Origin of the sequence: Legionella wadsworthii DSM 21896 = ATCC 33877 (assembly GCF_000701265.1) — a bacterium.
Classification (GTDB): Bacteria; Pseudomonadota; Gammaproteobacteria; order Legionellales; family Legionellaceae; genus Legionella; species Legionella wadsworthii.
Window position 1 is genome coordinate 114,653 of sequence record NZ_JNIA01000023.1, and the last position, 57,671, is coordinate 172,323.

Sequence of the window (57,671 nt, forward strand, 5' to 3'; positions counted from 1 at the left end):
GTGGGTTTTACTGTGACGACCTCCACTATTTTAGGAGAAGGAGGTGCGGATTTCTTTGTGGAACAATTCATGATGATGTAAGTCATCGAAATAGAAAATATAAGAAGACCGAATGTGATGAGTGTGTATTGATGAGTGATGATTTTTCTGATTTTCGATACTCTCAAGGATAGATTCACATGTTGCTCCTAAAATCTGCATTAGCTTCCATTTGGGTTATAGTCATAACTGCTTTGACCCATAGAGGATGTGCATTCATGCAAGGAACTAACGTAAATTCTTGACCTCCAAGCGATAGCCATTGCTGCTTGAGACGAATTCCTAATTCCTCAAGGGTTTCCAAGCAGTCAGCGACAAAAGACGGGCTAATCACTATGAGTTCCTTAACCCCTTTATCTATCAAATCAGCAAGAACGAGATCGGTGTAAGGTTTAATCCAGGGCGTCTTACCCAATCGTGACTGAAAAGCGATACTGTATCCATCCGATGATAGTTCTAATTCTTCTGCTAATAAATAACTGCTTTGATGACATTGGGCTCTATAGCAATCCTGTAGTTTGTCAGTTAAAGGGGGACAAGCTCCGACACATAGGGATTGGCAACTTCCTTTCATATTTTGACGTTCTGGAATTCCATGGTAGCTAAAAAGAACATGAGTTTGTTTCTGCAGATAAGGTTTAATGACTTGGGCCTGAGCTTTAATATAAGCAGGATGTTGAAAAAAATCACTGAGGATGGTGATTGAGGGGACGCGTTCCCAGGTTCTGAGTATGCGCATGACTTCGGAAATGGATGATCCATTCGCTGCTGAGGAATATTGGGGATACAAAGGTAAAATTGTAATTGACTCACAATGCCTTAACTGACTTAGAGCGGTTTCAATGGATGGTTTACCATAGCGCATGGCCAAAGCAACGAGCTGATCAGGAGCCATTCTTTTTTGTATTTCTTGTACGAGCCTCTCGCAATGAACAAGTAACGGAGATCCTTGGTTTGTCCATATGCTTCGGTAAGCATGGGCTGATTGTTTGGAACGGAAAGGGACAATAAAGAAGTAAACCAACAGATAGCGTAGCAAAAAAGGCAAGTCAATAACACGTTTGTCAGTAAGAAATTCTCGTAAATAACTTCTGACAGATGAAGTATCTGGAGTATTTGGCGTACCAAGATTGATCAGTAATAAACCATGCTTCATTGGATATTCATGAATCTTAAGTAAAATAGGCCATCATACCTGAACAGAGGGTATAATTCAGTAGTTGTTTGAAAATCATTCAATAAGGTTCAGGAACGCAGCACCACAATGATACTGCGTCAGCCTAATCAAACAATTTCAGCATCTGCATTCTCATTGAGCACAATGACATTTGTTGCATGGAGACCTTTGTCACCTTGTTCCACGTCATAATTGACTGTTTGGCCCGGAACTAAGGTTTTATAGCCTGTACCATGAATTGACGAGAAATGAACAAAAATATCGTCACCACCATTTTCTGGAATAATAAAGCCCCAACCTTTGGCATTGTTAAACCATTTCACTTCACCTTTAGCCATATTTCCTCCTTTTCTAGAGTCATATACAGTAACTCTATTGTTTTTCTCAATCGCTCTGACTGTGCAGTTAGTTGAGCAATTGCATTTATCCATAAATGACAATTGAACCTATATATTTTAATAGGTCGTTTTAACATATCTTAAAATAGACTCTTTACTCAATAGTATTTTCTATAAAAAAATTAATTGTGTTAATAATTCCTTAATTTGTATATGCTAACTTAGTACTATAGGTGTGATAGGAGGAGTTCAGATGAGTCAATACAGTAAAATGTTAGGCAAACTTGCTGGACCAAACCATTCCAAGGTTTCTCAGGATCAAGAGGAAATGGTTGAGGATTTTGCAGTACCTCAATTGAGTCCTAAAGCGAGTTTTTCTCCCAAATCATCTGAGAATTTAGGAATGGAAAACGTTTTAAAGAATATATTAGGGCCTAAAAGAAATTCTCCGGAGTTAAAAAAGTAGCTGATTTCATTGTCATCCGTATAAAAGCAATCATCCGTAATGTAAAGAGCCCTCTTAGGAGGGCTTCATTTTAAATAATAATTTTTAAACATAACAATTATTAATAGCACCAACTGTAATAAAAATCTTATTATTTTAATTCAAACTTAGGTGCTAAAGCCTGTATTTCGGTATATACTTTTTAAAAAGATATGTAATGTTTTAGAGGGCTTTAAAATGGCAGGTTTTGCAGAAACAGCACATTGGAGGGATTCTGCTCGTAGCGCTCGCTTTTTTATCGTGGATGCTCGGGCTGCATTTCCCATATTTTTATTTTTAATGCATATAAGAATATGGACAGGAATATTGGTTTTAATTTCTGCAGTTTTTTTTGGCATTATTGAGCATTATGGATTTACAGTGCCGGTTTTTTTAAGATGGATCAGGAGCTCCCTGGCGGGTTCGATAAAGATTTCTAAACCGTGGTGGCGTTAGTATGGAGAGAGACATTCCCAAATGTATGTCAACCATAGCAGCTAGTTTAAATGCAAAATTTTATCTGAATGATCGCTTTGTGAGTTACGATGAAGTTTTTGCGGAAACAGGCTTGTTACCGGCCATTGCCAAACGCGCGGATCAACTGTGTTCTCTATGCCTTGGTTATGGTTTAGGAGCGACATTTGATGAGGCAGAAGGAGCATTGCTAGGCCTGAGGGTTGTTTTTGATGAGGTAACGCCCAATGTTTTACGTTTGTTATGTATGACGGACGTGTTGAATGAGTTAATTCAGGGTGGTCCAAGTAAAGATTATACCCCTCTGGATGAGTTGATGTACGACTAGGTGTATTTTATTGAAATATATTGTAAAGAAATCGAAATTAATGATAATTCGCGATACATTTGTGATGGTTTTTGGTAAACTATTTTTAATAAAAGTTTTAGTATAGGGGTAAAGGTTATGGGATTTTTTAAAGAAGAGACTCATATACAAACTGCAAATGAGGCTCCCGGTGATGAGGTGAAGTCACGGCTTATTAATGAATGTGAACTCCCCCTTATAAAAATGGGTCCAGCTGTAGAAAGAATTGGTGGCGATGTAGGAGTTCTTGAACAAGCCAAGGACATGGTAAATATAGTCAAAAAAGTGGTAGAAGATCCGAACGCACTTGAAGAAGCGCTTCAAGGAACTAAAGAAGCTAAACCACAATCTCCCCAAGGCCCCGGCGTTAAAGACCAATTTTTAGTAGCGAAGCAGCAATACCAGCAAAGCGCTACTACTACAACTAAAGAGGAACCTGACGTGGAGCAAAGTTCAGGGCTTAGGAAGTAATGCCCCTAAAACAATCATCTTTTTGTGAAATCCACAAGAGTTTTAAATTTTTGTGGATTTTTTTTGTATTATGGAATTACTTTTATATTTCATTTATATAGTGAAAATTACTGTTATACTCCATAATACCGCATTAATTTTTAGTTCATACTAAACATTCTGGCTTTATGAAAAAAGAAACATATACCAAAGAGCATAATGAAGCTATTTTAAAAGCATTGGATTATGCAATTCAAAATGGACCTTGGGACAAATCAAATTTTCTTCGGTCTATCGGTAATCGTTTAGTGGGCATACGTGATAATTTTACCAAAAGAATTAATGCGCGCACTGATGCTCAAGTCCGAGCGGACACCCATTTGGCAAGCCAGCTGGCTTTAAGGAGTGGACAACAAGAGGTTTATGTATCATTGTATTCTTCTGATGGTACCAATATACAATCTTGGGAACGAATCATAGCTAATTTGCCTCGGCAAATGATTTCTCGGCCTATTTACAGCGATGAAGAGCAAGTCAGGGCTTTAATTAAGTCAAAAGAAAACAAAGTAAATGAGGGTTATGTCGCAATTTACATCAATAAAACCGATATCATTCCTCTATCACAAGACAAAACTTTGTATGATCGTTTAGGAAGCCCTTTACTTACTTTGAAAGATAGATCATTAAATACAGAGAACATTACCCGGTTTATACACACAAGTGGTCAATATACTTATTCCAAAGGCCGTTTAACAAAAGAGTCATGAACAAAGGCTTTTGTTGACTCATGAAGTTATCCTTGTGAATCTCTCGCAAAAATATCCGGGAGCAGTATATACTTAAAAGAAACAAACTATTTTTGAAGTAATCACTAATGGCGCAACAACCACAGCAGCAAGGTCAAGATAGTGGCATGGGTCCAATATGGGTCATGGTACTTCTATTTATTACTGTGTTTCTTATTTGGAAAATGGGACACCAGTATATTGTGATGTTTGTATTCCAGATAAATATTTGGCAAGCAAAACTTGTTAACCTTTTTATTCATAATGAAGAATTGTCTAATTGGATTCAAGTGATGCAGACCGTAGATCCTAACGCAGTGAATTGGGATCAATTGGTCGCAACGACCCGAGAAGTCGGTAATTTCATGCGTTACCCCGTAGTTCTTGTCCTCCTTGTTCTCGCTACACTTTTGTATACTTCAAATATTACTTTAAAATTCCGTAAAATTTACGATATGAAAAAATTACGGGAGCAGGAGCAGTTTAACTGGCCTGCCATTATGCCTGTAGTCAAAGAGGATTTGGTTTCCCAGGATATCAATAAAGGGATTTGGGCTATGGCATTGACCCCAATGGAATTTGCTCGAAAGTACAATTTATTAAAAAAAGAAGATGTATTATTAGATAACCCCGTTCCAGGCCAGGAGATGACGGCAGGTATACGCAAGGGGGATGCTAAGCGGGTTTTTACCCTGCAATTAGGTCCTTATTGGGATGGTTTTGAACATTGTTCCCCTCAAGCTTATGCGTTGGCTGCGGTTTTTATGGCACGTATTAATCGGGACAGGGACGCAGCCAATGCTATCTTATCTACATTGGATAAAACTTATGTTTCCGGTAAGCTTGATTACTCTGTTGCCCGGCCAACAATTGAAAAATATAAAAATACAGAAATTATCCAGGAAGTTGTTTCAAAACATGCCTATACTTTAAGTGTAATGGCATCATTACTTGAGAAAGCACGGGATGACGGGGTCGTTCCTAGTGCTGAATTTTTATGGTTAAGACCCGTTGATAGGCGTTTATGGTATATGCTTAATTGCGTTGGAAGACAAACTCCCTTTTCAGAAGTTGCTGGTCCTTTTGCTCATTGGAAAGCAGAAAAGGAAATGGGAAGACGCTCGTTAGTACCCATGATCGATGAAGCAATTAAAGCATTGGAAATTGCCATAAAAGAAGTTAAGTTAAACCCCCGACAAATGCAGGAGTTAGAGCCATGATGCGCGGTATTGATTCACGTCATGAATTAGATCCAACCCTCCTACTTCGAGACACGCGAACTCTGGGGCAAAGATTAGGCGATTTCTTTGCTGATCCAACAAATATATCCATTATTTTGTTTACATTATCGGCAATGTCTTATTATTTTTCAGAGGCAGCCACGTTCATCCTCATTGTAGGAGCAGGTTGTTTTCTATACAGCTATACCCGCAAACAAAAATTACCTTTCCGTTTGCCTTTAATTTCTCGTGTAAAAGATTACAACGATATGAAGCCTGGTGTTAATAAACCCAACATGGCTCGCGGGATTGCATTTTTTGGGAATGACCGTAAAACGGGTCATGAGCTCTGGTTTGCTAACGATGACATGCGCACACATGCCCTGATTTTTGGCTCTACCGGTAGTGGTAAAACGGAATGTCTGGTTTCTCTTGCATTTAATGCTTTAGTCCAAGGCAGCGGATTTATTTATGTTGACGGGAAAGGTGACAACTCCCTTTACGCTAAAGTGTTCTCCATGGTACGAAGCATGGGCCGTGAAGACGATTTGCTCCTAATTAATTTTATGACTGGTGCACGTGATATTATCGGTCCGCAAGAAAGAAGACTGTCAAATACCTTTAATCCTTTTTCCCAAGGATCCTCCAGTATGTTAACCCAGCTAGTAGTCAGTCTAATGGGTGATTCCAAAGGTGGGGGCGACGGTGACATGTGGAAAGGCCGTGCTATTGCATTCGTAGAAGCATTGATGCGTTTACTGGTTTACATGCGCGATGAAGGCGCAATACTTTTGGATGCGGATACCATTCGGAACTACTTTGATTTAACGAGATTAGAAACCATCGTTGTTGATAAAATCTTTCCCCGTGACAATCAGGAAAGTGTAAATATTGAACAAATACCCAAACTCGTAACAGACCCATTACGAAACTATCTAGGAACTTTGCCAGGTTATAACAAAGAAAAAAAAGGGAAGCAAGTTTCCCAGGTTTTAGAGCAACACGGGTTCATTACCATGCAGCTGGTCAGGGCGTTTTCATCTTTGGCAGATACCTATGGACATATTGTTCGTACAAATTTAGCTGAAGTAGACTTCAAGGACGTCGTATTGAACCGAAGAATTCTTGTTGTCCTTTTGCCTGCTTTGGAAAAATCACCGGATGAATTATCAAACTTAGGCAAAATTATTGTTTCTTCATTAAAGGCAATGATGGCTGCAGGATTGGGGGAGGACGTAGAAGGGGATTATCGTGACGTCATTTTGCGTAAGCCTACCAATGCACCCACACCTTATATGTGCATCCTTGATGAGTACGGTTATTATGCAGTGCAAGGTTTCGCCGTTGTGCCGGCGCAAGCACGTTCTCTGGGATTCTCTGCGATTTTTGCAGGGCAAGATTTACCTGCCTTCCAAAAGGCATCTAAAGAAGAAGCCGCTTCAATTGGTGCAAATACCAACATTAAAATTTGTATGAAATTAGAAGATCCTACGGAAACATGGGACTTCTTCACTAAAACAGCGGGCGAAGCATATGTCACCAAAGTGGATTCATTTCAGGCCAAAGACAGCAGTATGGCTAATACCTACATGGACAGTAAAAGCTCCTCGTTTGAAAAAAGAGCGCGGGTAGATTTGCTGGATTTAAAAGAGCAAACCGAAGGTGAGGCCCATATTTTCTTCAAATCAAAAATTGTTCGCGCCCGGATGTTTTATGCGAATCCAAAACCAGTGAAACAATTAAAACTGAACCAGTTTTTGAAAGTAGAGGCACCGCCAGACGATTATTTAATGAAATTGCAAAGGCAATTGGTTTCTTTTCAGTCCATCTTGGAAAGCGGTGATTTATCTATTAACAAAACAGCAGATAGCGAAGAGATTACGCTTATATCCAAGTTATTGCGTGAATCACCCATAGAAGAACCTATAGAAAGAGGAGTATCTGCCTTAATTGCGTTCCATGGTCATAATGAACCTGAACCTGTTGAGGATTTGATTGAAGAAGAAGTTGAGGGTGCATTAACGATATTTAGTACTTTACGAGAAAATGCAAATGCTCCGCCTATTTTGGTGAATGATAAAGCCGCATTTTCTGAGTCTTTACTGCCGATCAATGAAACACGAAATCAAATGATGAATATTGAACGTTTGGCTGGAGCTAAGGATAAATATGCTGGTACTGTTGCCAATGAACTGATTAAAGATTTCCAATTGGCTACCAGTTATCCGCCTGAAGAGCGGGATTATATTGCCCCTGATGAGCTAACCGATTTAGTGAAGTCCCTTTCCGAAAACATAAGTAGAGAACGGGAAAAAGCAAATCAAAAAGCTGAAGAATAAAAAGTTTGATTTCCTTCTTTATTTTTTATCAATTATTTTTGTTTCCGACAATAGCCCCTTGTTGGGGCTGATTTCTTTCAAGCCCACCTTTTTTAGTTCTTCTTATATATTCCAAAATTCTTTAAATGCCTCCTGTCATCATGACTCACTTTGAGTCTATGTGAAAAAATAAGCCTGGGCGCTTTGTTTTTACTCAAATAAATGTAAAGCAATAAATAAATTTTTAAAAAAATAGCTATTTTAATGAAATCATTGTAACGTAATGATTTGTATGTTTTTCTTAGATGGAACACACACAGAAGCTACAGTCAGAATCATTTTAAATGGTCATTTGAAATATGAGGATAGTGAGTGAGATCAGTACGTATTAATCTAATTCAGGCTGGTGTAATGTTCGTCATATTGATGTTAACAGCCTGCAAAGGTGATTATTGGGCACTGGATAGGGATGAGCCGAAGTATCCCTGTAAGGTTCTTGGTGCCTGTGATGCGACCATCATGAAGCTCGCTAAAAAATTAAATAGAAGAGGGATAAAGGTAATTACCATAGGTCAGGATTATATGATAAGCATCCCAGCCCATTTTTTATTTGAACCAGAAACACCCCACCTGAGATGGAAATCCTATCCCTTATTAAATGAAATTGCTGTTTTTCTGAAACAATTTCGTAAAATTGCTATTAATATAGCCAGTTACAGTAATAAATACGTATCACCACAAAGAGAACATGCCCTGACTTTGGCTCGATCAAGAGTTGTTAGTGATTATCTTTGGTCTCAAGGAGTAGATAGCCGTTTGATCTTTACACAAGAATTAGGTAGTGATAAACCTATTATAGGATTTACTAAGGGCGGTGATAGTTCAGTAAATGCACGAGTGGAAATTACTTTCAGACGAGCTGTGGCATAGGGGAAATAATGAGTCGTGAAACGTGGGAAGTGATAAAAGGCAGTAAAAATTTCTATGTTAACTCATATAGACGCGGGTTAACCGCCTTAATTATTTCTCTATTCCTCAATTGTATTCTTGGGCTTTTAATCATCTACACCCATTTAACAGAACCTGAGCGAGATTTCTATGCAACGAGTGGGGTTACACCTCCCATTCAATTGAAGCCATTATTGGCTCCGAATTATTCACCCAATGCGCTGCTTCCTCCTGATCCGCCTGCGGAAAATGAGGGAGATAAATTTATACCACAATAAGTTAAAATAGAGGTTATTATGGCTGAAGATGCCTTGACAGTAGTCTCACTGAGAAATAAGTTTTATAAAGACAGCCAACGTAAAGTAATGCTCACGTTGTTAATTTCGATTATAGTGAACGTAATTTTGGCATCCTTATTAGTATATATGGTGACCCACCCCCCTGCGCCAAAATATTTTGCTACAAGCATTAATGGTCGTATTACACCCCTTTTCCCATTGAACGAACCCAATCAATCTGACTCTGCAGTTTTGCAATGGGCAAACCAAGCAGCTATTGCAGCGTTCACTTATAATTTCGTCAATTACAGGGATGAATTACAAGCATCTTCAGGATTTTTTACTCCTGAAGGATGGGATCAATTTTTAAATGCGTTACAACAATCGAATAACTTGGATGCAGTAAAAGCTAAAAAGCTCATTGTTTCTGCTGTGGCGACACGAGCACCTATTATTTTGCAAAAAGGCGTATTAAACGGAAGTTTTTCATGGCGAGTACAAATGCCAATATTGGTAACCTACCAAAGCGCCAGCGAATTTACTCAGCAGAATAATGTGGTTACTATGTTAATTACACGTGTTTCCACTTTAAATTCGCCTAGAGGAATAGGAATTTCCCAATTTGTTGTAGGACCTGCCGCAGGTGGAGTGTCTTAATGAAAAAGCTGAACTGGTTTTTAAAGTTTTGTTTGATATATGGAATAACAGGGAGTTTTGTCAATTCTTCCTATGCACAGGATGACAATGCGCAACAAGCATTGCAACAGTTACGTTTGTTGCAACAACGTTTATCACAAAATCAGCCAGCTGGAACAAATCAACCCCCAGGCGGAGCACCCGTTCCTGCTCCAGCTCCAAATCAGGGGGGAAATAATATTCCTATCCCTCTTGCAAATAATGTCTATAAACCCCCTGTAGGCGCACCGGTACCCCCACCTCCTCCTGCCAATGCTCCGAACCCTAATGCACCCGGGATCGTGACCGAAAATGATGAGGAGATTATCAATAATAAAGCGTTCAAGGACATGACAAAAAGTATTTATCCCCTGAATACAGAACAAATAGTTCATCTAAGACAAATACAAGAAACTATGGAGTATGCCAAGGCTTCGCCTGCAGGTACACCGCCTAAACCAACTGCAACCTCACAATTTGTCAACCTATCCCCTGGTTCTACCCCCCCGGTGATTCGTTTGGCCCAAGGATTTGTTTCTTCATTAGTTTTTCTTGATTCATCCGGCGCTCCATGGCCTATTGCTGCTTATGATTTGGGCGATCCCAGCTCGTTTAATATTCAATGGGATAAAACAAGCAATACCATTATGATTCAAGCTCTGAAATTATATAATTACGGAAATTTGGCAGTCCGTTTAAGAGGTTTAAACACGCCGGTCATGCTAACCCTAATCCCTGGGCAAAAGGCAGTAGATTATCGGGTAGATTTGCGGGTACAAGGTTTGGGGCCCAATGCTAAAGCCATGCCTTTAGAAACAGGAATTCCTCCCTCAGCAAGTGAGTTGCTGCTTCATGTCCTAGATGGAGTTCCGCCTCCGGGAAGTAAACGATTAAATATTACTGGTGGCGATGCACGCGCTTGGCTAGCCAATGACAGAATGTATGTTCGCACAAATCTTACGGTATTATCACCGGGCTGGTTGGCAAGCATGACCAGTGCAGATGGGACGCATGCATATGAAATGCAGAAATCTCCGGTGTTATTGGTTTCCTGGCATGGTAAGGTCATGCAGCTCAAGGTAGAAGGGTTATAAATGGCTGGCAGAAAAGAAAATATAAAATCGCTTTTTTCAAACACTCGAACTCGGGTTATTATCATTTTCACAGTAGTATTGTTAATAATCGCGATAGTGATAGGGTATTTCAAACTCAGATCCGTTGGCACGGGTCCTTCAGCAGTTGCGACTGTTGGACATACTCCCGGAACGATTCAGTCGATTCCTGGAGTGCTCAATCCAACAACTCAATACGCCAAATTACAGGAAGAGCAGAATGTTAACCAAGCTCAAAAAGCTGAGCAAACGGGCGGAAGTGCCATCCCTACCATTATTCGAACCCAGGCATTAGGTGAAGGTGTGGGTGTTATTGGCTCCCAAGGGGGGCAAAGCGGTGTAGGATTTGCCACTTTAGCACGTGAAAATCAAGAAGGAGCCCAAAAAAGTCTATGGCTACAAACATTACAAAACGCGAGTTGTTCAAAAACAGCCGTGAGCCAAGTCGTGAGCCAAGGGGCACAACTTACGGATTTAAAGGCAGCATGTAGTTGTGTTCAATTAAAGGATAATGGTTATTCTTTAGGTGAGTTGAATCAAGTATGTTCTTGTAAAGAATTAAAGGCTGCCGGATACAATGCAAGACAACTTAAAGAGGCAGGATATACGGCCTCAAGATTAAGAGACTGTGGTTATAATGCATGCGAATTACGCAATGCTGGTTTCACTGCTCAGGAATTGAAGGATGCCGGATTCTCTGATGATGAGTTGAAAGGAGCCGGGTTTACCCCAGAGGAAATTGCAAAGGCAAGTGGTTTGCCAGATGGAGTTACAGCAGCTGATGTACTTAAAGCCGGATGTAGTGTAGAAGCACTGACTAAATTACGTAAGGCTGGGGTTTCAGCTTCTGCAATTCGTAGAATAAGTGGATGTAGCGCTGCACAGATGAAAGCGGCAGGGTTCACTGCAAAAGAGTTGCGTGATGCTGGATTTAGCGCTGCAGATTTAAAAAGAGCAGGTTTTACTCCAGAAGAACTAAGGGCGGCAGGATACTCTGCAAGGGATTTACTCAATGCTGGGTTTACGCCAGATGATTTGGCAAAAGCAGGTTACACTTCGGGTGAGATAAATGCCGCTGAAGCAGAGTTACCTCCTGGGATTACACCAGATGATGTCAAAAAAGCAGGCTGTGATGTAGATACTTTGAAAAAAGAGAAAGCAGCGGGTGTAAGCGCCAAATTAATCAAACAGTATGCTGGATGTAGTGCCCAAGCGTTAAAAGCTGCTGGATTTACTGATGCTGATCTTGCCAATGCTGGTTTCACGCCCCAACAAATTGCAGGCGCCGCATATACAGATGCCCAAATCAAGTCTATGGGCTGTAACCCTGACAATTTGAAAAAACTCTTTGCAGCTGGCGTTTCTGCTAAGCGCATTAAAGAATTAAACGGGTGTAGTGCAGAAGCTTTAAAAAATGCAGGATACAATGCCCAATCTTTATTGGATGCCGGATACACTCCTGCACAGCTGCTTGCAGCGGGCTTTACTCCCAAGGACCTACAAAATGCAGGATTGAGTCCTGCAGATGTCTTGGCTGCAGGGCGTGTTGGTGATTGCAGTGTTGAATCTCTTAAGAGAGCCAAAGCTGCTGGGATCAGCGCCCTTACTATTAAGAAAACGCTTGGGTGTTCTGCCAAGGCCTTAAAAGATGCAGGCTACTCTGCAAAAGAGCTAAAAGACGCCGGATTTACAGCGGCAGAATTGAAAGATGCGGGTTTTAGCGCTAAAGATTTAAAAGATGCAGGATTCACCGCCAAAGAATTAAAAGATGCAGGATTTAGTGCCAAGGATTTAAAGGATGCAGGCTTTAGCGCCAAAGATTTAAAAGATGCAGGCTTTAGCGCCAAAGATTTGAAAGCGGCAGGTTTTTCAGCCGCACAACTCAAAGCGGCAGGTTTTAGCGCCAAAGATTTGAAAGATGCAGGCTTTAGCGCCAAAGATTTAAAAGATGCAGGCTTTAGCGCCAAAGATTTAAAAGATGCCGGCTTTAGCCCTAAAGATTTAAGAGATGCTGGTTTCACGGCAGCTGAGATGAAAGCGGCTGGATATAGCGCTAAAGAATTGGCTGATGCAGGATATGGTCCTGCTGATTTAAGAACTGCTGGGTATAGTCCTGCGGAATTACAAAATTTAGCGACTACTCCTGAGGGGTCACAAGTTGCTGGATTGGGTGCTCCAAATATACAACAAGGTGCATTTAATGTAGGAGGCATACCTACTGTAGGTGTAGGCCCTGGCGCTCCTGGAAGTGTTGTATTGCCTGGTTCTCCTGCAAGCAATCAACAGTTACAGACCATTATTAATAAACAAAACCAACAGCTGGCGGAGCAAAAATATCAACAAAAAATTCAGCAGAAAACATCAGATATGACTCAGGCTGCAAATCAATTAATTGCGGAATGGAAAACGGTACCTGTACAAATTTATACTGCTGGGAGTAAAGAAGACGAGAAACTTGCTGTTGCTGCCGGAGCAGCAGGTCCAGGCGGTACAACGGTGACTCAGACAACAACTACTGTAGCTACTTCTCAATCAGCTATGATAAAAACAGGGGATGTTCTCTTCGCCGTAATCGATACCGCGATTAATAGTGATGAACCCGGACCCATTCTTGCAAGTATTGTTTCTGGAAGACTTAAAGGTGCCAAACTGATAGGTAGCTTTAATTTACCTTCAAATGCAAATAAGATGATTATTACATTTAACGTCATGTCTATTCCCGGTGCACCTAAAACAATCCCGATTTCTGCGTACGCAATTGATCCAAATACAGCAAGAACAGCTCTTGCCAGTAGGACTGATCATCATTTCTTGTTGAGGTATGGTTCTTTGTTCGCTTCCTCCTTTTTAGAAGGGTTTGGTAATGCATTCCAGTCTGCTAATACTACAGTCACCATAGGTGGTACAGGGGGCGGCAATAATGTAACCGTTGCAAATGGTGTTGGGCGCTCAACGCTTGAAAATGCTGTGATTGGCTTAGCAACTGTTGGTAAAACATGGGGACAACAAGCACAAGTACTATTTAATACCCCTACGACTGTGGAGGTTTATGCAGGTACCCCTGTGGGAGTTTTATTTACTCAAGATGTAAAATCTCTTTAATATGATGGTAGATAAAAATGGCAGATAATGATCAAAATGATGAGTATAAATTCGCGGAATTAGATTCTCTTGAGAACGAACCATTAGAAACATCAGAGTTCGATGCGACAAGGCCAGCCAAAGGCCCTATAAGGCATGAGCCCCAAAAGAATATTAGACGTAATGCATTCATTGTGATTGGCGTCATTATTTTTGCTATGCTCATGTATAAATTTGTGGGCGGCATGTTCTCGAAAACGCCTACAACACCAGCTAAAGATACTACCCCTGCACCTGTTGCGGAAGCACCTGAGCCTACGCCTCAACCTATAGCTCAAACGGAAATACCAAGTCAGCCAATACAGCCACAACCGCAATCTCAGCCGCTGCCTGATATTCAGCCTCAACCAGAAAGTCCATCTCAGCCTGTAGTGCAGCAAGCTCCTGCAGCACAAGAGAATAATTCAGCATTACAACAGAAAGTTGCATCGATCGAAGCGAGCCAACAATCAGTCCAATCCGAAGTAAGCTCAATGAATCAGCAGGTAAATAATGTCAATAATAATGTGAATGCCTTAAATACTCAAATCGCAAAATTGAATCAAGTAATTAGTGAATTGAATGTTCAGGTAGTCAAACAATCAGAAGTAATTACTGTGTTATTGGAGCGTACAAAACCTAAACCTGTTAAGCGTGTAATCCATGTCCAACCGGCTCCACCGCCAATAATTTACTATATTAATGCAGTAATTCCGGGTCGGGCTTGGCTAATTGGCACAAATGGTTCTACACTTACTGTAAGAGAAGGAACAAAAATCGCAGGATACGGGACTGTTAGACTTATAGATTCCATTCAGGGTCGAGTTTTAACAAGCTCAGGGCGTGTAATTAGGTTTAGTCAAGAAGATAGTTGAGGTTTGTATGGCTGACACATGTACGGGCGGATCAGTAGCTTGCTGGATATCGGGCCAAGTAAATATATTAACAAATATCGCAAACTCCTTAATCCCTGTAGAACGCATGATTACAGGAGGCGCATATCTCATTGGTTGTGCATTTTTGTTCAAAGCAATCTATAGTTTAAAGGTATATGGTGAAGCTCGTACGATGATGTCGAGCAACACGAGCGTAAAAGAGCCTGTAGTTTATTTGGTAGTAGGTGCGATATTTATTTATTTTCCATCGGCGTTTTCATCTTTGATGGTGAGTACTTTTGGTTATTCGAATGTCCTCCAGTATGCTCCAGTGAGCAGTAGTAATCCAACATTGGATACTTTATTCGGTACAGGAAGTGTCGTAGGTAGACCTCTAACAATAATTATTCAGGTCATTGGGTTGATTGCCTTCGTAAGGGGATGGGTATTGATTGCACGTTCAGCTTCACAAGGACAACCGCCTGGAGGAACGGGAAAAGGATTAATGCATGTTTTCGGAGGTATATTGGCAATCAATATTGTAGGTACTCTTGAGATGATTAATAATACATTGTATGGGACATCGTGACAGGGCAGGCACGATAATTTTTAGTTAAATTAGTAATTTAAAATTGGGGAGAAAAAGGTGAAGAGTAATGTCATAAATAAATCTAGTTACAAATACTGGTTAAGCAGTTTTGTTTGTTTGAGTTTATTGGCTTTGGTGAGTCAAGATGCTGCAGCCGGAGGTTCTATATCCGTGGGTACGATGGCATCGACAATTACCTCGTCATTTACAAACCTGACAAAATTGATTACCGCAGGTTCATACCTGGCTGGGTTAGGATTTTCAATTGGTGCTATTATGAAATTCAAACAGCATAAAGACAATCCGACTCAAATTCCAATAGGTACACCGATTGCATTAGTTTTTATCGCTGCGGCCTTATTGTTCCTACCCTCTATTCTAGGGGTTACTGGAGTCACAATGTTCGGAGGTAGCGGTGGTACAACTGCTGGACCTACAGGAACAGTATATACTAGCGGCTAATTATATTGTTGTTTAGCATAATCATGGTAATACCCATTTTTAGATCCTCTCCTGTTTCGGGAAGAGGATCTTTTAATGGGCATAAAAACGATAATTGCCAAAGAATTTTATTATGAATGTGGGCCGAGGATATGGCAGTTAATCAAGAAAAAAACAAATTAAAATTAATGGCCACGCCAGGTTCATGGCGTTTGTATTCTGCTAGAAAAGTTGACGAACGATTTAAGGCTTTTGAACAAAAAGTCTTTCAAAGAGATAGGTATACATGTACGTTTTGTGGATTTCAAGCACGTTTATTTCAAGAAGTAGTTAATCTTGATAATAATTATGCCAACAACAAGTTGGAAAATTTGGTAACTTCTTGTTGTTTCTGTGCACAGTGCTTCTTCGTTGAATCCGTTGGGGTAGGTGGTTATGGTGGAGGTACTTTAATTTATCTTCCTGAATTAACCCAAGCTGAGTTAAACAGTATGTGCCACGTACTTTTTTGTGCAATTACAAATGATACGGGATATAAATCCAGTGCACAGAATATTTACCGAGCTTTCAAATTCCGTTCACAGCTTGTGGAGGACAAATTTGGAGAAGGAACCAGCGATCCTGCAATATTTGGTCAATTGATGATCGATGCAGGAGTCAATGATGAAGAGAGAAGAGCACAATTATTTAAAGATATACTTTTATTGCCTTCTAGAGCCAAATTCCGCAAGCAAATTGAAAAATGGGCTGCTAGTGCATTAGAAGAAATTTCAAGTTAATGTGAGGAAAAGTATGGCGCATTGGTCAGAATCTTTTTTTGAAGGAGTAGACACCTTCTTTGCCTGGCTAAGCACTTCGCTTAAGCAAACAACAGAATCTTATATTGATTTGGAAACTGCAGATAGTCCAACAGTATTGGTAAATCATGATGGTTCCTTACTTTCTATTTTGAAAATTGAAGGTGTCTCTGCTCTAGTTGGAAGTTTGGAGTTTGAAAATCTAGTTGCTGGATTAACCAACTCATTCCAAGGGGCTATGGGGCGCCCTGGACATGCTTTGCAAGTTTATTTTAGCCATGACAAACAAAATATTAAAAAATTAATTCGGGACACATTCGAGCCAGCTACCGCAACAGCAAAACGACTCGAATTGAATTTAAATGATTTGTTCGAAGAACGAATTGATTATATGGCCCAATATTGTGCAGAAGAACGCGTTTATTTTGTACTCATTACTCGTCCTTTTAATTTACCTTCAGAACAACAAAAAGCGGCAAGTAAAGCCAAATTGAAAATGATCAAGGACATGAAGCTTCCTCCTTTTAAAAACAGCCAAACTGTCTATGCTGCGATCGCGGAGCTACGAGATACGCATGATGCATATGTTCGTGCCGTGATGAATGATCTCGATTCACTTCATGTAGCTGCAAAATTATTGGAAGTCCATGATGCCGTACATGCAATTCGCATGACTGCTGATCCGGATTATACAGCAGATGATTGGCGTCCCAGTTTACCTGGTGATAAAGTTACAGTTCGCGAAATAAACAGCTTTGAAGGAGATACCTCAGATTTATTATGGCCACCCTTAGCAAAGCAAGTATTTCCTCGTGATGCTGAAATACTGGATTTGCGGACTGTGCGAGTTGGTGACAAAATTTTTTCATCCACATACATTGATTTATTCCCAAAAGACTTAAGGCCATTTATTCAGTTATTCACACGAATATTACCTGCACATATCCCTTGGCGAATTTCTTTTTTAATTGAAAGTGAAGGTCTGGCAACAATAAAACTTAAGGGGCTACTTGCAGCAATCCTCACGTTTAGTTCTGCTCAAAATCGTTTAATCAGTGATTCAGTGAATTTATTGAAATACATCCAACTGAATACAGATGAATCGATCGTTCGCTTGCGTGTCGTTGCAACCACCTGGGCACCTGAGGACCGGTTTCCATTATTGCGTCAACGCAGTTCCGAATTAGTGAAAGCAATTGAAGGTTGGGGTTCTACCGACGTTTCAGAAATTTGTGGTGACCCTTTCGGGGGGTTTGTATCCGGTATGCTCGCGGCAACACTAAATAGCACGGCAGTTGCAACCGTTGCACCTCTGAGTTCGGTAGTTTCAATATTACCCATAACCCGTCCTGCCTCTCCCTGGGTTAAAGGGGCGTTACTTTTTAGAACACCCGATGGAAAACCCTGGCCTTTCCAGCCTGGCTCTACAGAACAAACTACCTGGATTGATTTGGTTTATGCGCGTCCGGGTTCAGGTAAATCGGTTTTATCTAATGCGGTTAACTTGGCTCTGTGTCTTTCAGGGGGACTCTTACGTTTACCACGTATTGCCATTATTGATATCGGTCCTTCAAGTAGTGGTCTCATCTCATTATTAAAAGAAGCTTTACCCGCTTCGAAGCGTCATTTGGTGGCTTACCATCGTTTAAGGATGACTCCTGAATACTCCATTAATCCTTTTGATACCCAGCTAGGTTGCCGCTACCCCACAGCATTGGAACGTGCTTTCCTGGTTAACTTTATTACTTTGCTCACTACGCCTCTTGGTGCGGAAAAACCTTATGATGGGATGCCTGATCTTGCAGGTATGGTAGTGGATGAATTGTATAAAAGTTTGGCTGATGAATTCAACCCTGCACCCTATTCTCCTGGTGTTGAGGAATTCATTGATGGCATTTTGGAAGAAATTGGATTTGTACGAGATTCAAAATCTACCTGGTGGGAAGTTACGGATTCTTTATATTCTGCGGGCTTTGTTCATGAAGCGATGCTTGCCCAACGTTACGCTATGCCATTGTTGGCGGATGCTGCATCCATTTGTCGAACTCCCTCTATTGAAGATCTCTATGAAAGAATCACTGCACCTACTGGTGAATCATTAATTAACGCATTCTCAAGAATGATTTCTGCTGCCGTACGCGAGTATCCTATTTTATCTCGCGTGAGTAGCTTTGATATTGGTGATGCGCGCGTGGTATCACTTGATCTGGATGAGGTTGCTAAAAGCGGTGGGGATGCTGCAGACAGACAAACTGCTGTGATGTATATGTTGGCCCGTTATGTTTTGGCAAGGCACTATTATTTAACAGAAGAGAGCTTAAATAATATACCGGAGCAATATAAAGAATATCATAAAGAGAGAGTGCAAGAAATTCGTGAAGATCATAAGCGGATTGTTTATGACGAGTTTCACCGAACATCAAAATCTGCAGCAGTTCGTGAGCAGGTTATTATTGATATGCGTGAAGGACGAAAATGGAAAGTACAAATTGCCTTATTATCCCAATCAGTAGAAGATTTTGATGCAATTATGATCGATTTTGCGACTGCAATTTATATTATGGATGCAGGCCCTTCACAAGCCATTGAAAAAACGGCTGCGATATTTGGTCTCACAGATACGGCAAAAACTGCACTTCGCACACGGGTGCATGGTCCAAGACAAGGTGGAGGTACATTTTTAGCACAATATGCCACTAAATCTGGGGTGAATGTGCAGTTGCTTACTTTGACCCTGGGACCTGTTGAGCTATGGGCTTTCAGTACTACGGCTGAAGATGCGACAGTCAGGAATCACTTATACCGACATCTAGGCCCTGCAGAAGCACGACGCGTCTTATCCTCTTTATTTCCGAATGGTTCAGTAGCCAAAGAGCTAGAAACCCGATTGAACAATATGAAAGAAAGAGTCGGATTAATTGAAGATGAAATGAAAGAGGGGATTATTGAACAATTAATAAATGAAATTCTTGATGCTTATTCAAAGAATCCGGATGTTAAAAGTTTACCCGCTAAATTAACTTAAACTGTATCAAATAAGATAATTTATTGAGTGAACCAAAGAGTATACCTGATCTGGCATCCATCTTAATATTGCCTTAAGCGTCATCGAATATAATTGGCCTTGTTTTTAGTCAGAGAGTGGATGGGAGATGTTTCCATTGATTCTCATTAAAAATCCAATGGAATAAATAATAAAAATGAGGCCTACATGAATAAAGTGATTGCTATTTTTTTTTCGTTATTAATTGGGATCAATAGTAGTTTTGCCCTTGCCAATACAGATATACCTGATGAAATGTTCATTAAGGAACACTGGATAAGTTTAACTACCAGCTATGATATCGAAACCAAAACCAAAAAGCTGGGAACCTTATATCGCAAATTTTTTAGTTTTTTATTAACCTATGAATTTTTTGATCCCTTCGACAATAAATTGGCTTATGCAAAGTCAAAATTTTTCTCTCTGACTGCACATTTCGATGTTTATGACAATTTTGATAATTATTTAGGAGCAGCTGATGAGAAACTATTCGCTTTTTTCCCTACCTTTGATATTTATGGACAAGATGGCTATACCAAATTGGCAAAAGCGAGTATGAATTTTTGGGGGACAACTTTTACCATTTATGATCCAGCCACCGATAGAGAAATGGCTACTTTGCATCGACCATTTTTTAGATTAAAAAATGATTGGACTTTCAATATCACCAATAGGGATTTATTCAATCAAAAAGAGATAGATTCTCGCGTGTTAATGACTGTCATTGCTTTTCAGGGAGATCGAGAATATTGGGAAAGTACACACCACGATGACTATAGAAGGATGATTAAAAATTCGAAGCAATCTAACGAGGTGACCCGAGCACAGGTAAATCAACTATTGGAAAAAATTAAAGCAGTAGGCAAACAAGAAGGAATAGAAAGTACAGCAAATCCAAGTCCCAAAACAATGGAGCTCTTGGCTGATGATTTAGAAAATAATTATAAAAAATTACCAGAGATTAATGCTTTGAATCTAACAAATCAGGAGATGCTCACATCCTTTACGGAATATTGTTTGAATTTAGTGCAGTCCGCTACGCTTTCTCAGGAAAAAAAGAAAACAATCCTGTTTATGCTTAAAGCACGTTTGGAAGGTGCAAACAGTTTAATCTAATATTCTTCAAACAGCTTGCAGAGAGCGTGCCCTCTCTACAAGCTCCTAAATGATGCTTTTTACTTCAATATAGTTTTCCAAGTTATGAAGATCAATCTGTTCTGTGAGGTAAAGAGACAATCACTTTAAGACCGCCCTGATGATTGTTAATTAGGGTTATGTCGCCTTGATGCATTTGAATAATTTCTCTGGCAATTGTCAGTCCCAACCCCGTACCCCCTGTGCTACGTGAGCGCGAATTTTCACCACGATAAAAAGGTAAGAAAACTTGTTCCAGATCTGCCTCGGGCAATCCTGGACCTTGATCAGTAATAGTGACTTCTACTTTATTTTGATGGCAATTTAAATGGATCATGGCCTTATAGCCGTAATGGATTGCGTTATTGATTAAATTATTAAAAGCTCTTTTTAGTAAATTGACTGTTCCATAATAAACGAATTTTGGGTTCTCACTGGTTAAGCTCACATCATAATTGAGCTCCATGGCGTCATCTTTTAATGAAGAGAGCAACGCGACTAAATCAAAAAGTTGGGGTTTTTCTTCAATGTTCACATCTCTAAAATAATCCAATGTTTCACGAATCATGAGTTCCATTTCATTGATATCAGCCATGATTTTGTTGTAATTTGGATCGTCTTCCAAATACTCAGCACGTAATTTCAATCGAGTTAATGGGGTGCGCAGATCATGTGAGATCGCTGTCACAACTCGAGTGCGATTCGCCAAAAGTTTGCTCACTTTTTCTTGTAGATCATTAATTTTTTTAAAAATAGTTTTTTGATCCTGATTACCGGTTATGGGTATGGGTAACCAATTTTCTTGATGTTCACTATAATGTAGACTTTGGATTAACGTGTGAATGGGCTGATTTAGTGTTCTAACTGCCCAATAATTTATAAAAAGTAAAGCACCGATTAAAATAAGAAAGAGGCTGACGATAGAGTTCGCTGGTTTTGGAAAAAATGAAATGACTTTAACATTGAGCCAATTATTTTCCTTGAGAAAAACGGAAAATTCCAATTTCTTATTTTCTTTAATTAAATTAAAAAGAATAGGTGCCTTTAATGTCAACAGGGCATTTTTATCATACAAAGGTTTAGCCGATAAACTAATTTTAGACCAGGAAATCCTTTGGTTTCTCAGGATCAACGGCCACATCGACTGGGGATTTTGTTGTAAGAGTACCACAAGATGAGTTAACGAACGCACGGCTTTTGGGGGAAGAGGTGCATGGATGTTTTCATAGTAATATTTTCCTAACTGCATCAAGGAAAACAGGATTAGTAAATTTCCTATGATTAAACCTACTAAAGTTTTTTTTGCAGTTCTGGTTAATTGACTCATACCAAATCGACCTTCGTTTTGAATTGATATCCTCCTCCCCGAATAGTAAGTAATAACCGGGGATTACGCGGATCAATCTCAATTTTTTTACGTAATCGTCCTATCAGCACATCAATGGTTCTATCTTGGGAGTCACAGTCTTTTTCATACAATAAATCCATCAATTGATCACGACTTAAAATACGGCCAGGATGCTCCAAAAAAATAATCAATAATTCATATTCTCGTTGGCTCAAAGGAATGGCAATGGAGTCTTTATCGATTAAAGAATGAGTATTGCGATCGAGAATCCAAGTATCAAAGTGTATTTGTTGCAAAGGGGTCAGTTTCTTGCGATCCAATTCTAAATCACCTTGTGTTCGTCGCAATTGGGCTTTTACTCTTGCTAGTAATTCTCGTGAACTGAATGGTTTGGAAATGTAATCATCGGCACCCAATTCCAGTCCTGCAACCCGATCTGCAATACTGTTTGCTGCACTAAGCATAATAATGGGCATACTGTGGGTTTGACGAATGGTTTGACAAACATTTAATCCATCTATACCAGGTAACATAATATCTAAGATAATTAAATCAAAATTATTTTCTCTTAGTAATTGTTTGATGTGCAATCCATTTAAAGTCCAGGTAGTTCGGAAACCATTTTTAATTAAATAATCATTGATTAAATGTGTGATTTCTTGATCATCATCAATAATCAATATATGACTTTTTCTTGCACTCATAGATTACCTGAAGAAAATGAATGTAAGTCCTATTATAACAGAAAGCCTCTCCAGTGGCGCTTTGTAACATGGGCGTTACAATAAACTGGCCCATTGTCATATTCCTATTACATTGCTTCATTACACTTAGCAATGACAAATTAGTAGGAGAATAAAATGAATATAAAACGTTTTTTAATGATAAACAGCATCGCATTCAGTATATTGAGCACTTCAATGGCAACAGCTGAACCCTCAGTAGCTGGCGCGGGTATGGTTTCTATCCATCAAACCCAACACTTTCGTCCCAACCAGGGCAAACTTTTGACCCCTACTCAACGTTCAGAGTTAGCACGAATCAAGAAAAATTTACATGAGCAAATGATGCCATTGATAAAGGAAAAACGTGCGTTAAGCATGCAAATAAGAGGAAAATTAGCAACGCCCCATGCAAACTGGAATGAGATATCCAAATTATTAGAAAAAAGAAATAGGATCAATGCAAAAATGAGCACTTTGTGGACTCAAACACAATTCAAGACATTTCAAAAATTAGGTGTGTTATTGCCTGCACGTCATGGCCATCATTGTGGATTCCACCAAAAAAATATCAGCAAAAAATCATAACCCCTAAACGGTTTCGCTTTTTGCGAAACCGTTTACTTTTTGAGCTCAACCACAATTACTTTGATTGGATGCTTCCCTATATTTTCATCCGTATGCAACTCACCGGGCACATCTTTAGACAGGTAGTAAGCTTGATCTTTTTTTAATTTTAAAAAATGTTCCGTTCCGTTATTATTACGAACTTTCAAGATACCATCATCTAAGGCAATAATGACCCGATTGTGTTCATGGCGGTGCATTTTCAAAACTTGTTCCTGACTAGGATAAATTACAGTAGTCCATACATTAACCTGTTTATTCGATAGTTGCGGTATCCTGGTTGTTTGATTGACTTCAGCATATGAATTTATCATAGTCATCAAGCACCCAATGCTAAAAATTAATTTAAAATAATTCTTCATCTTATTTCTCCAAAAATTTTACGGGAATATAATACATTGAGGGTGAATTAAGAAGTTGCGCGGGAGAAATTTTTTCTACGAAACATCCATGCATTTTTTCACTAGAATCTCTTGGATCAACTGGGTTAACAATTGGTAAGTGGGAACCTTATGTGACGAAGTACGCCATGCTACTCCAATTTCTCTATAAGCATTGCTGGTCTTCAAAGGAAGTGAGATCAAATCAGTTCCTTTAAGAATCCCGCTGTTAATTGCGAGGTTTGGCAAAAAAGTAATTCCAGGCTGATGACTAACCATTTGAATTAAAGTATGTAAGCTGGTAGCAAAAAAAGGATTTATTTTTTTGGTTTCTTTCAAGTGACAAGCCTGCAAAGCATGGCCTGTTAAGCAATGTTCCTTTTCAAGAAGAAAAATACTGTTTTCCGGCAGTTTTTTTATTTCATCTCCTAATCCCTTGTGCGACCAATTCTGAGGTAATACCAATTTAAAATAATCCTTACACAAAATTTGTACGTGAAATTCTTGTGTAGGATAAGGAAGTGCTAAAACAACAAGATCCAGTTTGCCCTCACTCAATAAATTCAAAGCATTGTCTGTTGTGTCTTCTCTAATGAATAAATCAAGCTCAGGGTAGAGCTTCTGAGACATGTCCTGTAATTCGCTTATCATAAAAGGAGCAATAGTGGGGATCACGCCAAGATAAATTTTGCCCTTCATCGCCTTTCCCTGAGTTTGTGCATAATCGACTAAGTCATTACTTTGCTCAATAATAAGTCTGCTACGACGCACAATTTCCTCACCTAAGGGTGTAAATAGAAACGTTTTATGATTCCGTTCTAATAATTGGGCTTGCAAAGCATCTTCTAAACTTGCAATTGCTGCACTTAATGTGGATTGACTGATGAAACAAGCTGCGGCAGCCCGGCCAAAATGATCGTAATCATACAAAGTGACTAAATAATGAAGCTGTCTTAAACTAATTAATTTGCTCATCGATTTTTCCGATTAATATCATCTGTTTTATTCATTTTAAATAATTATACACCATATCTATAATTTAAATGTACCGAACAAACAGAGGAGAAATATATGTTAACTGTAGGTCAAAAAATTCCAGATTTTTCAGTAATCACCGTAAAACCTGGTTTTAATTCCCATGAAGAAAATGGGGAGAGTGCGTTTGAAACGGTAACCCAAAATAGTTTCCAAGGAAAATGGAAAGTACTTTTTTTCTATCCTAAAGATTTTACTTTTGTTTGCCCCACCGAAATTGTTGAATTTGCAAAATTAAATGGTGAATTTAACGATAGAGATGCGGTAGTACTTGGAGGAAGTACGGATAATGAGTTCGTCAAATTAGCTTGGAGAAGAGAGCACAAGGATTTAAATCGATTAAATCAATACAGCTTTGCTGACGTTCATGGGACTTTAACGGATGGTTTTGGTATTCGCGATGAAGAAAGCGGATGCGCTTTGAGGGCTACCTTTATTATTGATCCTAACAATGTCATTCAACATGTGAGTGTCAACTCGTTAAATGTAGGGCGTAATCCCCAAGAAGTATTACGTATTCTCGACGGTTTACAAACAGATGAACTGTGTCCTTGTAACCGTCCTGTTGGTGGCGAAACGTTATAATTCATATCACATTCAGAAGTTCTTCTAAGAGCTTCTGATAAAGGAGAATGACTCATGTCAATAGAGCAATTAAAACAAGCCATACCTGATTATGCTAAAGATATTCGTCTCAATCTAGGTAACTTATTTGGTAATATCTCACAATCAGGCTTAACAGAAATACAATTTTATGGGGCAGCCCTCGCTGTAGCGTATGCGCTTAGAAATAAGCGCATCATTGATGCAATTCAAGAAGAAGGAGCGATTTATATTTCCGAAGAGCAAGACAATGCGGTAAAAACAGCAGCCGCTTTGATGGCCATGAATAATGTATACTATCGTGCCGTTCATTTGTCGGAGAATAAAGAACTTACGGTGATGCCGGCCAATTTACGTATGAATGGTATGTTGAATCCAGGGGTTCCCAAAGCCGATTTTGAAATATTTTCTTTAGCAGTCTCCGCGATTAATGGTTGTGGTATGTGTATCCATTCGCATGTAAAGCAATTAATCGAACATGATCTGTCCAAAGTTGCAGTACAATCCATTTTAAGAATTGCAGCAGTTTTGAATGCCTTGTCTTTTGTCTTGTCCCAGAAGGAATCCTAAGTAAAAAAAGTGCGGCAAGAATTTTTCATGCCGCCATAAGTAAAAGTGAAAAGCGCTCAAATAATTAATCTTCTTTGGTTTTGCTTCATTTTTATTTTGAGGTAACGAGTTAGCAATTGATGCAAAACGGTCCCGCCAGAGCAAAAAAGTCATCTGAAATAACTCGGGGTAAAGGGAACGTCTCGCCAGAGGACTATAAAGATAGGCTAAATCATTCATACTTTTCCTATGACCTTTTTGATTTTCTCGAAAACATCCAGGCCTTCAGCTATGGCTGGCGACATAATCTTTCCATGCGCTGAAATGGTTAAATACCAGGTGATTCGAACACTTGCCCAGTTACCCGAGCAATAGATTTGATGAATAAATTTCTCATTAGCAAGATAATTATTCTTCTATTCATGGTAATCCTATGGAATGATTGGCTTTATACATCTCGCCATCCTTCGGGCTCAACTGGAATAATGAGCCATAAAATGACGTAGGCTATAAAGGCTGCTCCTCCTGCTAAAAAGAAAATGACAAAAAGAAGCCTCATCCATACGGGATCTACACTGAAATATTCCCCTAAACCACCGCATACCCCAGCAATTTTTCGATTTTTTCGTGAGCGCCATAGTTTTTTGTAAGGTTGGTTCATAATTTACCTTTTCATCAAATTGAATCGTTTAAGTTAACCATCTTTTCCCGTCGACTAGACGTGCAACCATCATACTGCTTACACTATTGCATAGTACATTTAGCATCGTAGCAAGGGGATCAATAATAATACTTATTGCCGCGATTGCTATTAAAACAGAAGGTGGAAATCCATATACATTAAGTATAAGTAATTCCCCTAGCATTCCGCCACTTGGTATTGCCCCCATTACGGTGCCTACCAATAAAGAAATGATTAAAGCAGTAAGTAATACGCTGGGGGTTGTAAAATTTAAATGGAAGATTCCAAATAAAAATGAGATCTTAAAAACCCCGCCAATTACAGATCCATCTTTGTGGATAATAGTACCTAATGGGATAATTGTTTCATAAATTTCCGGGGCGGCCCGCATTTTGCTTGTCGCCATTAAATTAGCAGGGATACTGGCGGCACTACTGCATGTGGCAATTGAAGTCACCATGGGTAAAAAAATATTACCCCAAAATAATTTGATACCCTGAAATTTTCCAGCTAAATAGGCATACAGTGTAAATCCAATAATAAAATAAACAAATCCAAATGTATAATAAAGAATAGCTATTCTGAGATAATTAGCCATGAGTTGCGGTCCTAACTCATGGACTAAAACAGCGAAGTAAGCAAAAAAGCCAATAGGCGCATAATACATGATTAAAGTAAAAACCCTCATGAAAACTTCTTCACCAGATTTTAGTAAATCTATAAATATGTTTTCTTTGCGGTTTACATTGGATGCAGCAACTCCTACTAAAACGGAAAAAATAATAAGTGCCAAAATATGCTGGTGTGATAGAAGTTGGTGGAATTCAGAAACGGTGAAAACCTCTGCAATTTGATTCAAAGCATTTAGAGAGGTTGTTTTTTGTGCAGCAGTCAGATTGAGTTCTATTCCTTGTCCAGGAGGAAACATCGTTACAATAAAAAGGGAATAAATTGCGGCAATAATTCCTGTAAATAGAAATACAATGGCCATATAAAATATAATTTTGCTTAATTTGCCCATGGATCCAACCCGAGCAATCGCGGAGGAAATACTGAAAAAAATTAAAGGTATAATTGCTGTAAAAATAAGATTAAGGAAAATGTCGCCAAAGGGTTTTAAGTAGGGAGTTATGGACCCAAAAAGATATCCAGTAAATCCACCTAAGACAATCGATGTGATTAACAGGAGAGGAAAAAAATAAACTCTGAATGCTGTTTGGATACCCATGAAACATGATCCTTGATATTTTGAGTCATTTTTATTGTATCTCTTTGATTTAGTGTGATGCCACATAATTCCAATAAAAATGGTTTAGGCGATTAGCAGTGATTTGAACGGAACCATTATTGCAACCTTTTAATTTAATTCCTCATTGCATCATCTACTTAGAGTCGATAATCTAAGAGCAAACGGAGGGGTGTTTTATGGAAACAAAGCTCCTGTTACTTATTTTCCAGATGGATAAAATGTATGAGGCATAAATATTTCTTTAGGCATAATACTTCTGCAGATGTACTTAAAGAGAAGAATAAAAATTGCTGTATTCAAATTCCCTCGGTTAAAGATTTGGAGCAAATGCATGATATGCCTGCAGGTGCTGAGGAAGACCAGTTTGAACGTTTACAACATATGACGCAAGTGATTACAGAATTTCAATCCCGTAATCCTTCATTGCCCATTATCAATACAGATCAGGTGCTATTGCCCAAGCATTGGCTTCAATTATTTGCAGCCATCAAAGAAGGAAACCAAAAAGAATCGTTGCGTCTTTTAGCCGAGCTTCCTCAGACTGACAAATTACTTCGATCAATATTGGCCGTTCATCCCTTAAGTTATTTACACGAAGTCGTTTCTTATTGTCTACAGGCACAGCAAAAAGGTTTTAAAAAGTTGTCTTCTGATATTCTCATTACACCAGGTACTTTTGAAGTATTGATAAAAGATATCGCATTGACTTTATTTCACTTTAAAAAATTTCATTTTTCTTTTGGATTACCCACGCACCATGCATTTAGTGAAGAAGGAAGCGGGTTTTGTATTTTAAATAAAACAGCGATATTAATGAAATACCTTGAAAGTGTATCCAGTAAACTGCTCAAATATATTGTTGTTGGTACGGATGTTAATCGAGATAATGGTCTGTGTGATATTTTAATGAATATCGCTTCGGATATGGATGTGAGTCACCTCGATATCTTCGACTCAAGGGTTTATCCACATCATGATACAGGATTTATTTCTGAGCTTTTCGAACACGATGGACAACCTGAAGGTCAAAAGATTCAATCATGGAAACAAAATAAATTTGAGTATTTTGCAATTGATTTAAGCCTTACCGCTCGTAAAACTGAAGAAATTCATCCCGCAATAATTTTTGCTCTTGAAAAAATTAAAGAGCAAATGGAACAAGCTAAAAAAAATCATCAAAAGGTTGCTCTTTTTTTACCAACAGGGTGGGATTCTCACGAAGAGGAAACTGCTGATTGTGGAAAATATGTAAATGGTGAATATATGGCTGATTCTGAGGCCCGCAAAACTCGATTTAACACTAAGGACTTAACTTATTTTTATGAGCATTTATTTCAAATTTATCATGAAAATAGAGAAAATATAGAAAAGATATATTGGGGATTAGAAGGGGGATATAGTCAAAAAATGTATGAACATCAGGTAGGATTGTTGTTATCCATTATCATGAAAAATCTCGCCCCTCAAGATTCCAATGAAATAGGCGCTGATGGGCCAAAAAAGAGCTGATGAAGACAGGCATTCTCATTGAAACCAGCATTCCGAGCCATCATAGCGAAGAGCTATGATGGAGAAGCTAAATGGGTTAGAGATTTAGAATCCAAAATAAATATTTTGTTCTAAACCCCACGCAGTCACAATAAGCTAATCATTTTTAGGGTAAATAATAAAAGGGATTGGGTAATTTAAACACTTTTTGCGCATAACCCCCTTTGAGATCACTGAACTGATCTCCAATAGAAGCCACAATAGTATAGCCTTTGTCGGCAATCATTTTGCGCGTAGTCGATTTAAATGGGGTAATTGAATCAAAGGAATAATGGACAGGTCGTAAATATAAACCTGACCACCCTGAATATCCTGCGTTTCTTAAGTTTTTTTCAGTCGCTTTCCGTTCGGACTCATTTCTCCCTGTAATAAAGAAAACTTTCACTCCATGTTTCTGCGCATCACGGTACAGGGCAAGCATGGGCTTAATAACTGGCGCATTAGCAGCCATGATGTCTTGATGAAATTGCTCTCGGTTACCACCAAAATCTCTTTGAATCATGTACTGATAATTTGATAAACTGGTCTCATCTATATCAAGTACCAGAGCTAGTTTTTTGGGCGACTTCTCTTTTTGATTTAACTCAGCTTGAAGATTAATATATTTTTGCGCTTTTTCAATTTCTTGCGTTAATTCTTTTTGATAAAGGCCAGATTGATAATAATTTTTTATTTCTTTTTTGACTAAAGTCAGATTGGGCAAATCAGCAAAAGCTAAATTAGAAAAAAGAAATGTACTGGCTACTATGAGTAGGGATAACGATTTATTCAAATAATGCTTCATTATTAATCCTTTTTTTACCAATTGCAGAATTATATCTTTGCTCATTTGTTTGTCAAATAGTATTGATAATTAATAGTAGTCTGCTTGAAAAAGGAATACTGTCCTGAATACCCTAACCAGTTATTTGTGCTTGGTTGGGGATAGGAGTTTTTTGCAACTAAAACATTAATTTTCTCAGATTTAGAGAAATGGATCCGACAATCAGAGAGTTAAAGAGAATGATGGATAGCCTGTGAATCCTCAGTTATAATCTCGATTATTTTGATTAAAATTGCCCTATCCATGCATTTGAAGCAATTAAAATTAGCTGGTTTTAAATCATTTGTTGATCCTACAGTGGTCCATTTTCCAAGCCAACTGGTTGCTGTAGTTGGGCCGAATGGATGTGGAAAATCAAATATTATTGATGCCGTACGTTGGGTTATGGGGGAAAGCTCTGCCCGAAATCTTCGTGGTGAGTCCATGGCCGATGTTATTTTTAATGGATCTTCGAATCGTAAATCTGTTGGTCAAGCTTCTGTGGAACTGGTATTCGATAATCGTCTTGGACGTTTGACTGGACCTTTTTCCAGTTATGGGGAAATTGCAGTAAAACGCGTCGTGACCCGCGATGGCGATTCTTCTTATTATTTAAATGGAAGCCGATGTCGACGTAAGGACATTACAGATATTTTTCTAGGTACGGGTGCTGGAGCGCGAGGATACTCCATTATTGGACAAGGAACTATTTCTCAATTGATTGAAGCAAGACCTGAGGATTTAAGAGTTTACCTCGAAGAAGCCGCAGGTGTTTCCAAATATAAAGAACGACGTCGAGAAACATTACAGCGCATTGATCATACACGTGAAAATCTAACACGTGTTGCTGACATTCGCGAGGAATTGGACAAACAATTGCAGCGTTTGGAGCGTCAAGCAAAAGCCGCGGAACGGTACCTTATACTCAAGGATGAGGAGCGACTATGCCGTGCAGAGATTCTCGCGCTGAAATGGCGAGATTTTATCAACCAGCAACAATCCAGGCAACAGCAGATACAAGAACTGGCAATTCAATATGAGCAGCAACAAAGTCGACTGGCTAATGCAAATAAAGAGCGGGTTGTCTTAAATGAAACACTTCATAATGTGGATGAGCAAACACAGGGTATTCAAGCGAAATTCTATCAAATAGGCACTGAAATAGTTCGGCTAGAGGAAGCCATTCAACAACAAAACCGAGAAAAAAGGCGTTTAGAACAAGATCAACAACAAATGCAAGAAGATTGGCGAATTGCACAAGAGCGACTCCAGCTGGATAAAAATGAATTGCTTCATTGCCAGCAGAATATAGGGGATCTAGAAAAACAACTGGAGCAGTTGAGAAAAGTATTTAAGGAGCAGGAAGTTAATTGGCTTGAAGTGCAAAAGCAACAGGCCGAATGGGAAATTTATTGGCAAGAAGTACAATCGAATAATAATAATCTCAAAAGAGACTTCCAAGTAACCCAATTAAAATCGCAACATGTAGAAGAAAAGCACCAACAAACTCTTTTAAGATTAGAAAAACTGCACATGGAACAAGCTGCTATTTCTATAGAAGAGTTGCAGCGCACACAAACATTTCTAAATGAAAAGCAAATTAAATTAATTGCTGATCAACAATTTGACGCCCTCCACTTAAAACAATGTCAGGAGAATACAGAGGCGTTACGCTCCAAGTTACACGATATAGAGCAACAGTTGCGATCGTTACAAGACGATTTTCATCATGCCAACAGTGAGTATGCTGCGTTGATTGCTGCCCAACGGGCTGCACGTCACGGCAGTAAAGGGAAAAGTGATGTCGTTAAGGAGTGGTCTGAAAAACCTCTATTAATGGATCTTTTTCGGGTTGAAACGAAATGGCAATTTGCTTGTGAAAGGGTTCTAAATGAAGCATTACACGCATATGTTCTTGAAACCTTTGACGAACTCTGGCCGCAACAAGAAATCTGTAAAAACCAAGGCGTTGATGTGGTTGTCCTCCAAAAAAGAGAGAATGGCTGCAACGCGCATCCACGACTTATCGATCAAATAAAAGGCGATATTCCTGCACATGTATATCCTTTGAAGTATATCTATACTGCAGAACATTTTGAAGAAGCTTTAAATTTATTGCCTCAGTTGGCGGACAATGAATCCATAATTACTCCTGAAGGACTTTGGTTAGGTCATGGATGGGTAAAATTTATTCGTCCTGAGACAGAAGATGAAATAGGCTTAATCGCAAGGCAACAAAAAATTACCGAAGTTTCTTCATTGGTACAAGATTTACAAGTAAAAATTGATGCCTTAAGGATTGTACGTGATGAGACACACCAACAATTACAAAAAAGTTTAAAGGACATTGAATTACAACAGCTCAATGTGAATGCCAGTAATGAGGCGTTAAGGACAAACAGTTCTGCTCTAAGCACTAATGAGCAAATGATGCAACATGCGGAAAAACAATCCAACGCTTTAGCTTTAGAATGTGAAGAATTAAAGATTTGTTTGGAAGAAACTGCAACAGAGCAATGTCATATCAAAGATAAGTTGCACACTTTAGAAGAGCAATGCCGCGAGTACGAACAACAATATCAGCAAGGTTTAAACGAAAAGCAAAAATGGTTACAAACCGTTGCTTCGAAAAACAAGCAATTGGAAGAAGCAAGGACGGTCTTACATCAAACTGAGCTGGAATGGGAAAGAGAAAAAAACAAAATAATTCAAATTAAAGATCGTATTGTTCGAGAGCAGGATCATTTAAATGTGTTACAAGAACGTTTAGAACACCTGGCCTTGCTCTGCTTGAAATCTGAAGGTCCTGGAGAGGAACTCAAAGAGCAATTGGCGCAACAATTACAAAAACACCATGAAGTAGAATTGTCATTGACGCTGAGTAGAGAGCAATTATCCCAGCTAAAAATGCAGTTAGAGGATTTCGAAAGAAATATTGGTCTGTTTGATCTTGAAGTAAAACGTATCCAGGAGCAGCTGGGGCATGCTCGAATGGATGAACAGACGCTGGCAGTACGTGCAAGCTCCTTAAATGAATCACTGGAAGAGTTAGGCTTACAGGCCCAGACAGTACTGGAACAAGTACCTGTAGGGATGACTCAGTTGATGCGTGAAGATGATTTAATCGCTATTTCTGAAAAAATTAAACGCTTGGGAGCCATAAATCTTGCAGCAATTGAAGAATATACTACCGAGCAACAGCGGAAAAATTATTTGGATGCTCAATATAATGATTTGAATGAGGCTTTAGCAACTCTGGAAACAGCAATTGAAAAAATGGACAAAGAAACACGGGCACGCCTCGAAAATACTTTTGAGCAGGTCAACTCCTCCTTTAAAGCCCTGTTTCCCCGTTTGTTTGGCGGAGGAAGGGCGCAGCTCGAATTAACTTGTGATAATCTGTTAGAAGCTGGTATTGTAGTAATGGCACAACCACCGGGTAAACGAAACAGTACCATTCATTTATTATCCGGAGGAGAGAAGGCAATGACTGCTGTAGCATTGGTTTTCGCTATTTTTCAGTTAAATCCTTCACCCTTTTGTATGCTCGATGAAGTAGATGCACCTTTAGATGATGTAAATGTGGGCCGTTTTTGCGCTTTGGTGAAAGAAATGTCACAATTCGTGCAATTTCTTTTTATTACTCATAATAAGGTGACCATGGAATTGGCAGATCATTTAATTGGGGTAACTATGCGTGAACCTGGAGTATCTCGCTTGGTTGCGGTTGATGTAACACAAGCTTTGGCTATGGAGTAAATGATGCAGGCAAATTGGAGCTTAATTCTTAATGTCCTGTTGTTAATCGGTGTTATCGTAGCAATTGGTCGCTTAATGAAAGCTAGAAGGCAGAGCTTAATCCCGGAACGTTATCAGTCCAATCTGGGTTCACCAGAAAGAAGTTCTGAAAATACGCAACATTTTCAGGATGACATCATTGCTGTTCGTAAAATTAATGCCTCGGATATGGAACATCCAAGAGAAAAGAATGAAGACTTGCAAGTTTTTAAAAAACCTTCAACTAAACCCTCAGAACCTCGTCTGATTCCCTTAGATGAAGAGATTAAAGTGAAGGTGGACGAATCAAAGCCAATACCTGGAATAGAGGTTGAAAGTCAATCTAGATCAGAAACACCTGTCACTTTAATGATGTTTTTGCTTGCAAAACAAAATCGGCAGTTTGCAGGGTATGAGCTTCTACAAACTGTTCTGGCTGCTGGCCTACGTTACGGCGAAGGAAATTTATTTCATCGGCATCAATTTACCAATGGTCAAGGTCCCGTTTTGTGTAGTTTGGCTGCTGCAACGGCAACAGGAACTTTTGATTTGCAGAATATGGGCGGCTTTAGCGTTCGTGGACTTTGCCTTTATATGCACTCATCAAAAAATACCGGTATTGATTGTGAACGATTTTCTGTGATGCTCGAGACCGCCAAACAATTAAGTGAAGGATTGGATGCTCACTTACTGGACGACCAGCGTAAGCCGCTGACTCAAGAGCGTATTGCACGTTATTATCGTATGTTACAAATTAACCAGGCAAGTGTTGAGTCCACCATGGAATCTATAAGCTAGTACCGGCTGCTTTTGCAAAGCAATATTTGCATGAAACAAATAGTGTTTACACTTTTGCTTTGCATTGCGGCAAATTTCTTTTCAGAACCTGAAATGCGCCATCCCGCTTTTATTTGAAAGGCATAGATGGGAGTCAAGTATCCTTTAACTGCAATTACCTACTTGAACTCTATGTTCAACTGTTAGTACACTAGACTTTTGGCCATGTCTTAATACTATGAACCTAAATACTGTTGCTGCATTGTTAGCCCAACCCTGTCACATTAATGCTGAACTTACCGATATCTGTATTGATAGTCGGGAATTAAAAGCAGGAAGTTTATTTATAGCCATTCGGGGTGACCGTTTTGATGGTCATGACTTTATCAAGGCAGCGGAAATGCGAGGCGCGGTAGCTGCGGTAGTAAGTCATGCCGTACAGGGTGTAGAGATACCCCAGTTTGTTGTTTCAGATCCCATACAAGCATTGGCCAAAATAGCCGCCGCACACCGACAGAATATCCATTGTCCCGTCATTGCATTGACAGGATCCAATGGAAAAACCTCAACTAAAGAAATGATTGCCGCTATTTTACCCTTTCCTTCGCATGCGACACGGGGAAATCTAAATAACCATATTGGGGCTCCATTAAGTGTTTTACAATTGAATAACAAGCACCGGTATGCAGTTTTTGAGTTAGGGGCAAATCATCCTGGAGAAATTGCTCATACCGTTGCTATCGTTCATCCTGATGTGACCCTGATTAATAATATTGCTCCCGCACATGTTGAGGGTTTTGGGTCTATAGACGGTGTTGCCCGGGCTAAAGGAGAAATACACCAGGGGTTATCTCTTGCTGGTGTTGCAGTGGTTAATGATGATGATGCGTATGCACATTTTTGGGATGAAATATTAGTTGATAAAAAAGTTCTTCGTTTTTCAATGGATCATGCTGCAGACATCTATGCACAAGATGTGATCATGGATTCACTAGGTTGTGGTCAGTTTTCTCTAATTGTACCCAATGGAAGAACAGACATACATCTGAAAGTACCTGGATTGCATAATGTCCGCAATGCCTTGGCTGCTGCAGCGTGTTGTCATGCGGTAGGCATCTCTATAAAAGAAATTCAGCAGGGTTTGAATGGGTTTAGTGGGGTTAAAGGACGATTATCTATCCTTGAAGGAAAAAATAAATCCATCATCATCGATGATACTTATAATGCAAATTTACGATCAGTACTCGCAGCCCTGGAAGTGTTGGCTGAACGGCCCGGAATAAAAATCTTTGTTTTCGGAGATATGGGAGAATTGGGTACTTGGTCGACGCAACATCATCAAGAAGTTGGATTGGCAGCTCGTCGTTTAGGGATTGATCAACTACTCAGCTGTGGCGCCAAAAGCAAATTAGCTTCTGAAGTATTTGGTATGGGTGGTGAGCATTTTGCCAACCAGGAGCTACTGGTGAAAAACCTGATAGAAAAATTATCCCCCGATACCGTTGTTTTGGTGAAGGGGTCCCGATCGAGTGCAATGGAAAAAATTGTCCATCAACTGATTTAAATTGTTCGTAACACCAGAAACCCTGCTGAAACGACAAGAGTAAATCAAAAAATAAGAGCTAAAGATTTTTTTTGTATGATGCTGAATGGTATGCAGGTTTATGGTATGCTTGGCCGCTTTTTTGGCCCATCACCCTGTTGGGCGTTATTTAACACACCCATAGGACTGTTTACAATTCACTTGATACGTTTGTAAGACCTTGATTTTTAAATGCTCGCATACATTTCCTTGTCAGTTAGCAGAGCATGAAATGAAGTACTTGCAAACAAGATAGTCAATTGTAAATAGTCTTGAATTGGGGTTAACAAGAGGAAGAATCATGCTCTATTGGCTAACGCAGCTATTTCAAGGGCAATACCATGCGTTAAGAGTTTTTCAATACCTAACTTTCCGATCCATTCTGGCTTCTTTGACTGCCCTCCTTGTGGGATTATTGTGTGGTCCTTTGATGATACGTTGGTTGAGAAACTTACAAATAGGTCAAATGGTACGTGATGATGGACCACAGTCCCATTTATCCAAAGCTGGAACACCTACTATGGGTGGCGTTTTAATTTTATTAGCAATTACTGTGAGTTGTTTACTCTGGGGGGATCTGCAACAATCCAGTTTATGGATTGTTCTTCTTGTCACTATTGCAAATGGAATAGTGGGTTGGGTGGATGATTATCGTAAATTGGTATTAAAAAACAGTAAAGGGTTGCCCGGACGTTGGAAATATTTTTGGCAATCAATTATCGCGATAATCGCTGTGATTTATTTATATATGCATGCTACTTTGCCTGTAAATACCCAATTAACCGTACCCTTTTTTAAATCCCTTACTATAGGTTTAGGTATTTTATTTCCTGTCTTGGGCTATTTCGTTATCGTTGGAAGTTCTAATGCAGTGAATTTGACTGATGGTTTAGATGGTTTAGCCATTATGCCTATTGTTATGGTTGCTGGTGCATTAGGGATTTTCGCTTATGCTTCCAGCAATTCAGTTTATGCTCCTTACCTAGGTATCCCTTATGTTCCTAATACAGGTGAATTAACTATTTTTTGTGCTTCAATTGTAGGCGCAGGGCTTGGTTTTCTTTGGTACAATAGCTATCCTGCACAAGTATTTATGGGTGATGTGGGATCACTCGCGCTAGGTGCGGCCTTGGGAATTGTGGCTGTAATTATTAGGGAAGAATTGGTGTTATTAATGATGGGTGGCTTATTTGTAATTGAGACTATTTCTGTCATTTTACAAGTGGGTTATTTTAAATATACTCATGGGAAACGCCTATTCCGAATGGCACCCTTACATCATCATTTTGAATTAAAAGGGTGGTCCGAGCCTAAAATAATCGTTAGGTTCTGGATTATTACGGTTGTTTTTGTGCTATGCGGATTGGCTACTTTAAAACTTCGATAAAAGGTGCATTCATGGATTCTTCTTTGTATTTAGTTGCAGGGTTGGGTAAAACTGGATTATCGGTAGCCCGATATCTACAAAGAAAAAACAAACCTTTTGTCGCTTTCGATACGCGGTCAGAAGCACCAAGCATTCCTGAATTTAAAAAAGAGTTCCCAAGCATTCCCATTTATACCCAGCATCTTCCTGATGAAGTGTTAACTCAATTGTCTGATATTGTTGCAAGCCCGGGTTTGCCCCTAGACACTCCTTTGTTAAAAACGGCCATGCAAATGGGTATTGCGGTTTACGGTGATATAGAGTGCCTGGCTCGAGAAATTAATGCTCCCGTAATTGCAATAACTGGAACCAATGGAAAATCCACAGTCACTACTTTAGTAGGCGAAATGGCCAAGCAGGCAGGATATAAAGTAGCTGTAGCTGGGAATATAGGTACTCCAGTTCTCGATATGCTAGATGATGGGCATCAATATGATTTGTGGGTTTTAGAGTTATCAAGTTTTCAATTGGATTTAACTTATTCTTTAGCGCCTGTTGCTGCAACCATTCTCAATGTGACTCCTGATCATCTTGACAGGCATCATACTATGGAGTCTTATATTCAAGCCAAACAGCGTGTGTATCATCAGTCTCAAGTCGCCCTATTTAATCGAGATGACCCATTTACTGTCCCTAATTCAAGCACAAGCTCTATTTCTTTTGGTATCGATATCCCTGTAAACAATAATTGGGGTTTGAAGACTCAAGATAATAAGATATATTTGGCTAAGGGTAGTGATTGTATTTTACCTGTAGAATCGCTATTGATAAAAGGAGTACATAATTGGCTTAATGCACTTGCTGCTTCTGCATTAGCCGATGCTGCAGGCGTATCACAACAATATATTACAGACGTGTTGACATCCTTTGCGGGGTTGCCCCATCGTTGTCAATGGGTGAGAACTCTTGGAGGAGTTGATTGGATTAATGATTCTAAAGGGACTAATATAGGGGCTACCATCTCTGCTATTAATGGAATAGGAGGTTCTATGCAAGGGAAAATTGTACTGATTGCAGGTGGACAAGGAAAGGGTGCTGATTTTAGTGAATTGGCTCAACCTATAGCGGATTATGTCAGATCAATTATTTTATTTGGTGAGGATGCCGATAAAATAGAAGCTGCTTTAGCAAATGTAGTACCCATAGCACGTGCTTCTTCATTGGATAAAGCAGTAGCTGTTGCTAAATCGCAAGCAAAACCGGGCGATGTTGTTTTATTGTCTCCTGCGTGTGCCAGTTTAGATATGTTCCGTGATTTTAACCATCGGGGCGAATCATTTGCTTCTTTAGTCAATGGATTGTGATTAATGCGGCCAAGACATGTGAACCAAAGGGGTAAACCGGTTAGTAAACCTATTTCACTCTATGATAAGTGGTTAATTAGTGTCGTCATTGGATTGCTCATTATCGGGCTAATGATGGTTGCCTCAAGCTCGGTGATGATTTCTACCAAATATTTCCATCAACCTTTTCATTTTTTAATTCGCCAAGCATGCTATTTATTTGCAGGTTTGATGATTGCACTTGTAGTAATCAGAACTGACAGTAGCATTTGGGAACGGGTCAGTATGCCCATGCTGCTAATTTGTCTGGTGCTGTTACTTATTGTTTTAATTCCTGGAATAGGCCGTATTGTCAATGGAAGCCGCCGATGGTTGGCATTAGGGCCAATAGGAGTCCAAGTATCTGAGCTCGCAAAGCTCACCATGATTTTTTATCTTTCTGGTTATTTAGTGCGGCAACAAGAGGCGGTTGGAAATAGTATTTTCGGATTCATTAAACCTATGGTGATTTTGGGAGTAGTTTCTTTCTTATTATTACTAGAGCCCGATTTTGGTGCTACAGTGGTTATTTCAGGAACCGTTATGGCCATGCTATTTTTAGCCGGTGTGAAATTACGTTATTATATAGGCTTGATGATTGTAGTCATGGGCGCATTGGCTTGTTTAGCTGTTTCCTCTCCATATCGGCTTGCCCGTCTTACTGCATTTTTAGATCCTTGGGCAGATCAGTATAACAGCGGATATCAATTAACACAGTCCCTGATCGCATTTGGACGAGGTGGATGGTTTGGTTCAGGCTTGGGTGAAAGCATTCAGAAATTACTTTATTTACCTGAAGCACATACGGACTTTTTATTTGCGGTATTGGCTGAAGAACTAGGGCTCATAGGTATATTAATGGTTCTGACGTTGTACAGTATATTGATCATGAGGGGTTTGATTATTGCATACCATGCGTATATACAGGAGCGGTTGTTTGCTTCCTATACAGCTTATGGTCTGACGTGTTGGTTGGGGTTCCAAGCAGCGATCAATATGGGAGTGAACTCGGGTTTATTACCGACTAAGGGATTAACTTTACCACTCATGAGTTATGGTGGTGCAAGTATGGTTATCAATTGTATTGTAATTGCGTTATTATTGCGCATTGATCATGAAAATCGTTGGCAGGCTCTCGGATTGGGGCCATTGTCAGCATAAGGGGGCTTTGTGGGTAATTCAGGACAATTTATTTCTTCAAGGATGGGCTGTGTAGAACAAATACATTTTGTTGGAATTGGTGGCGTAGGGATGTGTGGTATCGCTGAAGTATTACATTATCAAGGATATCGTATTACCGGCTCTGATGTAGGTGAAGGCAGTACAGTTCAAAGGTTAAAATCTTTAGGAATTCCTGTTTATTTAGGGCATAAAGCGGAACATATAAAAGGTGCCGATGTAGTGGTTCGCTCTTCCGCTGTAGGGATGAATAATCCTGAAATTGTGGCGGCGCGTGAGCAAATGATTCCAGTAATCCCACGGGCAGCCATGCTTGCTGAGCTGATGCGCTTTCGTCATGGTATTGCCGTAGCCGGAACCCATGGCAAAACGACAACAACCAGTTTGGTAAGTAGCCTATTGGCGGAAGGTGGATTGGATCCAAGTTTTGTTATTGGTGGAAAGTTAAACAGCTTAGGGGTTAATGCTCAATTGGGGCAATCTCCCTATTTTGTAGTAGAAGCCGATGAAAGCGATGCGTCATTTTTATTTTTAAAGCCCATGATGGCTATAGTGACCAATATTGATGCAGACCACATGGATACATATGAGAATAATTTTGAAAAATTAAGAACGACTTTTCTCGAGTTCTTACATCATTTGCCCTTTTATGGTTTAGCAGTAGTATGCATTGATGATCCAGAGGTTCGCAAAATTCTGCCCGCCATTGAACGGCCTACTTTGACCTATGGATTTACAGAAGAAGCGCATTACCGGGCAATAAACTGGAAACAAAACGAACTAGTGAGTGAGTTTACAGTGGTGCGGCCAGTCCCTTATTCTCAATTAAACATTCAATTTCAATATCCAGGTCGTCATAATGTATTAAATGCATTAGCATCCATTGCTATTGCCACTCAATTAGGCGTGGATGATGCATCAATTATTCGTGCTTTAGCAAAATTCCAAGGAGTAGGGCGCCGCTTTCAAATGTTGGGTGAGAAAAAGTTTGAAAATGGTTCAGCACTAATTGTCGATGATTACGGTCATCATCCTCAGGAAATTCTATCCACAATAGATGCTTTTCGTCACGTTTGGCCGAACAAACGTCTCGTACATGTATTTCAACCGCACCGCTATACCCGGACTCAATCTTTGCATGAGCAATTTGTGAATGTATTAAGTCTTGCGGATGAATTGTTCTTATTCGATATTTATTCTGCCGGTGAACCAGAAATTCCTGGGGTGTCCAGCGAAAGCCTGGCACAGAAAATTAGAGGCAAAGATAAAAAAGTAACTCTTGTAAATGAAATATCGCTTAAATCCAATCTAAATCAATTAGTCAAAGATGGGGATGTAATTCTGATGCAAGGGGCTGGAAGTATTGGTCAAATTGCTGTGAACCTAATGAAAGAATCGTGAGAACAAAATGAGTCCAACTGACAATAATTGTAGTCCTGTGACCGAAATTCAAGGCAACTTACTTTATAATGAGCCTTTGGCTGAGTATACGACCTGGCGTGTTGGTGGACCCGCAGCCAAGCTATACAAACCTAAAAGTATTACAGATTTGTCTTTATTTCTTCGGACGCTTCCCGCAGCAGAGCCATTGCTATGGCTTGGATTAGGTTCCAATTCTTTAATTCGCGACAGCGGATTTTCAGGAACAGTAATTGTGACCCAAGGATGCCTTAAAGAAATGGAGCTCCTAGATCCGCATACTGTCAAAGTGGATGCCGGGGTATCTTGTGCAAGTATGGCTCGTTTCTGTGCTCGCCATGATTTATCAGGTGGAGAATTTTGGGCAGGGATACCTGGAACCATGGGAGGAGCATTACGAATGAATGCCGGTTGTCATGGCGGTGAAACTTGGCAATTTGTCGTTGAGCTGCAGACCATGACACGAAGTGGCGAAATAAAAATTCGTAAGCCTGAAGAATATGAGGTGGCCTATCGCCATGTTGTGGGACCTGTTGATGAATGGTTTATTTCAGCTACATTTAAGCTAAATCCTGGAGAAAAAGAAACTTCATTACAGAAAATAAAAGATTTATTGGCTCATCGGGCAAATACTCAGCCGACGAATGAATTCAATTGTGGTTCTGTATTTCGAAACCCTCCGGGAAATTTTGCTGCCCGTCTTATTGAGTCTTGTGGACTAAAGGGTTTCAACATAGGAGGAGCAGTGGTTTCTCCGAAGCATGCCAATTTTATAATTAATCATCATGGGGCAGCGAGTGCTGCCGATATTGAGGCATTAATTCATTTAGTACAAACTAAAGTTCGTGAGCAGACAACAATTGAGTTGATGCGCGAAGTTCATATTATCGGAGACCACTAATGTCCAAGCTTCTCAATCTAGTTCTGCTTTATGGTGGAAAATCAGGTGAACATGAAATCTCTTTAATTTCAGCTGCATCAGTTCTTGCCCATTTGGATGCTGAGAAATATAACATTATTCCTATTGCCATGGATAAAGAAGGATTGTTCCATCTTCACCAATATCAGCATTTAGTAAACTATAAAGAAAAACTTCCAGTAATCACTGAGCACTCCAAATCAATACCTAGTTTAATGAGTCATGGAGGCTTTTGTGTTGATGCCGATGTGGTTTTTCCAGTAGTACATGGACCGCTATATGAGGATGGATGCTTACAAGGTATGCTTGAGTTATCCGGCGTGGCTTATGTTGGTTGTGATGTACTTTCTTCATCCATCGGCATGGATAAAGACATGGCCAGACGCATTGTTTGTATTGACGGTTTAAAATCAGCAAATTATAAGCTCTTGTCATGGCATACCCCGGCAACCGACAGACAGCATTTTTGTCAAGAAGTTGCTGAAGAGTTTGGCTGGCCTTTATTCGTTAAACCTTGCGCCATGGGTTCTAGCGTAGGCATTCATAAAGCCAAAAATATGAGCGAATTGTTAATCGCAGTGAATGATGCATTGCGCTATGATGAAGAGATTTTAATTGAGTCCTTTATTGCTGGGCGGGAAATTGAATTATCAGTATTAGAGGGTGCAACACCAGGGGAAGAACCTAGAGTCAGTATTGCTGGTGAAATATGTGTTAATCATCCCGATGGTTTTTATTCTTATTCGGCAAAGTACTTGGAAAGCGGACAAACTGATTTAATCATTCCCGCAGTTTTAAGTGCAACATTATATGAGCAATTAAAAAAGGCTGCTGCAGATATTTTTATCCGCCTAAAATGTAAGGGGATGGCGCGCGTTGATTTTTTTGTTAATGACAAAACTGAAACAATTTACTTTAATGAAGTGAATACCTTACCGGGTTTTACTTCAATTAGTATGTATCCTAAATTATGGCAAGCGACTGGTTTATCCTATCCTGATTTATTGGATGAGTTAATTCGTATTGCAATGGTACATCAGAATTGCCGACAACATTTAGTAACCAATTATCTGTGAGCGCCATGAATAAAAATAGGGATGTTGGCTCTGGAAGTTTACGGTATATATTTTGGTTATTGATATTAAGCTTGAGTGCCATATTCTTAGCTTGTCGGATAGGCTATTATTATTTATCTGATGCAGAACGGTTTCCAGTCACTACCATTAAAGTCGCTGCAAATTACCAGCATGTATCGCATAAAGAACTGGAAAAAATTTTAGAAAAATATTTAAGTAATAGCTTTTTTTCTTTATCGGTAAGAGCATTACAAAATGAATTGAATGAGATGAGCTGGATTGATACCGCTACTGTCGAGCGAGTTTGGCCAGATACCTTAAAAATAAGGTTAGTAGAAAAAAAACCAATTGCGATTTGGGACAATGCGCTGATGGATGAAGAGGGCAGGTTATTTAATGAAGGGGCTGTACCTGAAGGTTTTAATTTACCCCACTTAAAAGGACCTGCATCTCAACAAGCAGAAGTCTTACAAGTTTATGAAAAATTGAGTAAGATATTGTCAATATATAGTTTAAATGCAAAAGGGCTCCATCTCAGTGATAACCAATCCTGGGTATTGATTTTAAGAGATGGCATAAAAATTTATTTAGGAAAGAAAGATTTAGAAGAACGATTACTGCGTTTTTGTAAGGCTTATCCTGCAGTATTTGCTGAAAAAATAGAGCAATTGTCTAGCGTGGACCTTCGATATCCAAGGGGTATGGCGGTGCAGTGGAAACAACAAACGGAACAATAATGGCAAAAAAAATAGAAAAAGATATTATCACTGGATTAGATATAGGAACTTCTAAAGTGATCGCCTTAATTGGAGAAATCACTTCCGATGGTGCGATAGAAATTATTGGAATTGGACGTCACCCTTCTCGTGGTTTGAAACGCGGCGTTGTTGTAGATATTGAAGCCACAGTGAACTCCATCCAGCGTGCTGTTCAAGAAGCTGAGCTTATGGCGGGGTGTGAAGTAAGAACTGTTTATGCAGGAATCGCCGGCAGCCATATTCGTAGCTTAAACTCACATGGTATTGTCGCCATCCGGGATAAGGAAGTATCGCAAGCCGATGTGGAGCGTGTGATTGACGCCGCGAAAGCTGTCGCAATTCCGGCAGATCAAAAAATTCTCCATGTTTTACCTCAAGAGTTTATTATTGATCAACAAGGCAGTATCCGCGAGCCTATAGGAATGTCGGGAGTACGGCTAGAATCCCGTGTCCATATAGTCACCGGCTCAGTTAGCGCAGCGCAAAATATTGTAAAATGCGTGCGCCGTTGCGGTTTGGACGTAAACGATATTATTTTGGAACAACTTGCTTCAAGTCATGCTGTTTTAACTGAAGATGAGAAAGACTTGGGTGTATGCCTCATTGATATTGGTGGTGGTACCACTGATATCGCCATCTTTTGTGGGGGCGCCATTCAACATACTGCAGTAATCCCTATTGCTGGCGATCAAGTCACTAATGATATTGCTATGGCTTTACGGACTCCTACAAAAGCAGCAGAATCAATTAAATTAAATCATGCAGTTGCACTGACCGAATTAGCTAATTCAGATCAGATGTTGGAAGTAACCAGCGTGAATGATCGACCAGGAAGAAAAATATCAGCCAAAGCTTTATCCGATGTCGTAGCGGCTCGTTATGAAGAGTTATTCACCTTGGTGCGAAATGAATTACGCCGTAGCGGCTTTGAAGATAGAATGGCTGCGGGTATTGTTCTGACAGGCGGTGCTGCCAATGTAAGAGGCGGTATTGAACTTGCAGAACTTTGCTTTGAAATGCCAGTCAGGAAAGGGTGCGCTCATCAAGTATCTGGGCTGGCTGAGGCAACAGAAAATCCTTCCTTTGCAACAGGGGTAGGATTGCTGTTACAAGGGTACCAGCAACAATATGAATCAAACTACAGCGTACCTGCATTGAATGACAATACTCAAAGCATATGGGTACGAATGAAAAAATGGTTTCAAGGTAATTTTTAAAGAGTTTAAAAAACGGCAGTAACTAATTTAATGAATTGAAAACAGCCGGATTAATAAAAAGAATAAACATGTGAGGGGAGCAGGGTTATGTTTGAATTAATGGAAGGCCAACATCAAAGTAATAATAGTGCGGTAATTAAAGTAGTCGGTGTTGGCGGCGGCGGCGGTAATGCCGTCGAACATATGGTGGCGGAAAATATTGACGGAGTTGAATTTATTTGTGCGAATACGGATGCACAAGCATTAAGAGGCTCCAATGCCAAAATTCATATCCAATTGGGTGATGAACTAACAAAAGGCTTAGGCGCTGGTGCCAACCCTCAAATTGGACGTGAAGCAGCAGAAGAAGACAGGGATCATATTAGAGAAATATTAAGCGGTGCCGACATGGTATTCATTACCGCTGGGATGGGAGGTGGAACAGGAACTGGTGCTGCTCCTGTTTTTGCCGAAATTGCTAAAGAACTAGGTATTTTAACTGTGGCTGTTGTGACTAAGCCTTTCTCGTTTGAAGGGAAACAGCGGGCTTTAGCAGCTGAAGATGGAATTCGCCGCCTGGCAGAACATGTCGATTCTTTAATTACAATTCCTAACAACAAGCTCCTGAGCGTTTTAGGAAAAAATATCAGCCTTCTTAATGCTTTCAAAGCTGCGAATAATGTGCTACTCGGTGCAGTCAAAGGGATATCTGATTTAATCACACGTCCTGGATTAATCAATGTGGACTTTGCAGACGTACGTACCGTCATGTCGGAGATGGGTATGGCCATGATGGGTACAGGAAGTGCTGTAGGAGAGCAAAGAGCGCGTCAAGCTGCTGAAGCAGCCATTGCCTCTCCTTTATTGGAGGATGTGAATTTTTCAGGTGCCCGTGGAATCCTCGTTAATATTACTGCTGGCCTTGATATGTCAATCGGCGAGTTTGAAGAGGTAGGTGATGTGGTCAAAGAGTTTATTTCTGATGATGCGACTGTTGTTGTAGGAACAGTAATTGACCCAGAAATGACTGATGAAATGCGGGTCACAGTCATTGTGACAGGTCTTGGTGATGGAAGACAGAGACATCAGCAAGCACAGCCACAACAAGGTTACCGTGCACGTTTAATGGAGACGACACGTAGCGATGGCTCTTTAGATTACCAACAATTAGAGAGACCTGCAGTAGTACGTAAGCAAGCTCAATCCAATTTATCCTCTTCGATGAAGCAAAATAGCGACAGTGTTCCTGATGTGGACTATCTAGATATACCTGCTTTTTTACGTCGACAAGAAGAAGCATAATCCTTGATCCCTTCCTCTGCTTCAGTGTGGATGAAGGGGAATTTAAAGCTCTGCTATAAAAATTATTAGACTAAAGATTAAAATATTGTTACGATCACGAAGTTTTGCGTGCAAAGTAAAAATTTAAAAAAAATGATAATATGAGGAACAAGGTGAGCACTGAATGACAAAACAACGAACTCCTAAAAAGGTGATCCAGGCAACTGGTGTAGGATTGCATTCCGGTGAAAAAGTGCTTTTAACCTTGAGACCAGCTCCTGTTAATACAGGTATAGTTTTTAGAAGGGTAGATCTTTCACCCGTAGTAGAAATCCCTGCATCCTATGAAAATGTAGGTGATACAATGCTCTGTACTACATTACATCGTGGTTCAGTTAAAATTGCAACAGTAGAGCATTTACTCTCCGCTTTAGCAGGCTTAGGGATTGATAATGCCTATATTGATGTGAACGGACCAGAGTTGCCCATTATGGATGGTAGTGCAGCACCTTTCGTTTTTCTTATTCAATCAGCAGGTATACGTGAGCAAAACGCGCCGAAAAGATACATACGCATACTAAAACCCATTCGTGTAGAAGACAATGGTAAGTTTGTGCAATTTTATCCATATAATGGTTACAAAATTAGTTTTACTATTGATTTTGATCATCCTGCCTTTAATGACAAACCCCAAATTGTAAGTTTTGACTTTTCTACAACTTCTTATGTGAAACAAGTGTGCCGTGCCCGTACTTTTGGCTTTCTTTCAGATTACGAAAAGTTAAGAGAATGTGATTTAGCTAAAGGCGGCAGTTTGGATAATGCAATAGTCGTTGATGATTACCGGGTTCTTAATGAAGATGGACTTCGTTTTGAATCTGAATTTGTTTCTCATAAAGTATTGGATGCTATTGGGGATCTCTATTTATTGGGTTCAAGCTTGATTGGCGCATTCGAAGGATATAAATCAGGTCATGAACTGAATAACAGATTATTACGTGAACTAATGGCAAGACAAGATGCCTGGGAATATACTTATTTTGATACAGAAGAATATCTCCCTAAAATGCATACCGAATTTTATCCTATTGAAGCGTAGAAATTATCAGAAATAAAAAATATAGAGCATTTTCTGCTTAGGATTGGGATTTTATTTTCATCTGCTACGCTTTATTTTGATTCATCAACAACAAATATTGGCAAAGGAGAGTTGTGGCATGAAATTTAAAGTAGGCCTTTTTGCTTTTGCTTTATTGTGCAGTTTCTCACTTCATTCCAGCGGTTCGGAAGCACAAAAAAATACCGATGAAAAAACACTCCATATGGATTGGTTCGATACCAATATTTCACCAAGCCAGAATTTTTATCTCTATGCAGTGGGCAACTGGCAAAAAAATAATCCAATCCCCCCAGAATATTCAAGTTGGGGTACCTTTAACCTTCTCAATGAAAAATCTCAAGATATCATTCATCAAATGTTAATTAACGCCTCCAAAGATACTCATGTAAAACCTGGAAGTATTGAGCAAAAGGTAGGGGATTTCTATTTTAGTGGTATGGATGAAAATAGCATCAATCAATTAGGCATTAAACCCTTACAACCCGAATTCGATAGAATTAATCATTTAAATAATTTAGCAGAATTACAAAAAGAAATCGCACATTTACATCAAATCGGAGTGGATGTTTTTTTTAATTTTGGAAGCATGCAAGATTTTAAAAATAGTAAAGATATGATTGCTGCTGCAATGCAAGGCGGTTTAGGCCTGCCTGACCGAGACTATTATTTAAAAGATGATCCGAAATTTAAACAAATTCGCGAGGCCTATATTCAACATATAACGAAAATGTTTGAATTATTGGGCGATGCTCCAGATAAAGCTGCAGCTGAAGCCAATACCGTGATGAAAATAGAAACGCAAATGGCCAAGTCCTCTATGTCGCAAATAGAGCAGCGAGATCCTCATGCCGTATATCATATTATGGATAGGTCACAGCTTTCCCAAATTACACCAAACTTTTCTTGGTCGGATTATTTTTCAGAAATGGGACAAACGCAAATTAAAAGTATTAATCTTGCGATGCCTGAGTTTTTTAAAGATATGAACCAACAATTAAAAGCCGTTTCTTTAGAGGACTGGAAAACATACTTACGTTGGCATTTAATTGATGCCTTCGCTTCCTATTTATCTAAACCATTCGTTGAGCAAAATTTTAAAATGGTATCCATTCTGACTGGAGCGGAAAAAATATTACCCCGCTGGAAAAGAGTGGTGAGCACTGAAAATAGTGCCTTGGGATTTGCTATTGGGAAAATGTATGTAGAACGATATTTTTCACCAGAAGATAAAAAACAAGCTTTGGATATACTCAAAAATATTCGTAAAGTTTTAAAAGAAGACATCCATACTTTATCCTGGATGACTCCTGCGACGCGTCAGGCAGCACTGAACAAACTTGATATGATGGAAGAGAGGGTAGGCTATCCTTCTAAGTGGAGAGATTACTCTAAGTTAGTTATTAATCGAGGACCATATGTCCTTAATGTAATACGAGCGAATGAATTTCTAACAAAACGAGATTTAAACAAAATTGGTAAACCCATAGATAGAACCGAATGGGTTATGGCGCCACAAACAATTAATGCCTATTATGATCCTTCCATGAATAATTTAAATATTCCTGCAGGGATTCTTCAGCCGCCATTTTTTGATCCTAATGCACCTGCTGCTTTAAATTATGGTGCGATTGGGTTTGTCATGGGACATGAGATGACCCATGGATTTGATGATCAAGGTTCGCAATTTGATGGTCATGGTAATCTAAAGAATTGGTGGACAAAGAGCGATTTAGAAAAATTTAAGGCAGCGACCCAGTGTATTGTGGATCAATTTTCTCAATATACTGTTGAAGATAATTTACATGTACAAGGAAAACTGGTGGTTGGAGAAGCTGCTGCCGATTTAGGAGGGATAACACTAGCCTATAGAGCATTTCGTAAGTCCGACGCCTACAAAAATGCGCCTACCATTAATGGCTTAACACCAGATCAACAATTTTTTATAGCAACAGCTCATGTTTGGGCTACAAACATCCGTCCACAACAACTTCGTAACCAGGTAACGACCGATCCTCATCCTCCTGCACAATATAGGGTGAACGGAAGTTTAGCCAACATTCCTCAATTTCAGGAAGCATTCCGTATTCCTGACAATAGCCCTATGGTCAATAAAAAACGTTGTATCATCTGGTAATGAAATTGTTCATTTTGGATTAATTTAATTGTTTATTTGAGGCACAAGACAAAAAAAATAAAATAATTGAATTGCTTCAGTAATGAACATTGGTTAGACTTTCTGCATTGTTTGTTTATAATTTACAATTCAATGATGGAGATAATAATGTCTAAAGAAGAAATGATCTGTCGAATCATCCGCTTGCTCATTCAAAAAACAGACGCACAAAAAGCTTGTTGCGGATGAGCTATTTATCTGCTGTACTCGAGTATAAAAATAAAAAAGTAGTAGAATATTTTTGTCATCACAACCCCGAGTTATCTGAACAAGAAGTACAAACCCTATTTACAGATTTGTTGGCGTGGATTTGGTTAAAGGTTCAAAGAGACCAAAACGGAAAGAAAACTTATCTTTTTGGTCCTTTGCTGATCCTTGATCAATTATGGCATACATTTATTTTGCACACTCGAGATTATATTTATTTTTCAAACCAGTATTTTAATACGTATGTCCATCATGATATTGAACCCCCCGGACAGGAACATGTGATGGAAGAGGATGAGATTTCTGATTTCTTACAGGATTGCTTTACTTATCTCGGTTCAGAATGGATAACTCGTCGCTTTGCCACAGCATTGATGGACTCCATTTGAATCCATTGTGCTGCAGGTAAAATTGAGATTGAAATCAGTTAAATTTCTTTGGGTTCTGTTTTGCCGTCTGCCAAATGCATGAGTGCTCTTTGCAATGGTTCATAAGTGCAAAGTTGACTCTCACTGATAATCATCGCTTTGGTTTTTTCAGATAATTGGTTTTTGTGAAACATTAATGTTTTATTAGGGGTAGTTGGTTCAACTACAGCAACTTTGATTGAGGTCAGACTGTACATGCCTGCTTCTTTTCGCAATGTGTCGCGCAGCTCAGGAATAGCGTATCGAAGCTGTGATGCCCAAGCGGCATCAGTAGTTGTGAGCAGCAAACATCCTTTATTAAAACTTCCTACATTGCAGGCATTAGCCAAAGATTCAGGCAATATGAGTTTTATTTTATTGGCAAGCTCTTCTAATTGAACGGAGCGTAAACATATTTCAGCAAGTTGTTTATTGAGACAACGACTAATCGAGCGCATTTAGGGTTCAGAATAAAAAAATGGATGGTATTAGTATATACGTCGAAACCACTAGAGAATAGCAAATTTAACTTAAATGCAATATCATAATTCTTTGTAAACTCTTCCCGGATTAAGGTGAATCAATGTTTGAGAAGCCATATGATACTAATGTTATTTTTTTTACTCGCATGCACTGGATAATATTTTTTTGGCCGGTAGTGGCTTTATGCGCAGCTTTAGCCCTTGTCTCCTATGCTGAATATGATATCTTGGAAAAAATTGGCTATGGCTTGGCTGCTTTATCTTTATTTTGGATTGGCATGACCTGGATGACCTATTATTTTTCTTCTGTGACTATTAAGAAAAACCACGTGATTATCCGTACTGGAGTGATTGTAAGACAAACTATAGACATTCCATTGAGTAAGATTGAAGCAATTGACATCCGTCAGTCCATATTAGGAAGCATGTTAAGTTATGGGACTGTATCTATTACTGGTACAGGAGGCACCCGAAGGATCATCAATTTTTTGCACAAACCTTTAACTTGCAGACGCTATATTGAGCAATTATTAGGTGAGCTAAATCGAAATGAATAATTTTTAAGAGTGAGGCAGCGAATCTACGTTTGTCCGGAAATTTTGTTCTAATTAATGTACTTTCTTTTCCTTTCAAATGGTATTCCCGCCTCCACTCTAACTAAATCCTAGCTAAAAGTTCCGTCCTGGTCTTTTCATCTATAAATGCGGCTTCTAGGGCCATACGGGTAATTTGGTTCATGGTATCATTTGTATAATTATAAGCTTTTTGAACGCGTTGATATTCTTGTTCCAAGGTAGTGCTCATAAATGGAGGGTCATCCGAGTTGATGCTTATTTTGATTCCTTCTTCAAAAAATTTAGGCAAAGGATGTTCGTTCATGTCTTTAAAAAGGCCTAAAAAAATATTACTTGTAGGACAAATCTCTAAAGCGATTCCTCTTTCTTTGACCAAATCCCTGGTTTCTTTAGAATAAATAGCATTGACTCCGTGTCCAATACGTTGAATTGGAAGATTCTCTATTGCCTCGATCATGCCACTTGCAGGAGCAAATTCACCTGCATGTACGGTACATTTCAGTCCTGCATCAGCAGCAATATGGTAAGCTTTACTAAATAATTTAGGAGGATATTTTGCTTCATCCCCACCCAGTCCAAACCCAGTAACGCATGGAAATCTATCATTATGAGCTTGCTGCGCAACCTTTTCCACTGCCTCGACCCCAAAGTGTCGGACTGCAGTAATCAAAATACGTCCTACAATATTGTATTGATCTTTGACATCATCAATTGCTTGTTGGATTGCTGCCAAATGTTCTGCTGAAGGTATTTTACTAGACAGTTCCGCATGGTCTGGTGAATACATCATTTCAACATATATTGCGTCTTCCTGGGCTCTAGATTTTAAATAATCAAAGGTGATGTCATAGTAATCTTCAGGTTTTCTAATCACTGCTGCAAGCGTATCATAGACTTTTAAAAAATCGAGAAAGTTTTTAGATATATAGCTTTTGCCATCTGAAGCTACCAGTCCATCTGGTAGTACTAATTTGTTGCGCGCGGCAAGCTTTGCAGCTAACTCAGGAGTAATGGTTCCCTCCAAATGGACATGCAACTCTGCTTTTTTCAAACTCATTTTCCGCCCCTTAATCTCTTTAAATAATAGAATAATGGTAACTGAGATAAAAAAGCTATAGAATACTGGGTTTAAATTATAGTTTTTTGGATAGGTTATGAACTCAGACGATATCGATAAAGCTTATGTCAGCCCTTATGATAAATTTATGTTTGAATTTGATGCAACCCATAATAAATCCGCATCTCAAATTAAAGAAATTAACAAGCACAAGCGTATTTTTCTGATGCGTGATTATAAAGATTATCAAAACGAAAATAATGAAATTTGGGAAGAGTTTTAATTTTACTTTTACTCTATCAACAAGCATGAATTCAGGACATTACAAAAATTAATCCAGATCGCTCCTGCCGAATGCGTACAGGGTTGTTGATTTTTTACTGCATAGGGTGTGGGCACAAAAAGAGTAACTGCCCTGACAGATCCTGGGGTTGTTGCCTTGAATTTCAAAACTCGTTTTAAAAGATTATTTAAAAATCGCTTTACCCAAACGCACTCTGTTTTTTAGGTCGAGGCGTCGGGGTTTCTGTCCCAGTGGATTTATTTTACGTGCCCACTTGTAGCATGCTCAAATAAACCCATATATGTAGAAATAATTAACCTATGAAAGCATGCAATAATTTGTATGCCAAAATAGTTAAAATAGATGCTGCAGGTAAGGTCAGTACCCAGGACATAAAAATATTCCGGATGACAATCAGGTTTAAAGCACCGATACCTCGGGCCAAACCAACTCCAAGAACCGCTCCAACTAATGTTTGGGTTGCAGAGACGGGAATACCAGTACTGGTAGCGACAACTACAGTTGTTGCAGCAGACAATGTTGCGGCAAATGCTCGGCTGGGAGTCAAGGCGGTAATGGCGCTTCCTACTGTTTCAATTACTTTTCTGCCGTACATAAGCAGGCCAGTGACTACACCAAAACATCCTAATAATATGATCCAGGCTGGGTAATTGTTTGCATTAAAAGTTTGATGCGAATTCATTACAAGACTATGAATAATGGATAATGGTCCAACTGCTAAGGCAACATCATTGGAACCATGTGCAAATGCCATGGCACAGGCAGTCATCGCCATCAGTACTGCAAAATATTTTTCAACCTGAATAAAACGTTCTCTTCTTCTGATCCTGGGGTGCTCAGGAATTCGTTTTATAATAACCATACCAATAATGGTGATAATAATACTTGTTGCGAGAGTCACTGCTAAATTTTGTTTGAAATTTAAATGAATATGAAAATGATTTAAACCTTTAAATACCGTGATAAAAGATAAAATTGACCCAATAAGGAAAAGGTATATGGGTATATATAACTTAGCTTTAATTAAGGGATTACTTTTTACAAAAATAGTTTGTTGGATGCTGGTAAATAGCATAAAGGCAGTAATACCAGAAATCATTGGCGAGGTAATCCAGCTTATGGCAATACGGCTTACTTGATTCCAATGGATGGCCTGAGGACCCAATACAATAGTACCAAAGCCAACCATAGATCCAACTAAGGCATTCGTAATAGAAACAGGGACACCGAGGTAACTCGCGAGATTCATCCAAATAGTACAAGCCAATAATACGCCCAGCATTCCTTCAATAAGAATTAAAGGCTGCCCAGAAAGTTCACTGGAATTAATAATGCCATCACGCATTGTTTCTGTAACACCTGTCCCACCTAGAAATGCGCCTGCAAATTCAAACACTATGGCTATTAACATTGCTTGTTTGACCGTTACTGCTTTTGATCCCATGGTAGTGCTCATGACATTGGCTAAATCATTAGCACCCACACCCCAAGTCATTAGAAAGCACAAAACGACAGCTAAAAGAAGATATAAAATTGAAAAATCCATAGAATTTGACTACCGAGCTATTAAAATTTGAAGACGACTACCTACATGCTGCGCATTATCGGCTAAATCATCAATCCACTGGACTAATTCGTAGAGGAAAATTGCATCAATTGCAGATAAATCTTTCTCGATTTCAAAGATCCGATGGCGTATATCTGCTAGACGATCATCACTGTCGTGCTCAATTTCATAAAGAGTTAAGATCATTTCTTCAACAATTTTAACTTCAGATCCTCTGAAACCTGCTTCAAGCAACTCATCTAATTCATTAATGGCTTTACATGCCTGCTTAGAGGCATCCAAACAACGGCTTAAGAAAGGCATAAAAACAGGTACCAGCGATTCGGGTATGATCATTTGCCTACTTAAGATAAGCTTTGCGATATTTTTAGTTTTTTTTGCAATTCGATTTTGAGCACTAAGCACCTCTAACAAATCGGTGCGGGAAACAGGTAAAAAAAGCCCCGTTGGCAAATGAAGACGAAGATCACGCTTGATTAAATCAGCTTCTTTTTTTAAAGAAATGATTTTATCTGCTATCTTATTGGCTGTAACCCAATCTTTTTTTAGTGCGGCTTCAAAAAATGGGTAGAGCTGTTTGGCACATTGATGTACTTTACGCATGTGTTGTTCTATTGGTCTAATTGGTGATGGACCGAATATATTAAATATGCTACCCATTTTCGCTGGCATCTCTTATGCAAATTTTTGACAAGTATACCCAAACTTTTTGGGGAACAAAACTATTGAATGGCAGTTCGGATACATTTTCCCTTTTATTTTGTATTTTTATCCATCAAAATAAATATTTCTTCCTTTTCTCTCTTAGATTTTGATTTTGGTCTACAATATTAATACTAGGGTTTACCATAATTAATTTTTCTGCAACCATTTTATGATCAGTTTCAGAGTAACATGACCTTGTAGTAATGATCAAGAATTGAACAATCTGTTTATGGTGTATAATTAGTAAAGAGAGACAAAAATTAAACACTATTCGGGAGGGTTCATGGCAATTATAAGCTCATTGGCTAATCACCTGCTGATCGCAATGCCTTCCCTCAATGATCCCAACTTTGAAAGGACAGTCATTTACGTTTGCGAACATCATGAACAAGGATCTGTTGGTTTAATTATCAATCGGCCCATGCAATTTCCTTTGTCTATTGTGTTTGAACAATTACATATTGAACCGGTACGCATGGAGCAAAGCCGTTTGCCTTTAATGTTTGGCGGACCTGTACAACCTGAGCGAGGATTTGTCATTCACAAACAATTTGGAGGTTGGCGTTCCAGTTTATTTCTGCAAGATGAGGTGACGGTCACTACATCAAATGATATTATTCGCGCCATAGCAGAAGATAAAGGACCTAAAGATGTTTTAATTACTTTAGGTTATGCTGGTTGGGTAGAACGTCAATTGGAAAAAGAAATTCTCGAAAATACTTGGTTGGTTTGCCCATATCGTTCAGAGATACTGTATGAGATTCCCTTTGAAGATCGATGGGATTATGCGGGATCCACATTAGGGATCAAGATGAATCAACTTAGTTCAAATATCGGTCATGCCTAGTCCTGTTTACATCGGTTTTGATTTTGGTTATAAACGGATAGGGGTTGCGGTGGGTCAACAACTTACGTGTAGTGCATCTCCACTTGCTACTCTTAATGCATTAAGAGGCGTTCCAGAGTGGAACTCAGTAGCTAAAGTAATTGCCCAATGGTCACCCCAAGCCTTAATTGTTGGTATTCCCACCTGTATTGATGGCAGTGAATTGTATACAACCGCTGCTGCACGCCGTTTTGCTAAAGAATTACAGAAGCGGTTCTCGTTACCAGTTCACTTAGTAGATGAGCGGCTTACAACTGTAGAAGCGAGAGAGCAATTATTTACACAAGGTGGTTATCGTAAAATCAAACAATCAGAGGTAGATAGTATTGCGGCTTGTGTTATACTAGAACAATGGTTGCAACATCCCGAATAGAGTTTATTCCAATAATTTTGAGATTCCGATCATACTGAGCTATCTATTACTTCGACGTAGTGCGTTTTAATAGATATTCTCTCATGGCAAGCGAATGGCGAAAAATGGAAAAAGACTTTAGAAGACTGACTGACAGTTAAAAAGTTAAGGTTTTTATGAATCATTTTTTAGATATTAGTCAATTATCCCGTAAAAAAATAGAATCTATACTACAACGCGCTCTTTATTTTAAAAATCATAACCAATACCCTTCTTATGCGCATCACACCGTAGCGAATTTATTTTATGAAAACAGTACACGCACCCGTGTGAGTTTTGAATTGGCAGCAAAACGTTTGTCTATGCCGGTAATCAATTTGGATCTGCAGAGTTCCTCTGAGACAAAAGGAGAATCTATAGAAGACACCATTCGTACTCTTTCGGCGATGGGAATTCAATTTTTTGTCATTCGTCATGTCCAAGAAGGTTTACAACAAAATTTAGCGGATAAAATTGGAAGCAGTGTACATATAATTAATGCAGGGGATGGTACACATGCACATCCCAGCCAAGCATTGCTGGATATCATGACTATCCAAGAGCAGAAGCCTAAATTGGATCAATTAAAAATAGCAATTCTAGGCAATATCAGGCATTCGCGAGTTGCCAATTCATTTCAATGCATTTGTGCACAACTTGGAGTAGGGGACCTTGTTTTAGTGGCGCCAGAAATTTGGCAACCGAACCGTTTACATTATGGACGGGTAACCCCCGATTTAAAAGAAGGTTTAAAAGATGCGGATGTCGTTATTTGTTTACGTGTTCAACGCGAACGGCTATTAGAGTCTGAGCATTTAGATCTGGATACATACAGGCGTCACTTTGCTTTAACTAAAGAAAATCTTGTCTATAGTAAACCTGATGTCATGGTAATGC

56 protein-coding genes (2 of these 56 running past the window's edge) are annotated in these 57,671 nt (G+C 39.2%); 42 read left to right on the top strand and 14 right to left on the bottom strand.

Going from position 1 to position 57,671, the window contains the following annotated elements:
• The 3 genes from BU07_RS0102770 to BU07_RS0102780 form a co-directional block, all read right to left on the bottom strand.
• A protein-coding gene (locus BU07_RS0102770) for an efflux RND transporter periplasmic adaptor subunit (RefSeq protein ID WP_031563496.1) crosses the window boundary here: on the bottom strand, nt 1-179 show its start. The gene continues 874 nt to the left of window position 1, outside the view; 179 of the gene's 1,053 nt are visible here — the first part of the coding sequence; it begins with the start codon at nt 177-179; its stop codon lies off the left edge, out of view.
• Complete coding sequence (gene hemH / locus BU07_RS0102775; RefSeq protein ID WP_035898950.1) at nt 176-1,195, bottom strand: ferrochelatase; 1,020 nt, start codon at nt 1,193-1,195, stop codon at nt 176-178. Before hemH ends, BU07_RS0102770 begins: the two co-directional genes overlap by 4 nt.
• A 128-nt stretch (nt 1,196-1,323) precedes the next feature.
• On the bottom strand, nt 1,324-1,554 hold the full coding sequence (locus tag BU07_RS0102780) for a cold-shock protein (RefSeq protein ID WP_031563502.1): 231 nt from the start codon (nt 1,552-1,554) through the stop codon (nt 1,324-1,326).
• Nucleotides 1,555-1,807: 253 nt separating this feature from the next.
• Here BU07_RS0102780 and BU07_RS0102785 point away from each other — a divergent pair, with 253 nt between their 5' ends.
• The 18 genes from BU07_RS0102785 (at nt 1,808) to BU07_RS0102870 (ending at nt 20,625) form a co-directional block, all read left to right on the top strand.
• Nucleotides 1,808-2,020, top strand: a complete 213-nt coding sequence (locus BU07_RS0102785; RefSeq protein WP_031563504.1) for a hypothetical protein — start codon at nt 1,808-1,810, stop codon at nt 2,018-2,020.
• A 216-nt stretch (nt 2,021-2,236) separates the two neighbouring features.
• Nucleotides 2,237-2,494, top strand: a complete 258-nt coding sequence (icmT, locus tag BU07_RS16625) for an IcmT/TraK family protein (RefSeq protein WP_035898951.1) — start codon at nt 2,237-2,239, stop codon at nt 2,492-2,494.
• Between the two features lies 1 nt (nt 2,495).
• A complete protein-coding gene (locus BU07_RS0102795; RefSeq protein ID WP_031563508.1) occupies nt 2,496-2,840 on the top strand; it encodes a type IV secretion IcmS family protein in 345 nt (114 codons plus the stop codon).
• A 117-nt stretch (nt 2,841-2,957) separates the two neighbouring features.
• Complete coding sequence (locus BU07_RS0102800; RefSeq protein WP_031563511.1) at nt 2,958-3,329, top strand: hypothetical protein; 372 nt, start codon at nt 2,958-2,960, stop codon at nt 3,327-3,329.
• Nucleotides 3,330-3,496: 167 nt separating this feature from the next.
• Nucleotides 3,497-4,075, top strand: a complete 579-nt coding sequence (gene icmQ, locus BU07_RS0102805) for a Dot/Icm secretion system protein IcmQ (protein ID WP_031563515.1) — start codon at nt 3,497-3,499, stop codon at nt 4,073-4,075.
• Between the two features lie 107 nt (nt 4,076-4,182).
• Nucleotides 4,183-5,313, top strand: coding sequence for a type IVB secretion system coupling complex protein DotM/IcmP (gene icmP, locus BU07_RS0102810; protein WP_031563516.1), 1,131 nt, complete (start codon nt 4,183-4,185; stop codon nt 5,311-5,313).
• A complete protein-coding gene (locus BU07_RS0102815) occupies nt 5,310-7,652 on the top strand; it encodes a TraM recognition domain-containing protein (protein ID WP_031563519.1) in 2,343 nt (780 codons plus the stop codon). Before icmP ends, BU07_RS0102815 begins: the two co-directional genes overlap by 4 nt.
• A 351-nt stretch (nt 7,653-8,003) precedes the next feature.
• On the top strand, nt 8,004-8,561 hold the full coding sequence (icmN, locus tag BU07_RS0102820) for a type IVB secretion system protein IcmN/DotK (protein ID WP_031563521.1): 558 nt from the start codon (nt 8,004-8,006) through the stop codon (nt 8,559-8,561).
• 8 nt (nt 8,562-8,569) lie between these two features.
• The gene (gene icmM, locus BU07_RS0102825; protein ID WP_031563523.1) at nt 8,570-8,857 is read left to right on the top strand and encodes a type IVB secretion system protein IcmM/DotJ; all 288 of its coding nucleotides are present in this window, start codon (nt 8,570-8,572) and stop codon (nt 8,855-8,857) included.
• Nucleotides 8,858-8,875: 18 nt separating this feature from the next.
• Nucleotides 8,876-9,514 (top strand): type IVB secretion system apparatus protein IcmL/DotI, encoded by a 639-nt coding sequence (locus BU07_RS0102830; RefSeq protein ID WP_031563525.1) that lies wholly within the window; start codon nt 8,876-8,878, stop codon nt 9,512-9,514.
• Nucleotides 9,514-10,626: a DotH/IcmK family type IV secretion protein gene (locus BU07_RS0102835; RefSeq protein WP_031563527.1), complete on the top strand. Its 1,113-nt coding sequence runs from the start codon at nt 9,514-9,516 to the stop codon at nt 10,624-10,626. The genes BU07_RS0102830 and BU07_RS0102835 overlap by 1 nt, the downstream gene beginning before the upstream one ends.
• A complete protein-coding gene (gene dotG, locus BU07_RS0102840; RefSeq protein ID WP_031563530.1) occupies nt 10,627-13,746 on the top strand; it encodes a type IVB secretion system protein DotG/IcmE in 3,120 nt (1,039 codons plus the stop codon). It begins immediately after the preceding gene.
• Nucleotides 13,747-13,763: 17 nt separating this feature from the next.
• On the top strand, nt 13,764-14,639 hold the full coding sequence (gene icmG, locus BU07_RS0102845) for a type IVB secretion system protein IcmG/DotF (RefSeq protein ID WP_031563531.1): 876 nt from the start codon (nt 13,764-13,766) through the stop codon (nt 14,637-14,639).
• A 7-nt stretch (nt 14,640-14,646) separates the two neighbouring features.
• A complete protein-coding gene (locus BU07_RS0102850) occupies nt 14,647-15,228 on the top strand; it encodes a hypothetical protein (RefSeq protein ID WP_031563532.1) in 582 nt (193 codons plus the stop codon).
• 57 nt (nt 15,229-15,285) lie between these two features.
• Complete coding sequence (locus BU07_RS0102855; RefSeq protein WP_031563533.1) at nt 15,286-15,690, top strand: hypothetical protein; 405 nt, start codon at nt 15,286-15,288, stop codon at nt 15,688-15,690.
• Between the two features lie 131 nt (nt 15,691-15,821).
• Nucleotides 15,822-16,448 (top strand): type IVB secretion system protein IcmJDotN, encoded by a 627-nt coding sequence (gene icmJ, locus BU07_RS0102860; RefSeq protein WP_031563534.1) that lies wholly within the window; start codon nt 15,822-15,824, stop codon nt 16,446-16,448.
• A gap of 13 nt (nt 16,449-16,461) precedes the next feature.
• Entirely contained in the window at nt 16,462-19,491 is a 3,030-nt protein-coding gene (locus tag BU07_RS0102865; protein ID WP_031563537.1) for a type IV secretion protein IcmB, read from the top strand.
• A gap of 186 nt (nt 19,492-19,677) precedes the next feature.
• Nucleotides 19,678-20,625: an LURP-one-related/scramblase family protein gene (locus tag BU07_RS0102870; protein ID WP_031563539.1), complete on the top strand. Its 948-nt coding sequence runs from the start codon at nt 19,678-19,680 to the stop codon at nt 20,623-20,625.
• 91 nt (nt 20,626-20,716) lie between these two features.
• Here BU07_RS0102870 and BU07_RS0102875 read toward each other — a convergent pair whose 3' ends face one another.
• Both BU07_RS0102875 and BU07_RS0102880 read right to left on the bottom strand, forming a co-directional pair.
• Nucleotides 20,717-21,970, bottom strand: coding sequence for a sensor histidine kinase (locus BU07_RS0102875; RefSeq protein WP_031563540.1), 1,254 nt, complete (start codon nt 21,968-21,970; stop codon nt 20,717-20,719).
• Nucleotides 21,967-22,695 carry a response regulator transcription factor gene (locus tag BU07_RS0102880; RefSeq protein WP_031563542.1) on the bottom strand — a complete coding sequence of 243 codons (729 nt, stop codon included), beginning with the start codon at nt 22,693-22,695 and terminating at the stop codon, nt 21,967-21,969. The genes BU07_RS0102875 and BU07_RS0102880 overlap by 4 nt, the downstream gene beginning before the upstream one ends.
• A gap of 156 nt (nt 22,696-22,851) precedes the next feature.
• On the opposite strand from BU07_RS0102880, the gene BU07_RS0102885 reads away from it, so the two are divergent.
• Complete coding sequence (locus tag BU07_RS0102885; RefSeq protein WP_031563544.1) at nt 22,852-23,301, top strand: hypothetical protein; 450 nt, start codon at nt 22,852-22,854, stop codon at nt 23,299-23,301.
• A 32-nt stretch (nt 23,302-23,333) separates the two neighbouring features.
• Here BU07_RS0102885 and BU07_RS0102890 read toward each other — a convergent pair whose 3' ends face one another.
• The gene (locus tag BU07_RS0102890) at nt 23,334-23,654 is read right to left on the bottom strand and encodes a cupin domain-containing protein (RefSeq protein ID WP_242601880.1); all 321 of its coding nucleotides are present in this window, start codon (nt 23,652-23,654) and stop codon (nt 23,334-23,336) included.
• A 123-nt stretch (nt 23,655-23,777) separates the two neighbouring features.
• Nucleotides 23,778-24,695: a hydrogen peroxide-inducible genes activator gene (locus BU07_RS0102895; RefSeq protein ID WP_031563546.1), complete on the bottom strand. Its 918-nt coding sequence runs from the start codon at nt 24,693-24,695 to the stop codon at nt 23,778-23,780.
• Nucleotides 24,696-24,791: 96 nt separating this feature from the next.
• Between BU07_RS0102895 and BU07_RS0102900 the strand changes: the two genes are divergently transcribed.
• Both BU07_RS0102900 and BU07_RS0102905 read left to right on the top strand, forming a co-directional pair.
• Entirely contained in the window at nt 24,792-25,340 is a 549-nt protein-coding gene (locus BU07_RS0102900; RefSeq protein ID WP_031563547.1) for a peroxiredoxin, read from the top strand.
• A gap of 54 nt (nt 25,341-25,394) precedes the next feature.
• Nucleotides 25,395-25,928, top strand: coding sequence for a carboxymuconolactone decarboxylase family protein (locus BU07_RS0102905; RefSeq protein WP_031563548.1), 534 nt, complete (start codon nt 25,395-25,397; stop codon nt 25,926-25,928).
• 427 nt (nt 25,929-26,355) lie between these two features.
• Here BU07_RS0102905 and BU07_RS0102910 read toward each other — a convergent pair whose 3' ends face one another.
• Both BU07_RS0102910 and BU07_RS0102915 read right to left on the bottom strand, forming a co-directional pair.
• The gene (locus BU07_RS0102910) at nt 26,356-26,568 is read right to left on the bottom strand and encodes a PspC domain-containing protein (RefSeq protein ID WP_031563549.1); all 213 of its coding nucleotides are present in this window, start codon (nt 26,566-26,568) and stop codon (nt 26,356-26,358) included.
• Nucleotides 26,569-26,596: 28 nt separating this feature from the next.
• Entirely contained in the window at nt 26,597-27,817 is a 1,221-nt protein-coding gene (locus tag BU07_RS0102915) for a dicarboxylate/amino acid:cation symporter (RefSeq protein ID WP_031563550.1), read from the bottom strand.
• A gap of 243 nt (nt 27,818-28,060) precedes the next feature.
• Here BU07_RS0102915 and BU07_RS0102920 point away from each other — a divergent pair, with 243 nt between their 5' ends.
• Nucleotides 28,061-29,347, top strand: coding sequence for an acetylpolyamine amidohydrolase (locus tag BU07_RS0102920; protein ID WP_031563551.1), 1,287 nt, complete (start codon nt 28,061-28,063; stop codon nt 29,345-29,347).
• A gap of 145 nt (nt 29,348-29,492) precedes the next feature.
• On the opposite strand, the gene BU07_RS0102925 is transcribed toward BU07_RS0102920, so the two are convergent.
• Nucleotides 29,493-30,170, bottom strand: coding sequence for an HAD family acid phosphatase (locus BU07_RS0102925; protein WP_031563552.1), 678 nt, complete (start codon nt 30,168-30,170; stop codon nt 29,493-29,495).
• A 282-nt stretch (nt 30,171-30,452) separates the two neighbouring features.
• Between BU07_RS0102925 and smc the strand changes: the two genes are divergently transcribed.
• The 15 genes from smc to BU07_RS0103005 all read left to right on the top strand — a co-directional run bounded on the left by smc (nt 30,453) and on the right by BU07_RS0103005 (nt 50,789).
• Complete coding sequence (smc, locus tag BU07_RS0102930) at nt 30,453-33,947, top strand: chromosome segregation protein SMC (RefSeq protein ID WP_031563553.1); 3,495 nt, start codon at nt 30,453-30,455, stop codon at nt 33,945-33,947.
• Between the two features lie 3 nt (nt 33,948-33,950).
• Nucleotides 33,951-34,763 carry a cell division protein ZipA C-terminal FtsZ-binding domain-containing protein gene (locus BU07_RS0102935; RefSeq protein ID WP_031563555.1) on the top strand — a complete coding sequence of 271 codons (813 nt, stop codon included), beginning with the start codon at nt 33,951-33,953 and terminating at the stop codon, nt 34,761-34,763.
• A 217-nt stretch (nt 34,764-34,980) separates the two neighbouring features.
• Nucleotides 34,981-36,306, top strand: a complete 1,326-nt coding sequence (locus tag BU07_RS0102940; protein WP_031563566.1) for a UDP-N-acetylmuramoyl-tripeptide--D-alanyl-D-alanine ligase — start codon at nt 34,981-34,983, stop codon at nt 36,304-36,306.
• A gap of 319 nt (nt 36,307-36,625) precedes the next feature.
• Nucleotides 36,626-37,711: a phospho-N-acetylmuramoyl-pentapeptide-transferase gene (gene mraY, locus BU07_RS0102945; protein WP_031563568.1), complete on the top strand. Its 1,086-nt coding sequence runs from the start codon at nt 36,626-36,628 to the stop codon at nt 37,709-37,711.
• An 11-nt stretch (nt 37,712-37,722) separates the two neighbouring features.
• A complete protein-coding gene (murD, locus tag BU07_RS0102950) occupies nt 37,723-39,054 on the top strand; it encodes a UDP-N-acetylmuramoyl-L-alanine--D-glutamate ligase (protein WP_031563570.1) in 1,332 nt (443 codons plus the stop codon).
• 3 nt (nt 39,055-39,057) lie between these two features.
• Entirely contained in the window at nt 39,058-40,233 is a 1,176-nt protein-coding gene (gene ftsW / locus BU07_RS0102955; protein ID WP_031563572.1) for a putative lipid II flippase FtsW, read from the top strand.
• Between the two features lie 9 nt (nt 40,234-40,242).
• Entirely contained in the window at nt 40,243-41,652 is a 1,410-nt protein-coding gene (murC, locus tag BU07_RS0102960; RefSeq protein WP_031563574.1) for a UDP-N-acetylmuramate--L-alanine ligase, read from the top strand.
• A 7-nt stretch (nt 41,653-41,659) separates the two neighbouring features.
• Nucleotides 41,660-42,571: a UDP-N-acetylmuramate dehydrogenase gene (gene murB, locus BU07_RS0102965; protein WP_031563576.1), complete on the top strand. Its 912-nt coding sequence runs from the start codon at nt 41,660-41,662 to the stop codon at nt 42,569-42,571.
• Nucleotides 42,571-43,665, top strand: coding sequence for a D-alanine--D-alanine ligase family protein (locus BU07_RS0102970; protein ID WP_031563577.1), 1,095 nt, complete (start codon nt 42,571-42,573; stop codon nt 43,663-43,665). Before murB ends, BU07_RS0102970 begins: the two co-directional genes overlap by 1 nt.
• Nucleotides 43,666-43,670: 5 nt before the next feature.
• On the top strand, nt 43,671-44,402 hold the full coding sequence (locus BU07_RS0102975) for a cell division protein FtsQ/DivIB (protein WP_031563580.1): 732 nt from the start codon (nt 43,671-43,673) through the stop codon (nt 44,400-44,402).
• Nucleotides 44,402-45,640 carry a cell division protein FtsA gene (ftsA, locus tag BU07_RS0102980; protein WP_031563583.1) on the top strand — a complete coding sequence of 413 codons (1,239 nt, stop codon included), beginning with the start codon at nt 44,402-44,404 and terminating at the stop codon, nt 45,638-45,640. Before BU07_RS0102975 ends, ftsA begins: the two co-directional genes overlap by 1 nt.
• Before the next feature lie 87 nt (nt 45,641-45,727).
• Nucleotides 45,728-46,921, top strand: coding sequence for a cell division protein FtsZ (gene ftsZ, locus BU07_RS0102985; RefSeq protein ID WP_031563585.1), 1,194 nt, complete (start codon nt 45,728-45,730; stop codon nt 46,919-46,921).
• A gap of 163 nt (nt 46,922-47,084) precedes the next feature.
• Complete coding sequence (gene lpxC / locus BU07_RS0102990; RefSeq protein WP_031563586.1) at nt 47,085-47,999, top strand: UDP-3-O-acyl-N-acetylglucosamine deacetylase; 915 nt, start codon at nt 47,085-47,087, stop codon at nt 47,997-47,999.
• 118 nt (nt 48,000-48,117) lie between these two features.
• Nucleotides 48,118-50,154, top strand: coding sequence for a M13 family metallopeptidase (locus BU07_RS0102995; RefSeq protein ID WP_031563589.1), 2,037 nt, complete (start codon nt 48,118-48,120; stop codon nt 50,152-50,154).
• Nucleotides 50,155-50,378: 224 nt separating this feature from the next.
• Complete coding sequence (locus BU07_RS0103005; protein WP_031563591.1) at nt 50,379-50,789, top strand: glycine-rich domain-containing protein; 411 nt, start codon at nt 50,379-50,381, stop codon at nt 50,787-50,789.
• Between the two features lie 38 nt (nt 50,790-50,827).
• Here BU07_RS0103005 and BU07_RS0103010 read toward each other — a convergent pair whose 3' ends face one another.
• Nucleotides 50,828-51,265 carry a DciA family protein gene (locus BU07_RS0103010; protein WP_031563593.1) on the bottom strand — a complete coding sequence of 146 codons (438 nt, stop codon included), beginning with the start codon at nt 51,263-51,265 and terminating at the stop codon, nt 50,828-50,830.
• Between the two features lie 125 nt (nt 51,266-51,390).
• On the opposite strand from BU07_RS0103010, the gene BU07_RS0103015 reads away from it, so the two are divergent.
• Entirely contained in the window at nt 51,391-51,846 is a 456-nt protein-coding gene (locus BU07_RS0103015; protein WP_031563596.1) for a PH domain-containing protein, read from the top strand.
• 100 nt (nt 51,847-51,946) lie between these two features.
• Here BU07_RS0103015 and BU07_RS0103020 read toward each other — a convergent pair whose 3' ends face one another.
• Nucleotides 51,947-52,921, bottom strand: a complete 975-nt coding sequence (locus tag BU07_RS0103020; RefSeq protein WP_031563598.1) for an adenosine deaminase — start codon at nt 52,919-52,921, stop codon at nt 51,947-51,949.
• 97 nt (nt 52,922-53,018) lie between these two features.
• Between BU07_RS0103020 and BU07_RS0103025 the strand changes: the two genes are divergently transcribed.
• Nucleotides 53,019-53,204: a CBU_0585 family protein gene (locus tag BU07_RS0103025; RefSeq protein ID WP_031563600.1), complete on the top strand. Its 186-nt coding sequence runs from the start codon at nt 53,019-53,021 to the stop codon at nt 53,202-53,204.
• A gap of 313 nt (nt 53,205-53,517) precedes the next feature.
• Here BU07_RS0103025 and BU07_RS0103030 read toward each other — a convergent pair whose 3' ends face one another.
• On the bottom strand, nt 53,518-54,771 hold the full coding sequence (locus BU07_RS0103030; protein WP_031563602.1) for an inorganic phosphate transporter: 1,254 nt from the start codon (nt 54,769-54,771) through the stop codon (nt 53,518-53,520).
• Nucleotides 54,772-54,780: 9 nt separating this feature from the next.
• Nucleotides 54,781-55,452 carry a TIGR00153 family protein gene (locus tag BU07_RS0103035; RefSeq protein ID WP_031563604.1) on the bottom strand — a complete coding sequence of 224 codons (672 nt, stop codon included), beginning with the start codon at nt 55,450-55,452 and terminating at the stop codon, nt 54,781-54,783.
• Nucleotides 55,453-55,780: 328 nt separating this feature from the next.
• On the opposite strand from BU07_RS0103035, the gene BU07_RS0103040 reads away from it, so the two are divergent.
• The 3 genes from BU07_RS0103040 to BU07_RS0103050 form a co-directional block, all read left to right on the top strand.
• Nucleotides 55,781-56,344 (top strand): YqgE/AlgH family protein, encoded by a 564-nt coding sequence (locus tag BU07_RS0103040; protein WP_031563606.1) that lies wholly within the window; start codon nt 55,781-55,783, stop codon nt 56,342-56,344.
• Nucleotides 56,337-56,756 (top strand): Holliday junction resolvase RuvX, encoded by a 420-nt coding sequence (gene ruvX, locus BU07_RS0103045; protein ID WP_031563609.1) that lies wholly within the window; start codon nt 56,337-56,339, stop codon nt 56,754-56,756. The genes BU07_RS0103040 and ruvX overlap by 8 nt, the downstream gene beginning before the upstream one ends.
• A gap of 155 nt (nt 56,757-56,911) precedes the next feature.
• Nucleotides 56,912-57,671 carry the 5' portion of an aspartate carbamoyltransferase catalytic subunit gene (locus tag BU07_RS0103050; RefSeq protein ID WP_031563611.1) on the top strand. The gene runs 131 nt beyond the window's last position, so only the first 760 of its 891 coding nucleotides appear in the window; its start codon is at nt 56,912-56,914; its stop codon lies beyond the right edge, outside the window.

What these genes read in the sequence shown, in the direction of transcription:
- BU07_RS0102835 (WP_031563527.1), top strand. Translation starts at nt 9,514, where the DNA reads ATGAAAAAGCTGAACTGGTTTTTAAAGTTTTGTTTGATATATGGAATA.
- BU07_RS0102850 (WP_031563532.1), top strand. Translation starts at nt 14,647, where the DNA reads ATGGCTGACACATGTACGGGCGGATCAGTAGCTTGCTGGATATCGGGC.
- BU07_RS0102995 (WP_031563589.1), top strand. Translation starts at nt 48,118, where the DNA reads ATGAAATTTAAAGTAGGCCTTTTTGCTTTTGCTTTATTGTGCAGTTTC.
- BU07_RS0102870 (WP_031563539.1), top strand. Translation starts at nt 19,678, where the DNA reads ATGAATAAAGTGATTGCTATTTTTTTTTCGTTATTAATTGGGATCAAT.
- icmT (WP_035898951.1), top strand. Translation starts at nt 2,237, where the DNA reads ATGGCAGGTTTTGCAGAAACAGCACATTGGAGGGATTCTGCTCGTAGC.
- BU07_RS0102880 (WP_031563542.1), bottom strand. Translation starts at nt 22,695, where the DNA reads ATGAGTGCAAGAAAAAGTCATATATTGATTATTGATGATGATCAAGAA.
- BU07_RS0102795 (WP_031563508.1), top strand. Translation starts at nt 2,496, where the DNA reads ATGGAGAGAGACATTCCCAAATGTATGTCAACCATAGCAGCTAGTTTA.
- BU07_RS0103030 (WP_031563602.1), bottom strand. Translation starts at nt 54,771, where the DNA reads ATGGATTTTTCAATTTTATATCTTCTTTTAGCTGTCGTTTTGTGCTTT.
- BU07_RS0102935 (WP_031563555.1), top strand. Translation starts at nt 33,951, where the DNA reads ATGCAGGCAAATTGGAGCTTAATTCTTAATGTCCTGTTGTTAATCGGT.
- BU07_RS0102830 (WP_031563525.1), top strand. Translation starts at nt 8,876, where the DNA reads ATGGCTGAAGATGCCTTGACAGTAGTCTCACTGAGAAATAAGTTTTAT.
- icmP (WP_031563516.1), top strand. Translation starts at nt 4,183, where the DNA reads ATGGCGCAACAACCACAGCAGCAAGGTCAAGATAGTGGCATGGGTCCA.
- icmG (WP_031563531.1), top strand. Translation starts at nt 13,764, where the DNA reads ATGGCAGATAATGATCAAAATGATGAGTATAAATTCGCGGAATTAGAT.
- ftsA (WP_031563583.1), top strand. Translation starts at nt 44,402, where the DNA reads ATGGCAAAAAAAATAGAAAAAGATATTATCACTGGATTAGATATAGGA.
- BU07_RS0102905 (WP_031563548.1), top strand. Translation starts at nt 25,395, where the DNA reads ATGTCAATAGAGCAATTAAAACAAGCCATACCTGATTATGCTAAAGAT.
- ftsW (WP_031563572.1), top strand. Translation starts at nt 39,058, where the DNA reads ATGCGGCCAAGACATGTGAACCAAAGGGGTAAACCGGTTAGTAAACCT.
- mraY (WP_031563568.1), top strand. Translation starts at nt 36,626, where the DNA reads ATGCTCTATTGGCTAACGCAGCTATTTCAAGGGCAATACCATGCGTTA.
- dotG (WP_031563530.1), top strand. Translation starts at nt 10,627, where the DNA reads ATGGCTGGCAGAAAAGAAAATATAAAATCGCTTTTTTCAAACACTCGA.
- BU07_RS0103035 (WP_031563604.1), bottom strand. Translation starts at nt 55,452, where the DNA reads ATGGGTAGCATATTTAATATATTCGGTCCATCACCAATTAGACCAATA.
- ftsZ (WP_031563585.1), top strand. Translation starts at nt 45,728, where the DNA reads ATGTTTGAATTAATGGAAGGCCAACATCAAAGTAATAATAGTGCGGTA.
- lpxC (WP_031563586.1), top strand. Translation starts at nt 47,085, where the DNA reads ATGACAAAACAACGAACTCCTAAAAAGGTGATCCAGGCAACTGGTGTA.
- BU07_RS0102910 (WP_031563549.1), bottom strand. Translation starts at nt 26,568, where the DNA reads ATGAACCAACCTTACAAAAAACTATGGCGCTCACGAAAAAATCGAAAA.
- BU07_RS0102875 (WP_031563540.1), bottom strand. Translation starts at nt 21,970, where the DNA reads ATGAGTCAATTAACCAGAACTGCAAAAAAAACTTTAGTAGGTTTAATC.
- BU07_RS0103040 (WP_031563606.1), top strand. Translation starts at nt 55,781, where the DNA reads ATGGCAATTATAAGCTCATTGGCTAATCACCTGCTGATCGCAATGCCT.
- smc (WP_031563553.1), top strand. Translation starts at nt 30,453, where the DNA reads ATGCATTTGAAGCAATTAAAATTAGCTGGTTTTAAATCATTTGTTGAT.
- hemH (WP_035898950.1), bottom strand. Translation starts at nt 1,195, where the DNA reads ATGAAGCATGGTTTATTACTGATCAATCTTGGTACGCCAAATACTCCA.
- BU07_RS0102895 (WP_031563546.1), bottom strand. Translation starts at nt 24,695, where the DNA reads ATGAGCAAATTAATTAGTTTAAGACAGCTTCATTATTTAGTCACTTTG.
- BU07_RS0102920 (WP_031563551.1), top strand. Translation starts at nt 28,061, where the DNA reads ATGAGGCATAAATATTTCTTTAGGCATAATACTTCTGCAGATGTACTT.
- BU07_RS0103020 (WP_031563598.1), bottom strand. Translation starts at nt 52,921, where the DNA reads ATGAGTTTGAAAAAAGCAGAGTTGCATGTCCATTTGGAGGGAACCATT.
- BU07_RS0103025 (WP_031563600.1), top strand. Translation starts at nt 53,019, where the DNA reads ATGAACTCAGACGATATCGATAAAGCTTATGTCAGCCCTTATGATAAA.
- murD (WP_031563570.1), top strand. Translation starts at nt 37,723, where the DNA reads ATGGATTCTTCTTTGTATTTAGTTGCAGGGTTGGGTAAAACTGGATTA.
- BU07_RS0102900 (WP_031563547.1), top strand. Translation starts at nt 24,792, where the DNA reads ATGTTAACTGTAGGTCAAAAAATTCCAGATTTTTCAGTAATCACCGTA.
- ruvX (WP_031563609.1), top strand. Translation starts at nt 56,337, where the DNA reads ATGCCTAGTCCTGTTTACATCGGTTTTGATTTTGGTTATAAACGGATA.
- BU07_RS0102885 (WP_031563544.1), top strand. Translation starts at nt 22,852, where the DNA reads ATGAATATAAAACGTTTTTTAATGATAAACAGCATCGCATTCAGTATA.
- BU07_RS0102970 (WP_031563577.1), top strand. Translation starts at nt 42,571, where the DNA reads ATGTCCAAGCTTCTCAATCTAGTTCTGCTTTATGGTGGAAAATCAGGT.
- BU07_RS0102865 (WP_031563537.1), top strand. Translation starts at nt 16,462, where the DNA reads ATGGCGCATTGGTCAGAATCTTTTTTTGAAGGAGTAGACACCTTCTTT.
- icmQ (WP_031563515.1), top strand. Translation starts at nt 3,497, where the DNA reads ATGAAAAAAGAAACATATACCAAAGAGCATAATGAAGCTATTTTAAAA.
- BU07_RS0103015 (WP_031563596.1), top strand. Translation starts at nt 51,391, where the DNA reads ATGTTTGAGAAGCCATATGATACTAATGTTATTTTTTTTACTCGCATG.
- BU07_RS0102975 (WP_031563580.1), top strand. Translation starts at nt 43,671, where the DNA reads ATGAATAAAAATAGGGATGTTGGCTCTGGAAGTTTACGGTATATATTT.
- icmM (WP_031563523.1), top strand. Translation starts at nt 8,570, where the DNA reads ATGAGTCGTGAAACGTGGGAAGTGATAAAAGGCAGTAAAAATTTCTAT.
- icmJ (WP_031563534.1), top strand. Translation starts at nt 15,822, where the DNA reads ATGGCAGTTAATCAAGAAAAAAACAAATTAAAATTAATGGCCACGCCA.
- BU07_RS0102925 (WP_031563552.1), bottom strand. Translation starts at nt 30,170, where the DNA reads ATGAAGCATTATTTGAATAAATCGTTATCCCTACTCATAGTAGCCAGT.
- BU07_RS0102815 (WP_031563519.1), top strand. Translation starts at nt 5,310, where the DNA reads ATGATGCGCGGTATTGATTCACGTCATGAATTAGATCCAACCCTCCTA.
- BU07_RS0102780 (WP_031563502.1), bottom strand. Translation starts at nt 1,554, where the DNA reads ATGGCTAAAGGTGAAGTGAAATGGTTTAACAATGCCAAAGGTTGGGGC.
- BU07_RS0102800 (WP_031563511.1), top strand. Translation starts at nt 2,958, where the DNA reads ATGGGATTTTTTAAAGAAGAGACTCATATACAAACTGCAAATGAGGCT.
- BU07_RS0102915 (WP_031563550.1), bottom strand. Translation starts at nt 27,817, where the DNA reads ATGGGTATCCAAACAGCATTCAGAGTTTATTTTTTTCCTCTCCTGTTA.
- BU07_RS0102940 (WP_031563566.1), top strand. Translation starts at nt 34,981, where the DNA reads ATGAACCTAAATACTGTTGCTGCATTGTTAGCCCAACCCTGTCACATT.
- BU07_RS0103005 (WP_031563591.1), top strand. Translation starts at nt 50,379, where the DNA reads ATGAGCTATTTATCTGCTGTACTCGAGTATAAAAATAAAAAAGTAGTA.
- murB (WP_031563576.1), top strand. Translation starts at nt 41,660, where the DNA reads ATGAGTCCAACTGACAATAATTGTAGTCCTGTGACCGAAATTCAAGGC.
- BU07_RS0102785 (WP_031563504.1), top strand. Translation starts at nt 1,808, where the DNA reads ATGAGTCAATACAGTAAAATGTTAGGCAAACTTGCTGGACCAAACCAT.
- BU07_RS0103010 (WP_031563593.1), bottom strand. Translation starts at nt 51,265, where the DNA reads ATGCGCTCGATTAGTCGTTGTCTCAATAAACAACTTGCTGAAATATGT.
- BU07_RS0102890 (WP_242601880.1), bottom strand. Translation starts at nt 23,654, where the DNA reads ATGATAAATTCATATGCTGAAGTCAATCAAACAACCAGGATACCGCAA.